Genomic DNA, 53941 nt, shown 5'->3' with positions numbered 1-53941 from the left:
GCGCCCGCGTCTTCGCGACGCTGGCCGAATACGGCCTGCCGATGACGCATTTCGGTGTCGGGACGGCCGAGTTGCTCGGCGCGATGGGCGAAGCGGGCGCGACCGTCGTCGGTGTGGACTGGCGAACGTCGCTCACCGATGCCGCCGCCCGGGTGGGGCCCGGCAGGGCGCTGCAGGGCAACCTCGATCCGGTGGTGGCGCTGGCCGGCTGGCCGGTGGTCCAACGGGCCGCGCGGGCCGTCGTCGACGACGGACGCCGCGCCGTCGACGCTGGTGTCGCGGGCCATGTCTTCAACCTCGGCCACGGTGTATTGCCCGAAACCGATCCCGGTGTGCTGACCAACCTGGTGTCCCTGGTTCACTCGTTATGACCACGAACTCGTATTCTGTTGTGGGCGGCGGAATTTCGGGCCTAACGGCGGCTTACCGGCTGCGCGTGGCCGTCGGCGACGACGCGAACATTACCCTGTTCGAGCCGGCCGCGAAACTCGGCGGGATCTTGCGCACCGAGCAGGTCGGCGGACGGCCGATGGACCTGGGCGCCGAGGCGTTCGTGCTGCGCCGTGCCGAGATGCCGGCGCTGCTGGCCGAGCTGGGCCTGTCCGACCGCCAACTCGGCACCACCGGGGCCCGGCCGCTGCTCTACAGCCAGCGGCGGCTGCACCCGCTGCCGGCGGGCACGGTGGTCGGGATCCCGTCGTCGTCGGTCTCGGTGGCCGGACTCGTCGACGACGCCACCGTCGCGCGCATCGACGCCGAGCCGGACCGGCCGATCGACTGGCGGCCCGGAAGTGATACCGCCACAGCCGAATTGGTGTGCGAGCGGTTCGGTGAGCAGACGGTGGCCCGGTCGGTGGACCCGCTGCTGAGCGGGGTGTACGCGGGCTCGGCCGCCACGATCGGGTTGCGCGCCGCGGCCCCCACGGTTGCGGCCGCGCTGGATCGCGGCGCCACCAGCCTGACCGACGCGAGCCGGCAGGGGCTGCCGCCGGCGACGGGGGCGCCGGTGTTCGGCGCGCTGGACGGCGGCTTCCGGGTGCTGGTTGACGAACTCGCCGCCCGCGCCCGGGTGAGCTGGGTGTGCGCGGCCGTCGACCGGCTCGAGTTCGGCGAGCGGGGTTGGATGCTGCGCGACGACACCGGCGCGCACTGGGACGCCGACGCGGTGATCCTGGCCGTGCCCGCCCCGCGGCTGGCGGGCCTGCTCGACGGCGTTGCCGCGCAGAGCTGCGCGGCCGCGCGGCGGATCGTCAGCGCGTCGTCGGTGGTGGTCGCCCTCGCGGTGCCGGGCGACACGGCGTTCCCGGAGTGCTCGGGTGTGCTGGTCGCCACCGGAGAAACGTTGCGCGGCAAAGCGATCACACTGTCGTCGCGCAAATGGGAGATGCCGGGCGAGCTGGCGTTCCTGCGCGTGTCGTTCGGGCGGTTCGGTGACGACTTGGCCGTCACCGCCACCGACCGCGAACTGTTGGTGTGGGCGGCTGAGGACCTCGCCACGGTGTTCGGTCTGCGCGTCGAGCCCGTCGATGCGCGGGTGCAGCGCTGGATCGACGCGATGCCGCAGTACGGGCCGGGACATGCCGCCGTGGTCGCCGAGCTGCTCGACGGCCTGCCGCCGACCCTTGCGGTGGCCGGCAGCTTCCTCGACGGGATCGGCGTGCCGGCGTGTGTCGGCGCCGCGGGCAAGGCCGCCGAGCGCGTGATCAGGGCCACCGAGGGCTCCGGCACGGAAGTGGCACGATAGGTCTCATGGCCAAGATCGACTTTGACGCGCTCAACTCGACGATCCGGTATCTGATGTTCTCGGTGTTCTCGGTGGAGCCCGGCGAATTGGGGGACCAGCGCGACGCCGTGATCGACGAGACCACCCGGTTCCTCAAGCAGCAGAAAGAACGCGGGGTGGTGGTGCGCAGCCTCTACGACGTCGCGGGCCTGCGCGCCGACGCCGACTTCATGATCTGGACGCACGCCGAGCGCGTCGAGGCGCTCCAGGCGACCTACGCCGATTTCCGGCGCACCACCACGCTGGGGCAGGTGAGCTCGCCGGTGTGGAGCAGCGTGGCGCTGCACCGGCCGGCGGAGTTCAACAAGAGCCACATCCCGGCGTTCTTGGCGGGCGAGGAACCCGGCAATTACATCTGCGTTTACCCGTTCGTGCGGTCTTACGAGTGGTACCTGCTGCCCGACGAGGAACGTCGCCGCATGCTCGCTGAACACGGCATGGCCGCCCGCGAATGCAAGGACGTGCGGGCGAACACGGTGCCCGCGTTCGCGCTCGGTGACTACGAATGGATCCTGGCCTTCGAAGCGCCCGAGTTGCACCGCATCGTCGACCTGATGCGGGAGCTTCGCGCCACCGACGCCCGTCGGCACACCCGGGAGGAGGCGCCGTTCTTCACCGGCCCCCGGGTGCCCGTCGAGCAGTTGGTGAACGCGCTGCCATGACAACTATATTCTACCCCCACAACCCCGCCCGCTTCGAGGGTGCCTACCGCGACCAGCGGACGTCGCACGGCCTGCCCACCGCCATCCCCTGGGACATCGGCGGCCCGCAGCCGGTGGTCCAGCAACTGGTCGCGCTGGGCGCGATCAAGGGAGAGGTGCGCGACTCGGGCACCGGCCCCGGCCATCACGCGATCTACTACGCCTCCAAGGCTACTCGGCGACCGGCATCGACGGGTCGGCGGCGGCGCTGGAACGAGCCCGCGAGAACGCCCGAAGGCCGGTGTGTCAAGTCACTTTCTAGTTGGTCGACGCCACCAACGCTGGAAGGGTTGGAGAATCGGTTCGACACCGTCGTCGACTGCGCCTTCTACCACACCTTCAGCACCGAGCCCGAGCTTAGGCAGTCTTACGTGCAGGCGCTGCATCGCGCCACCAAGCCGGGCGCGGCGGCTGTACATGTTCGAGTTCGGCGAACACAACGTCAACGATTTCAAGATGCTTCGGTCGTTGTCCGAGAACGACTTTCGCGAGGTGATGCCGGCCGGCGGCTGGGAGATCACTTATCTGGGCACCACGACCCAACGGGTCAACGTCAGCGTCGAGAGCATCGAGCTGATGGCCGCGCGCAATCCCGACGTGGTCGGGCAGGCCGAGGAGTTGCTTGAACGGTTCCGCGTCATCGAGCCGTGGCTCGACGGGGTGCCGGCGCACGCGCCGTTCTGGGAGGTGCCACCCGCGTCGATTGACCGCGCCGCGCCCTAGCTTTCCGTCGGCACCAGCCGCAGGCAGATCGAGTTGATGCAGTACCGCTGGTTGGTCGGCGTCGGGTAGCCCTCGCCGGCGAACACGTGGCCGAGGTGGCTGTGGCAGTTCGCGCAGAGCACCTCGGTGCGGGTGGCGCCGAACGAGTGATCGGGACGCAGGGTCACCGCATAGGAGTTGGCCGGGTCGAAGAACGACGGCCAGCCGCAGTGCGAGTCGAATTTCTCGGTGCTGCGGAACAACTCCGCCCCACAGGCCCGGCACTTGTAGATGCCCTGGGTTTTGGTGTCGGTGTATTCACCGGTGAACGGCCGCTCGGTGCCGGCGCAACGCAACACCTGGAACTCGTCGGGTGTGAGCTTCTTGCGCCACTCGTCATCGGTCAGCTGGATCTTGGGCTGCGACAAGTCGGAGGAAGTCATCCATCTACGCTAGCGTGGATCAAACTGACGCGCGTCACGCTCGTCGGTCAGCCAGGCTGGATCCAGGCCCTCGTCCAGCCGGTCCTCCATCTTGGCGTCCAGGTATCGGAAGACCAGCACCGTGAACGCGACGATCAGCAGCAGCGACCACCCGTAGGTGATCTTGAGGTAGTGCAGTGCGCGGCCGTACCGCATGAACCGGTAGATCAGCCAGTCGTCCAGCGTCAGAAAGCCGTAGACGCCGAGCCAGGCCGGCCAGTTGCGGATCAGCGAATTCGGCAGCACCACGGTCATCAGGAATGGGAACAGCATCATCGAGTAGTAGCCCTGGGCCAGCGGCAACACCAGCCAGGAACACAGCAGCAGCACGCCCGAGGAGCTGGTGAACCAGAACAGCGGGTCCTGGGTGCGGTAGTAGCGGTACAGCAGCCACAGCGCGCCGATCGTGATAAGAACGAACAGAATTCGCAGGAACATGATCAGCCAGGTGGGCAGGCCGAAGTAGACGCCGTTGCCCTCGATCGAGCTGTTGAAGTAGTCGCGGGTGCCGCCGATGTACGGCAGCGTCTTGGTGACGAAGTCCATCGGGTCACTGACCAGCGGCCAGGCGACCGCGTTGATGACCGCGGGCACGACGAAGGCGGGGATCAGCGCCCGCCACTGCCGGTTGAGCAGGGGCAGCAGCAGCAGCGGACCCAGCACGGGTTTGAGGGTGAGCGTCAGGCCGATCGCCAGCCCCGCCCACCACTGGTGCCCGACCTTTCCGTCCAGCAGCCAGCGCAGGAACAACACGTCGGCCAGCAGGACGCAGCCGTTGATGTTGGTGAACACCAGCGTGCTGGTCACGCTCTCGGTGCAGAACATGGCCAGCAGCAGGGCAGGCGCGGCCACCGACGCGAGCATGTAATTGAACAGCCGCAGCAGCAGGTACCAGGCGATCAGGATCGCGACGGTGTTGATCAGGATGAACAGATACCGCGACGGCGTGAACGACAGATAGCCGAACGGCGCCATCAGCAGGGTGCCGCCGGGCGGGTACAGGTAGTGCGGGTCGACGTAGTCGAAGTGCTCGTTGTAGATGTCCCAGCCGTTGCGGAAGTTGAGGACCGCGCGGTACACCGGCCTGAAGTCGTCGGTGATGTTGCCGTTGAGCGTCAGGATGATGCTGCGGTGTAGCACCGAAAAGATGGCGATCGGCCACAGCGCGGACCGCAGCATCGTCGCCGTGCTGGGCGGTCCGGAGCGGGGACGGAAGGTGGCCAGCACCGAATCACGCAAGCCGGCCCGGGTCGAATCAGCTGGCGTCACCAGCGCACCGTACACCGCAGCGACGCTTCCCCGAGGAAACCCCTCGACCGTGTCAGGCGGGACAGTAGGTGTCGGTTGCGGGCAGCTTGCCGCTGTTGAGATACCCGACGAGTGGCGGAACCGCGCACGTCGGGTAGATGCTCGCACCGTGCCCGATGCCCTGCCACATCACCCGCCGGTTGGCCGCGCCGGCGTTGATGACGGCGGCCGCGGTTTGGGCGACGCCTTCGTTGCCGACGATCGGGTCGTTCTGCACACCCAGCAGGACGACGTCGACCTTGAGGTCCTTCGGCGGTGCCGGCGGCGAGATGGTGGGCCAGTGCACGCACTTGACCAGGTTGAGCGCGGCGACGGTGCCGAACTGCGGATAGAGCTTGCCCCAGGACACAACGAGCTCGCGGATCCGGTCCGGGGTCGGGCGGTTGATCGTGTCGCTGCAGGTGTTGACGAACTGGCCGTCGGTGTCACGGGTGGCATCAGCGTGGTTGATCAGGCTGGTCAGCTGATTGACATCGCCGCCGCGGGCCGCGGCCAGCGCGTTGGCCAGGCTGGTCGTCGCGTTCACTCGCCCGCCGGACGGGAAGCCCAGCGCGGCGGTGATGGCGTTGGCGAGCTCGGCCAGCGAGGCGCCGCCAGGGCCTCGACCGGCCCGGGCGGCGGCCAGCAGGTCGTTGACGGCGCCCTTGGGATCGGCCCCCAGCGCGCAGTTCACCGCCACACACTGCGCGGCGAACGCGTCGAGGGCGGCCTGCTGGCCCTTGACCTGTTGTTCGGCCGCCGCTTCGGCGTTGACTCCCAACGCAACCGGCGAGTCGAGGATCAGCCGGGCGACCTTGTCGGGCCGCGACGAGGCGTAGGCCAGCGCGACCTGGGCGCCGTTGCCGATGCCCAGCAGCGCCACCGACGGCACGTCCCACAGGCTGCGCAGCCGCTCGATGTCTGAGGCGGCGTGGAAATTGTCGTAGGCGCTATCCTCGGGTGCGATCGCTTCGGTGCAGTTGGTCGTCGCGGTGTTGGAGATGTCGGACAGGTTGGCGACGGGGTCGTCGCCGGTCTGGAACTGTGCCTGATCGCGCATGGCCTGGCGATCGAAGTGGTCCCGGCAGTCGATCGGGCTGGATATGCCGATGCCCCGCCGGTCCACGGCGACGATCGGGTGGGTGGCCAACACGTCGCCTCCGGCCCGGGACAGCCAGACCGGCAGCTGCGCCGATGACGGCAGGTCGGAGCCGGTGGTGAAGACGATAGGCCCGGCGTCCTTCGGGGTCTGACTCGATCGGGCGCGCACCACACCGATACTCACCGTTCCCGATCCGCCGTTGACCGGATCGAGGTCGGCGTCGTAGTTCGCGCAATCCAGCTGAATCCCGCCGGGGGCGGGCCGGATGCCGGTGTCGGTGAACACCCGCGTGGTGCAGTCGTGCCACGGCAGGTCGTTCTTGGGTGCGGCGATCGGGGGCGGGCCGGCCGGCGGTGGTTTGGTCGTGGCCGCGCCCTGCGGGCGCGCGCCGGAGTTGGTCGCGAAGCGCGGTTCGGCGGGCAGGCCCGGGATGCAGGCGGTAAGCAGCGTGGTCACGGCGACGGTCAACGGGAGCAGCGTCGCTGCGGGCCTGTGGAGCCGTCTCATGCCGACTACAGTAGCCATTCCGCGCGGTGTGGCCCGGCAGCGTTAAGCTCGCACGTAGCGCGTGTACAGATAGTCGGCCGCATCGGTGAGGATGTGGTAGCAGCGCATAGCCGTCAACGCGTGACCGGCACCCGTCGCGATGCGGCGGGCCGGCCCGCCGACCACGTAGGGCGCGATCGTCAGGCACAACTCGTCGAGCAGGCCGCGCTGCATCAGCGAGCCGAGCAGCGTCGGCCCGCCTTCAGTCAGCACCCGACGCATGCCGCGGACCCGCAGCACGGCCAGCACGGTGGCCACGTCGACCTCGTCGGGGTCGGCGCCGGAACAGTCGACGACCACCGCCAAGTCGCCGAGCAGCCGGCGGGTTTCCTCGGCCGCCGCCGTACAGGTGAGCACCAGCGGCGGCACCTCGGTCCGGGTGAACACACCCATATCCCGTTCCAGCTGACCGGATCGGCTGACGATGGCCAACTGCGGCACCTCGGTCTGCCCGCGGGCTTGCCGGCGCTGGCGCTCGGCCACGCCGGCGTGCGCGCCGGAATAGCCCTCCACCCGCACGGTGCCGGCGCCCACGACGATGACGTCGGCGAGTTCGCGCAGCAGGAAGAAGATCAGCCGGTCGCCGGGTCCGGCCATCGGGCCGCTCTTGCCGTCGGCGGTGGCCCAGCCGTCGATGCTGGTGATGAAGTTGGCTCGCACCCAGGTGTCGCCGCCGTCCGGATAGGCGTAGAGCTGGGGGAGTTCACTATCGCCGAGTTCGCGCCCCGATTCGAGCTGGGTCAGTACGGTCTCGGGGGACTTGCCGGTGGCGGAGTCGGCCATGAGGACACGCTATTAGGATTTTTGCATCCATGGGTCCGCGTCGACAGACGTCAATACGCCCATTCAGCAGCTGGTGGACCGGCATCCTAGCGTGTCACCGGAACGGTTCATCAGCCAATTGCGGCCGCTCCCAACATTTTCCGATGTGAGCTTTGCGACCTACCGTCCCGACCCGGCCGAGCCCAGCCAGGCCGCCGCGTTGCAGGCGTGTCAGGAGTTCTGCCGCGCGGCCGAACAGCGCCGGGCCGGCCGGCAGAAGTTGTTCGGCCGCCGCGAGGTGTTGCCCGGCGTGGGCATCTATCTGGACGGCGGGTTCGGCGTGGGCAAGACGCATATGCTCGCCTCGGCCTACTACCAACTGCCCGGATCGGGGCCGGGCGGGCCGGAGCACGCCCAAGGCGTTCGCCACGTTCGGCGAGTTGACCCAGCTGGCCGGGGTGTTCGGCTTCGCCGAATACATCGAGCTGTTGGCCGGCTACACGGCGGTGTGCATCGTCGAGTTCGAACTCGACGATCCGGGCAACACCACGCTCGTCTCGCGGATGCTGTCTTCACTGGTCGAACGGGACGTGTCGGTGGCGACCACCTCCAACACGCTGCCCGAGCTTGGTGAGGGTCGTTTCGCCGCACAGGATTTCCTGCGCGAGATCAACACGGTGGCAAGCATTTTCACCACGGTGCGGATCGAAGGCCCGGATTACCGGCATCGCGGCCAGCCGCCGGCGCCGCCACCGCTGTCGGACGAAGAAATCGCGGCGCGGGCCGCCGAAACCGACGGTGCGACGCTGGACGACTTCGACGCGCTGTGTCGGCATCTGACGACCATGCGTCCGTCGCGTTATCTGACCCTAATCGAGGGCGTGACGGCCGGTGTTTCTCACCGGCGTGCACGGCATCGACGATCAGAACGTTGCGCTGCGGCTGGTGTCGTTGACCGACTTCCTCTACGACGCCGGCATCCCGGTGCTGTTGTCGGGGGCGAAGCTGGACACCATCTTCAGCGCGGAGATGCTCGCGGGCGGCTACCGGAAAAAGTATCTGCGGGCCACGTCGCGCCTGTTGGCACTGACTGCTGCGGCTAGCCGAGCTCACAAACCATAATGAAGACGTTTTCGACCTGTGCGCCGACCTGAAATGTTCTGGTGCCGTTGATCCGGAATCCGTACTTGCTATAAAAGCGTTGTGCGCGTTGGTTTTCCTGGTTGACCCCGAGCCACACACGCTGGACGCCCCAGCCCCGGGCGACGTTCAGGGCCCGCCGCATCAGTGCCGGGGCCATACCGGAGCCGTGGTGATAGGGCAGCACGTAGATCTTCGACAGTTCGGCGCAGGCATCGTCGTCGGCGCGAATCACCATGGCGTAGCCGACCATTCGGCCGGTTTGCGCGGCGGTGATGATGGCCCGGTCGGGGTCGGCGAGGTACTGCGCGAAGAGCGGGCCTGCGACAGGTTTGCCTCGATGAACGAGGCGATGTTCTCCGCGGTTGCGGTGGGCGGGCACGCCAGCGGAAACGTCAGGGCGGCCAGCTTTGCCAGTTCGGAGGGATCGACGGACTCCGTTCTGGCGAGGTGGATGACGGGCGTCAGAGGTTCCACTGTGCCAGGTGATGGCCTGTCTTGCGGTCCAGCAACACGACGTTAGAGATCGGGTCGCGGTAGGCGTCCCAGTACACCCCGCCGCGCACGATCGCCCCGTTCGGGGCGTTGACAAGCACGTTGTCCAAATCGTCGGGGGCGTCGGTGGCGCGCGGCTTGTAGGCGTCGGCGTACGGGGTCACCCCGGTGAAGCTGAACGCGGTGGCCATGATGAACGGGTTGGGCACCCGGACCGCGCGCACGGTCACGTCGGCCCGGTTCGGGGTGCTGCCGGGGAAGCTCTTGATTGGAACGCCGCTGCGGGTGTAGCCGAATCCGGGCGGCGGGTCGCACGGCGCCACGCTGCTGACCGTGACGTCGGCGATGTAGGTGCTGGTGTCCACCCGCAGGGTGTCGCCGATGTGTCCGATCGGCGCGTCCCCGGCCCAGGCGCGCGGAACGGCTAACCCGGTTGCGGTGAGGCTAGCGGCGGCGATCAGCACGGTGGACAGGACGATCAGCCAACGGCGCATCTTCGAATAATTGCACACCGCCGCCGGCGTACGGCAGAGGTGGACCGCCGCGAACCGGCGTTCGGGAGGCGGTGTGAGCGACCGGCCGGAAAAGAGATGCGGATCAGCCGCCGGTCTGCAACGATCAGTGGGCTATGAGACGCCTCTTGATGCTGGTAGCCGCCGTCGCCCTGGTCGGCACGGCCGCGCCCGCGCACGCCGATGGGATGGACGACCAGTTCCTGGCGGCGCTGCAGGCGACCGGCGTCACTTACCCCGATCCCGCCCGGGCGATCGCGGCGGGTAAGTGGGTATGCCAAGCGGTCGGCCAGGGCACGCAGATGGTCGATGTCGTCAGGACCGTGCAAGATCGCAATCCCGGGCTGCGCGAGGAGAACGCCGCCAAGTTCGCGGCGATCGCGGCCACCGCGTATTGCCCGGGCGCGTTGCCGCGCATCACCCCCAACAGCCCCCAGTAACCGGCTCCGGTGCGCTACTGCGGCCCGGCGGTGGTTTGCGCTACGTGTCCCCGCCCGGGTGCTCGGCCCAGCTCCGGCGGACCCATGCCGGGGATGCTGTGCGGGGGGAGTCGTCGGGCTGCATAGCTTCCGCCAGTGGCCGGCAGGCGTTGGAGAGGCGCCAATCGGCGACCCAACGCCATTCGTAGACCTCTGAAGTGCCCAGATTCGAGGCGAGTGCCGCCCTGCGCAGGTTGGCGTTGTCGGCGGCCATCCAGGAAATTCGAGATCGAGTCCCACCTCGTAGCGCACCGCCGGACCGACCATCCGCAGGCTCACCTGCAGTCGGGCCGCATTCTTGCGGCGCGGGGTGAGGCGATCGATGACCAGCACCACGCCCTCGGCGCCGGATCGCCTGCTGCGCGCCCGGAGCCGAGTCCAGGTGGCGATCAGTCCGACCACAGCGAGAATGCCGACAAAACGTCGAGGACAATCAAGATGGCAGCCACGCCTCCTAGCCAACACCATCTGACTGAACTTCCGACGCTTGGCGGACTCGGTGGCTGCGGGGCCCGGGAAACTCTGGGAGAATCCGGAAGTTATGAAAGGCCTGACGACGCTGTTAGCCGTCGCCACCATCGTCCTGGCGGTCCCGGCGCAAGCCGACCCCAGCCCCGCGCCCGACCCCACCGTCGACGCCCAGTTCCTTAAGGAACTCAAAGACGCCGGGCTGACCTATCAGGATCCGGCTGCCGCGATCGAGGCCGCCAAGACGGTGTGCGAACTGGTCGACACGGGACACTCGGACACCGAGATCGTCAACAACCTGCAGTTGCGCAATCCGGGATTCACCGGCAACGGCGCGGCCAAGTTCACAGCCATCGCGGCCGGCATGTACTGCCCCAAGTATCTGACCGGTGAGGGACGCGGACCCAAACCCGAAGGCGCCGTAGGAAACTGAGCACCACGGCCGGGTGCCAATACGCTTGGGGCCATGACCGCTGATCTGGGCCCGCTGACCTGGGACACGCTGATCCGGGTCTGGTGTCCGGACCTCCCCACGGCGGCGATGATCACGTTCGTCGCGGCCACGTATGTGTGGTGTCGGCGGCGGGCTGGCGAGCGGTCCGTTCCTCCCGTCCAGGCCGCGTGCTTCGGCGTCGGCGTGGTGCTGTGGGGACTGGTCACTCTCAGCGCAATCGGCGGCTACGCCGACGTCCTGTTCTGGGTGTGCGCGCTGCAGGTGCTGTTGCTGCTGTACGTGGTGCCGTTCTTCCTGGCGCAGGGCCGGCCGGTCACCGTCCTGCGTGACGCCGTGGGCTGCCAGCGCATCGATCGACTGACCGCGCGGCGCGGCGCCTGAGTGCTCGTGCACCCCGGTGACGACCTCGCTGGCGGCCACGCCCTGGCTGCATCTATCTGACGCCGTGGTACACGGCTGCCCTGGAAAACTCCTGGCTCACCTCGATCAGGGAGTCCAGCCCGAACCCGGTCAACGCCGCCGACGATGCCACCGCGCCGGCCGCCTCGACGATGTTGTAGGTGATCGTTGCCGAGACGAGTAGGCGCACGCGGCGCGACAACACGGCATGGCGTTGTGGTGCAACGGTATTCGCGCCTGACGCGGCAGAACAGCAGCCGTCTGCCAGTGTTACGGAGATCGGCAACACGTTCTCGGCCATGCGTGCGGCATCCTGGTCGGTCATCGCTCGGCTACCGCCCGGCTCGGCGGCTGCTCGCCAGACACGGTTCGTCGGTGTCGACGGCGAGCACGACCTGCACCAACTCCCGGAGTGCGCGGGCGAGGTGCACGTCGGCCAACGCGTAGCGAAACCTGCCGTCCCTGGTAGGTGGCCACCACCAACCCGCAGCCGCGCAGTCACGACAGGTGGTTGGCCACGTTGGACCGGGTTAGCTTCAGCTGGGTCGCCAATTCGCCCGGATAGCGCACGCCGTCGAGCAGTGCCACCAGGGTCCGGCACCGGGTCGGATCGGCCAGCGCCCGCCCCAACCGGCCCAGCACGCCCTCCCGTGTCTCACAGGTCAGCATGTAAAAATACAGTACAGCCGAAGCTGAACCGACGGAAGGCGGTCCGGTGGTGCCCGGTTTGCCGCATCGCGTGCAAGCGGTCGTGGGGTTGATGCAGTAACGCGCGTCGAAATCCTCCGGCCGGCCATTCGGATAAGCGAATGCCGTTGGCGCGCTGCTGGTTTTGCGCTCAATCGCGGCGTATGACTCGGAACGGACCAGCGTCGACGTCGTCGCGGTACCCCAGCGCGCCGAGAAACTGGTTCAGCACCGCTGTGCGTCGTCCAGCTTCTTCAACCGCTGCACCGTACACCGTAGCGCGGTCGCGGCCACCGGCAAGAGGACGGATGCCTAGCCCCAGCGCGGTCCGATCCGCCCTGGTTGCGGTGGTGTGCGCGATTGCCAGCCAAAGCCGGTCGGGCCGTAGGGTTTCGGTGCTCCCGATCGGGCCGGTCGCGAGGCACACCGCGGCGGGCAATCCCAGTTCGCGCAGCACCGGCACCCGTGCGTGGCGAGATTGCCGGCGCCGTCGTCGAAGGTGATGGCCATCGCGCGGTGGCAGGGTCCCCGCGGCGAGGCGAGCCAGCGCGGCGGCGATAGGCGGCCGCGTGCAGGACATGCCAGCATGCTGGCGACCGCGGTTCCTCTGCCACGCCGTGATAAATCACGATGGCGAGCCGGTCCCAGTGGCGCCACCGGACCAACGCCGGGATCCCGACCGCGCAGAGCAGCGCGGCCGCGATGTTGTTGACGGGTCCGTGTCGAGGGCGAGACGGAGTCGCGCCGTCCGTTCGGGAACCCCCTGCCAATCCGGGGCCAATCCGGGCGCCACGGTCTGCTCAACGCTGTTGCTACATCCGGCTATCGGGGTGAACCGTTTGCCCGGGTGTTCACTTGGAAGTTCGCCAGTGATCCTATGCTCTTGCCCATGAAAACAGCACTAGCGGCGTCACTCATCGCCCTTTCCGCACTGCTGTGTTCGGTACCGGCAGTCGCCCACGCCGACCCCGCGAATACGCCCTACATTGCGTTCCTCGATCAGAACCACATCAAGTACAGCAACCACGACATGATCGTCCACGTGGGCACCAACCTGTGCAATCAACTGCGCAACAACATGCTCCCGCCAGACCAGGCGCTGCAGCGAATTCAGAACATGGGCTACAACAGTCAGCAGACCAAGCTGATCGCGTTCGCCGCGGTCGAGGCGTTCTGCCCGGACATGGACATCGACGCCCGGCAGGCAGCCAAGTCCTAACCGACGCATCGCGGGTTCCTCGTTTTGGTTACCGTGATTTGTTATGTGCGCCGAAGTTTGCTGAGCACTGTCGGCTACGCCTTTCGATACCGTCGGTGCGCGAGAAGTTGGCCGGCTGATCACTTGGCTGATACCTGGTCATGGCACGGTAGCCGCATGCCGGCCGAATCGCAGGGCAGTCCGTCGCCGTGCGGTCGACCGATTCCACCGCTGGGCACGCACGGTGCCTAAGCTGGAAGCTACTCAGTGCAGAGGAGGTATACGTTGAGCGACCACGAAGTCAAGATGATCATCTTGTCGACCGACAATCTGGACGAGTCGATCCAGTTCTACAGCGAGACCTTGGGCATGCCACTGAAATTCCGCGACGGCACTCATTTCGCAGCGCTGGACGGCGGCCCGGTCACCCTCGCGCTGGCGACGGACGTGGACCACCCGATCCCCGGTCAGGTTGTCGTCGGGATCAAGACCGCCGACGTCGACGCCGCCGCGAAAGCGGTGGAGGCCAGTGGTGGCGGCATTGTGAGGGGGCCGTACGACGATGTGCACGAGCGCCGCGCCGTGGTGTACGACAACAAGGGCAACGGCGTAGTCTTATACAAGCCGTTGGCCCGCTGAGCAGACCCCGTCAGGCGCTCTGGTCGCGCCGCATGTCATTGAGGTGGGCGTGGGAACCGGTGGCCTGGAAGAGGACTCGTTGCCCCACCGTCACGGCATGGTCGGCGAACTGCTCGTAATAGCGGCTCAGCAGGGTGATATCGACGGCGGTGGTAGACGGTGTGCGACCACTGCCGATCCATCACGATCGCGAACACCAGCCAGTGTAGCTCGTCCATTGCGTCGTCGTAGGCGATTCTGACGGCGTGATCGGTGCCCGACAGCACCACCTCCGTGGCGTCCCTGCTGAGATCGACTGCGATGCGCCCCATTTTGGCGAAGTGGGGAACGATGTCGTCGAGGATCGTGGGGGAGGGATGCCGGAGACGGACGGTGTCGGCGACTTGCAGGGCCAGGGCCGCCATCCGGTAGACGTCGGCGACGTTTTTCAGGCTGGCGAGTACCGCCCGCAGGTCGCTGGCGACCGGGGCCTGCAGCAGTAGCAGGTTGTAGGCGGTGGTTTCGGCGTGGTTGACCTGGACGATGAAGCCGTGGTGGGCGCTTATGACGGTTTCGGCCAGCACGATGTCGGAGCCCAGCAGTGCCTCGGTGGCCTGAGCCATCGCGGTGCCACTGCGATCGCACATGTCGGCGATGCTCTGGCTCAGCGCGTCGAGCTGGTGATGGAACGCGGTACGCATGAGTCTAGACGCTCGGTCGGTCCGGTTCGAAGGACGGCCAGCCGATGGCTTCCAGGCGGCGTTGCACGCGATCGACGTCGTCGGCCGACGGCGACTCGTCGGTGATCGCGTGTGCCGGATGGCGCCGGCGAGCGGTCTGGGCGACGTGCAGGACCAACACGTCCATGCGGTCGGCGTCGGCGACGTTCTGCAGATTGCCGAACACCGCCCGCAGCTCGGTGGCGACCGGCGCCTGCAGGGCCAGCAGGTTGAAGGCGCCGGTTTCGGTCTGGACGACCGCCTCGAGAAACTTCTCGTGTTCAGTGATGACGCTTTCGGCCACGACTTGTCGGCTTCCAGCAGCGCGCGGGTGGCCCGTTGCATCGCGGCGTCGGAGCGGCCACACAAGTCGCCGATGCTGCCTTGAGCGCGTCGAATTGGTGATGGTAGGCAGTCTGCATCAATCAACGGTAGTCTGCCGCACCGCCAATTGCGATGATTCGACACCATGTCGACTTAGATCTGCATTGGGGACGTCATGGCGAGTTTGGGCGAACTGGTTGCCAGAATCGTCGCGTTCGTCCGCGCCGGGGCTATCCCGACGGCGTGCCCGTGACCGCCTACGTCCCGCTGCTGGCACTGCTGCGGCGCCGACACTCACCGACGACGAGGTGACCGAGGTTGCCGTCCAGCTGGCCGCCGACGGGGAGGTGAAAGTCGACGCCATTGATAATCGGCACCGCCATCACCCGGTTCACCGACGAGCTGCCCTCGGCCGCGTGCAACGGCGCCTGGAGGCGATCGGCCGGCCCGGCGACACCGGTGCCTAGCGCAAGGAGCTTCGCGCAAATTGTGGTGCGCGATACTGGGATTGAACCAGTGACCTCTTCCGTGTCAGGGAAGCGCTCTCCCGCTGAGCTAATCGCGCCGGGAAGAATAACTGGAGGTGGAGACGGGAATCGAACCCGTGTGCACGGCTTTGCAGGCCGTTGCCTCACCACTCGGCCACTCCACCGTGGGGGATTGATGCCACTTGCACCTTCGAGCGGATGACGGGATTCGAACCCGCGACCCTCACCTTGGCAAGGTGATGCGCTACCAACTGCGCTACATCCGCGCGCAACGGACGAGACCTTCGCCCGGTGTGAAGGACGACGATAGTCCACCGACGTGGGCGCGCACAAATCTCATGTACGTTGTCGCTCTACGTTATAACGGTGCCCCCGGAGCGGTGATGGCGCATACGGGCGCACAGCGGTTACGTGCTACTCTTCGACGTCGTTCGCCTCTCGGCGCCGGTCCCGTGGCTCAGTGGGAGAGCGTCCGCTTCACACGCGGAAGGTCGCTGGTTCGATCCCAGCCGGGACCACTACCATTACTGCAACTAGGCCTTTAAACAAGGCCCATCGCTAGGGCGGTGTACGTCCGGGCTTCATGGGGTTGACCTCTCGTGGAGAACGACGGGGAGGCGTGTCGGGCCACGCAGCGAGCTGTTGTTGGACCACGTTGTGGGTCCTGTGGTTGAGATTCGTGACACGCGGCCGACAAGTTGACGGAGAACGGCCCCTGCCTCTATGCGTGCGAGGGGCGCTCCTAGGCATAGGTGCGAACCGTAGTCAAAGCCGACGTGGGTCCGTGGGTTTCTGTCCGCGCGGAAGGTGCTGGGGTCGTCGAAGGCAAGGGGTCCCGGTTGGCCGCTCCGAAAGACATAAGCACACGTGAACCTGAGGAGATGGTGACGTCACCGATTTGATAGTCAGCACGGGTGTAGCGGTAAGGGGTTTTGAATGGGACTGGTATAGCGGAGCCGGCTGCGGCAACGCCGTGACCGCAGATGTGCGAAGCATGGAGGATTGCGCGTACCTCGCCGATGGCGCCTGAGACACGCTGGGCGGCATCGACTTGCTGTTTAATATCGGTGGGTTACGCCCCGCTGCGGATGTTCGCCGACACCTCCGCCGATGACTGGTTTGACGTGATGCGTACCAATGTCATCAGCGTCCACCAACTGATCAAGTCTTGTCGCACTATACCTCCGAAATCGTGGGGCAGCCACGGACTGCCCTCGGCGCCTATTCCTTTATTGAGTATTGAGGCCGTGCTGTCGGAGAGCCTCAACGCCTGGCGCGCCGAGCATCCGCGGTTTCGGTTCTGCTGCGTCACGGTGGGAGGCACCGTCCCGACGGAGTTCACTTCGGCGTTTGACCCCGACCTACTGGGGGTTGTCGTCCAAGATTGGGTCGCACGCGGTCTGCTTCAGGAGCAGCTGATGACGCCGGAGGATGTCGCCGACGTGCTGGCGGGTGTTTTCGCGAGCGCGCTGAACTTTTCCGTCGTCGGCCTCGAGCAGCCCGTCGTTCGTCCGCCGTCATCGATGCGTAGGGCAGTGACGACATGACAGCGCAAGTCCAATCAGCGTGGCCCGATCACCCCGAATATCGAATCGAAGCGACTCCGTGCCCTTACACCGGTCAGGTGTGGTTCCGCGATGTACTCGTCGCCGAAAGTGACCACTGCCTCGTGGTCACCGAGACCGACCACGACGACCGGCTGTACTTTCCCCGAATCCGATGTGCGGTGGGACCTCTTCGTGCCGTCGGACTACAGCACGGTGTGTCCCTTCAAGGGCCGAGCAAATTACTGGGCGTTGACTAGTGCGGCCCCGGCTATCGAAAACGTGGTGTGGGCATACCGAACCCCGTTGCCGGTAGGTCGTCTCGATCGCCGGGCACGTCTCGTTCTACGCGTCGTCCTTGTAGAACACTGGCACGATGGCTCGAAGGTTCCTGTCACGTTCCCGCTTTGGGGAGACGCCGACGAGCTGCGCAGGTTGATCGATGTCTAGCCCATGAGCAACGGCCGTTTCATTGGGCCGGCCCATGGACCTACTCGTCGCAACGTTGTCGAGGGTGGGCAACTGCTCGCGGAGTCCATCGTTGCGGCATCGAAAGTGATTCCAGAGCAAAGAGTTACGTCGGGGTCGATGATCTTCACCAAGGCGGCATCATTCGATGCGCCGGTGGACCTAACCGTCGATGTTCTTCGCCGCGGCAGAACGTTCTCGTCGGCCGAAGTCCGCGTGAATCAGCACGGCGTGCTGCGCACCGCGGATATTGTTCTCGCGGACTCTGGCGCCAGCGAGATAATGCGGGACACCGAGCGGATGCCGGACGTGCCGGGACCCGATGCGGCGGTGGCCTTTCCGGGCTTTGGGATGACCGGTCGCGAAATCCGGGTTGTCAACGCTGCCTACGATCCGGACCCCGACCGGGTCGGTCCGCCAGTGATCAACGCGTGGGTCCAATTTCGTAATGCGCCGCGCGCACCCTACCTACAGGCCGCGTTGCTTGCTCAGTCGACGACCCACTGGACCATCGCGGCTGGCATGCTGCCGCATCGTGGACTGGGCGAAGCTCGCGCTCACATCACCCTTTCGACGGGAATCATGAAGGTTACCATAGCATTTCACGAAGACGTCGATATCGCGGGCTGGTTGCTGTACACCAACCACGCTTTCTGGTCGGGGCGCGGGCTCGTGCAAGGCGATGGCCGGGTCTTCAGCCAGGATGGTCGGCTGGCGGCGTCATACACGATCCAGGCAATGGTCCGTGAATTCGCGACCGATCCTGCGGTTATGGGTCACGACAGCCGCACCGCTATGTGATCGGAGTCGTAGACGACGAGCCCTTGCTTCAGCGCAGGCCGTTGATGGCAAATTTCTCGACGTAGGCGCGGACGGTTTTCGGCTTCGTCATATCGAAGCTCAGCCCCTGGTTGACCGTCGAGAAGGAGTAGATGATGCGCGCCAGCCACTCGCTGGCCGCTGTGACGTTGACCCCGGTGCCGACTTCGCCGCGTTTTTGCGCGTCATGCACGTAGGGTTCGAGAAACTTCGTCGTGCGCCGCACTGTGCTGTCGCCATCGGAGACCATGTGGCGCATGAGTTCGGAGTCATCGGCCATCAGTCGGTTGCGGGTGCGGTGCTCGAGGAGGATTTTTGCGTGGGTTTCGGCCATAGCGCCGAGTTTTTCGGCGAGCGTGGTCTTGTTTTCCATCGCCGCGGTGACCTCACGGTAAAAGCGTTGGGCACCATGCTCGATCGCCGCCTCGATGAGCACGTCGCGGTCCTCGAAGTACCGATAGATGGTGCCCCGAGAGACCTTGGCCATCCGCGCCACGTCCTGCACGCTCGTGCGATGAATGCCCAATTGTGTAAAACACTCATTGGCGGCGTCGAGTATCTGGTCGTGCCGATCGAAGTCGTCGGTGACCGTCACTTCGCCAGTTGCTCGATCAGTCGACATATCACTCCTCCGCGGACGATAGCTAAAAACTTCAGCTCCTTATGCTACGTGACACGCGGTGTCTCGTTGGCGAAGCGCGCACCGGACAAGCCGTCAGCCCAGGAATGTGGTTTTGGTGTCGAGATATTCCATAATTCCCGCGCGCCCGTTCTCGCGACCAAAACCGGATTGTTTCATCCCCCGAACGGGGCGTGCGGTTGCAGCGTCCAGGTGTTGACACCGACGTTGCCCGCCCCACGGTGCGGCTCACTCGCAACGCCCGGCCGACGTCGCAGGTGTAGACCGCGGCTGCCAGGCCGTAGGTGGTGTCGTTGGCCAGCCGAATGGCCTCGTCTTCATCGTCGAATGGGATCACGCACAATACCGGTCCGAAGATTTTGTCTCGAGCCACCGCCATCGAGTTGTCCACGTTGACCAGCACTGCCGGCGCTACGAAATTGCCGGCCGTCGGTGGTTTTTCGGCGCGGCCCCCGCCTGCCGCGATTTCAGCGCCGTCACTGACCGCGCTGTGGATGTGGCCGAGCACCCGGTTCATGTGTTGCGGGCTGATCATCGGAGCCGCTGACACCGCGGGGTCGAAGAAGTCGCCGAAGGTCGCGGCCGCGGCGAAGCCGATCAGGTTGCTCACCACATCGTCGTACACGTCGCGGTGCCAAGGTTCGCGACTGACACACGCACACCTAACCCGACAGCCCCAAAAACGCGTTGCCCGCGGCGATCCCAATAGCCTTGCCCAGGTCTGCGTCGGCGAAGATCACCGCCGGGCTTTTACCACCCAGCTCTAACGAAACTCGCCCAATTCGGGCACCGACGGTAGCCGTGATCGCACCACCCACGGCCCGGCTGCCGGTGAATGAGACTTTGTCCACCCGAGGATCGTCGACCAGCGCCTTCCCCACCGGATCGCCGGGTCTGATCACCACGTTTAATACCCCGTGGGCAGATCGGCCTCGGCGATCAACTCCGCGATCCGCAAGCTGACCAGTGGGAACAGTTCCGAGGGCTTGGCCACCAACGTGCAGCCCGCCGCGAGGGCCGGCGCTACTTTTCTGGGCGAACAGGCTCATCGGGGCATTCCACGGGGGTCAGCGCAGCGGTTGACGATGAATCGACGAAGCGGCCCTTGGGCCGAGGCCCACTAGGCAGGGGTCGACGATATGCAACTATTGAACAATAGGACATATAATGTTATATTGTTATATAGCAGCAAGGAGTGGTCTTGTCTCGCTTGGAAGACAGATACGCGCTAGTCACCGGCGGAGCTCAGGGTTGGGAGGGGCGATTGCTGAGGAGTTGGCAGGCTTGGGTGCCCACGTCATGATCGTCGATCTGAACGAGGAGAAGGGCCTGGAGCGCGTAGAGCGGATTTTTACCGACCGCGGGCGGGCCTGGTTCATCAGGGCCAATATTGCCCACCCCGACGCGATTGAAGCCGCTGTGCGTCAGGTAGCCGACACCGGGGAAGGGCGTATAGACGTGTTGGTCAACGCCGCGCAATTCTTCGCTATGCCCCAAGGCGCTGGAGTTGGTCACCGATAAAGATTAGGAGCTCTCGGAGGCGACCGGGCCCAAGGCGACATTTCGGTTCATGCAGCTTTGCTTTCCTTTTCTGAGAGAGTCGGGGTGGGCGTCGGTGCTTAGCTTTGTGTCGGGGTCTGCCCTTGCCGGCATTGCGTATACCGCTCCCTATTCGGCGGCCAAAGTAGCGGTGGCGACGCTGACCAAGGTCGCCGCCAACAGAGTGGGCTCGCTACCACATCCGAGTCAACGCGGTGTGCCCGTTTGCTCTAAATGAGGCTCGGGAGAAGCTGGTCGGCACTGCTGCCGGAGTCGATCCAGCGCATGAACGCCGCCAAGAATATCTTGGCGTGGTGGTCAATATCGTTGCGGCCGTTGGCTATACGTTGGTGGCGTTCGACCGGATCAGTTGGCAGGTGGCCGGCGTCATCGCGGCCAGCTCGCTGGTGGGCGGGTGGGTCGGCGCCCGGTACGGGCGGCGGTTGTCGCCGAACGCGTTGCGTTTCACGATTGTGGCTGTTGGCGCGGTGGGCCTGTATCGCCTGTTCGCGGTGTAGTCAGCTGCGGGTGGCGGCCGCCGCGGCCGCGATGACCTCGCGCATGTCGCCGCGCTGTTGCCATACCGGCGCTGCCGCACCGCGCCGTTGTCGTCGGCCAGCAGCTGCTTGAGTCCGGCGGTGACGCGGTCGTACTCGCCGAGTTGCTCCAGCGCCGGACGAACCCGGTGCACCAGCGCGTCCAACTGCCGGCGGGCTGGCACGGCCGCGTAGTCGTGAACGGAGTCCAGCAGCTGGCCGGCCAGGCCGTCGTGGGCGGCCTTCCAGTACGCGGCGCGCAATGCCGCCAGCGGCAGCAGCCGGTTCCCGTCGTCGCCGCGGCCCACCGAGTCCAGCGCCGTCATCACGGCGGCCCGAATCAACGTGGTCAGCAACACCGTGTCGTCGAACGTCGCAGGCACGTCGGCCACCCGCACCGCGACCGTCGGGAAGTTCGCCGATGGCCGCACATCCCAGTAGATCACCTTGTGATCGAGGATCACGCCGCTGTCGACCAGCATGCGGACGGTGTGGTCGTACTGCTCGGGCGAGCCGAATACCCGCCCGTGAACGGATCTTGAACGCCGCATATGAACTGTTCAGCCGGCGTGGCATCCGTGCGGTCGGCACCGATGAGGTGATCGAGCGGGCCGGAGTGGCCAAGGCGACGTTGTACCGGCATTTCGCCACCAAGAACGCCCTCATGTTGGCCGTGCTGGAGCGCCGCGAGCAGATCTGGACACACGGGCTGATCGAAGCGCAGTCCGAATGCCGCGGCGCCACCCCCGAGCAACAGCTGCTGGCGATCTTCGACTTGATGCACGAGTGGTTTCAGCTCCGCGACGGCTATGAGGGCTGCTCATTTATCAACTTTATCAACGTGCTGCTCGAGTTGGGCGCCGATCACCCCGCCGGGCAGGCCTGCATCGCGCACATCGACCACGTGCGCGACATCGTCCGTCGCCGCGCGCAGGCCGCGGGACTCACCGATGTCCAGGACTTCGCGTCGTCCTGGCACATTGCTGATGAAGGGCGCGATCGTGCTCGTCGCCGTTGGCGATCTGAATGCCGCCCGGCGCGCCCAGAAGATGGCGGTGTGGCTAGATTGAGCAGCACCGCCCGGCCCAGGCCACTCAGATCGTCGAGGCAGCCGGTTAGCCCCGGGGTCAGACGGGGTCGGCCGCGGTGCTTCCGGATTTGCGTTCGTGTTCGTCCTCGAGTTCGGCGATCGCGCGGGAGGTGCGCTCCCGCAGCAGGATTGCCGCGGTGCCGCCGATCACGATCGCGACGACGAGCGCGACCCAGGAGAACCGCTCCAGCCATCGTTCCGCGGCGATCCCGGCGAAGTAGACCAGTGCGGTCGTGCCGCCCGCCCAACAGATGGCGCCGGACACGTTGGCCGCCAGGAAACGCTGGTAGTGCATCTTCAGCGCGCCGGCCAGTGGCCCGGCGAAGATCCGCAACAGCGCGATGAAGCGCCCGAAGAACACCGCACGGATCTTCCAGCGGTCGAACAGGCGCTCGGCCAGCATCACGTGCCCCGGGCCGAAGTGCCGGGGGAGTCGCCGGCTGAGTTTGTCGAACAGCGTCATGCCGAACCGCCGGCCGATCGAGTACCCGATCGAATCGCCGATCACTGCGCCGATCACTGCCGAGGCGCCGACGCCGACCGGGTTGACCGCCAGGTCGTGGTGCGACGACATCAGCGCAGCGCTGACCAGGATGATCTCGCCGGGAAGCGGGATGCCCAGGCTTTCCAGCCCGACCACGCCTGCGACCACGAGGTATACCGCGAGCGGCGGGATGGACTGCAGCAAAGCCTCGGCGTTCATGGGTCAAGGATGCCTGACCGCTGAGGGCTCCTCGCCGCAACGATCGCGGTCGGTGCCCCCGTCGGTGGTCTGTCGCAGCCGCCGCGCCGCGCGGTCACCGGCGCCAACTGCGGACGTTTCGGCGACCGCTCGTCGGACGGGGACAGCCCGCGCATCCGGCGCCAAACCCAGGGAAAGAAGTTGTCGCGTCCAGCGCAGCTTGCCGTGGGCGCCGTCGGCGATGGACAGCTGCGCACGTGACGGGTCCCGAGCGCTACCGGTGGTCGTTCATGATCATACGGGGCCTGGTGGTGATCGGCGTGATCTGCAACGAGCTGATTCGGGTACCGCAGCCGCCGAACTTCCTTGGCGCGGCGGGCGACACGCGGCAACCGGCCAGCGTGACTTCCGGTTGAGGAGCTGCCTTATCGATACGTGGTGGTGGAAGGCACCGTCGTCGAGACGACCATGCCGACTCCGGTGGACGTGATGGAATCCATCGCCGTTCGATACCTCGGTGCAGAAGGCGGACCGGCGTTCGTCGAAAGCTTGGAAGGCCACGAAAACGTGTTGTTCACCATACGGCCGGACCGTTGGCTCAGCGCCGACTTCTCCGACGAGCTCTGAGCCGTGCGCCGCTAGGCGGGGTAGCGGCCGTTGTCGTCGAAGCGGCTTACGCGTCTCGACTGGCCATGGAGTCGGCGGCCTGGGCGACGCGCTGCTGCGCGGTCAACAAGAGGTGGTCGAAATCCGACTGCGACGGCAGCCGCTGGCCCGCGCCGCGAAAGTCGTCGCAGATTTGTTCGGCGAGCAGGCGCAGCTTGATGTTCGCTTCTTGGGAGAGCCATTTCAGTAGTTCGAAGGCTGCCACGTCGCCTATGCCGTAGATCAGCATCAGCATCCCTTTGACCTGCTCGATGACGGCGCGCTGCTCGGTGATCTCGGCGAGCTTCGCGGTGACGAGGTCTTCGCCTGCCTGGTCCAACGGCGAGACGTCGACATAGAACCCGTGCGTCCCGATCACCCCACCTTTGTCGTCGCGCAGCTGATCGCCGACCACCACGACATGATGCACGTGCCCGCCGGTGTCGATGATGCGATGGCGAGTGCTGAACGCCTGGTGCGTGTCCAGGATTTCGTCGATGGCGACTTGCCCGCGATCATCCGGGTGCTTGTGCGACAACACCAGTTCGGTGGTCGGGGTGACCGTGCCGGGCTGGTAGCCGTGCATCTGCTGCACCTGTTCGGACCATTCCCAGCGCTGGTCGGCAAAGTAGAACCGAAACCACCCCGCCCGTTGCGGTGCTCCGCCGGCGAGGGCTTGTTCGACGTCGGCCGATTGGCCGTTCAGGTCCCGACTCATCGCGGACTTCGTCTCCTCAGATGCAGTTCGCCAGGTCCGGCCGGCCACGCTCGCCTGCGCGCGCCGACCCGGCCGGTTACGGCGGGGGCGGGGTAAGGGAGCTTGCGAAGCCGCGGTGTGGGCTCGAGTGGCGCTGGGTATTCAGCGCCGAGGTCGGTTTTGATCATGTCACAACCATCGGCGCAGGCTCCGTGACCAGCGACGGGTGGCGCCGAGCGTGCGGCTGGTGCCTCCCGTCGCTGGTCCACCACTTTTGTCAGGCGTTGATCACCCCCCGTTGTTCGACGTGGTTTTCAACGTGGCCATCGATGACGTGGTGTGCCCCGCCGCGATTGATCGCGATCTTGCGCGGCTTGGCCTTCTCGGCTACCGGGATTCGCAGGCGCAGAACACCTTCGGTGCAAGACGCCTGGATTCGGTCGGTGTCGAGGTTGTCACCGAGCACCAGTTGCCGGCTGAACACACCACGCGGTCGCTCGGTGGCCAGCATCTCCTGGTTGGGGTCCAGCGTCGGGCGCTCGGCCCGCACGGTCACCACGTTGCGCTCGATGTCGATGTCCAGCGAATCGCCGTTGATGCCCGGCACGTCGAACTCAACGATGAACTCGTCGCCCTGGCGCCAGGCATCCATCGGCATCGCCGCGGGACGCGCGGCCGTGCCGAACACCTGTTGAGCGAATCGGTCCAGTTCTCGGAAGGGGTCGGTGCGCATCAACATTGCAGTCATCTTTCCACTCCAATCTGTTGCCCTGAGTCAGAATATCTATGCCGTGAGGCATAGCTTTTATATAACATTCTCGCAAGATGAGTGCAAGTATGATAAACAGGTTTCCTATGCGAGTGAGTGAGGAGGTGTGCTCGATGGCCGATCTCTCCGGCGATGCCGGTGCGCCGGCCCCCGATCACGGCGTGTACGGCATTTCTGTCGCTGCCGAATTGTCCGGCGTCCCGGTCCAGTCGCTGCGGCTGTACGAGCGTTACGGCCTGCTCACCCCGGCTCGCAGCCAGGGGGGCACCCGCCGCTACAGCGCCGACGACCTGGCCCGGCTGCGGCGCATTAGCACGTTGGTCGACGCCGGGGTGAACCTGGCCGGCATCGCCCGAATCCTCAACCTCGAAGACCACAACGCTGAACTGTCCGCGGCGAACACCGATCTGCGGTCCAGCAACCGCGAGTTGCGCAAGGCCGCGAAATCCCGCGCCCAGGAATCGGCCTAGACCGGGTTGGTCAGGCGACCACGCGGAACCGCCGGGCGCTCGGGTCCGCCGGATCCGGCAGCGTCATCCCCGCCTCGACACCGGAACGCAGATAGTCGATGACGGCGCCGTTGAGACGCTCACCTGGCACCACCGCGGGAATGCCCGGAGGATAAGGCGTGATCTGCTCGGCCGAAATGCGTCCGGCGGCGGCCTCGGCGGGCACCATCTCGGTCCGGCCGAAGAACGCGTCACGCGGCAAGCAAACGGTCTCGAGCTCAATGTCCTCGGGCGCCGGTAGGTTGATCGATGCCGGGCGCTCAAAGTCTGTTGCGGCCCGGCGCTATTGGTCATCGCCGTCAGCATGCGGTCCGCAGTGTCTTTGTCGTCGGCGAACGACATGGTGGCCAGGATGCGGCGGTGACCGCTGATGCCGAGGTCGAGGCGGCAGTGTTCGCGCAGCCAGTCGGAGGCCTGATACCCCGACGTCCCGGTCCCGGCGATGTCCATCAGGACCTGCGTCGTGTCGAGGCTGCAGGACGCCTCGGCGCCAAGCAGCTCGTCCTCGAGCACCTTGACGTCGGGGATTTCGGCCAGCCGGCCGCGCAGGTAGCGGGCGAGATCGAGTTCGGCGCTGAGCAGTTCGTGACCGTGCTCGACCATCTGGCGCCGCCAACCGTCGAGCGCCGCATAGACCATCACGTTCGGGCTCGTCGTCATCAACAGGTCGGCACACGCGGGCAACCGTGTCGGGTCGACCAGATCGCCCTGCAGATGAAAGACCGAGCCTGCTCGAATCTGGCACCCATCTTGTGCACGTTGACCACGCAGACATCCGCCCCCGCGTCCATCGCCTGCAGGGCGGGTTCGAGCATCGCGAAGTCGCTTCGAATCGTGGCCCAGCCATCGACCACCAGCACCACGTCGCCAAACTTGTCTTGACCCAGCGGATCTTGAGCCGCGACATCCGGAGGGAGATTAGCCAGCTGAGCCTTGCGCTGGCAGAAGTCCCGGCCCGATGGTTCGCGGATCGGATTCCATTGGGACGGCAAACGCCTGACGTCGCTGTTCCACCTGGTTGCCGGATCTGGCAGCGATGACGACCATGGAACCCGCGACAACCGTGTCCAGTCAGGCGGTTTCACTAGCGACACTGACCGACTGCCTGCGGCAATTCGACATCGCCGTGGACTCGATCGATGTGATCAGTTAGGGTGCCCGACTGCATGACCCCGGCCAGGTCGGGGCGGCATACGATGCGGTGCTCGGGGCCCCTGCCCGCTGTCGCCCGCCGATTGGCGTGGGTGGCGGTACGGATGGATCCCGCGCTGTGCCCGCAAGCCGTGCGGCACCGTGGTGGCGGCTGGGCCGGGACGGTGCGCACTGCGGCGACGGCGACCCGCCGCAGTGCCAACCGGCTATCCGACGCCGGCCTGGACAACCCAGATCATGACGGCCGGTGAAATCGCGGAGACCGCGCTTGAACTAACGCATGGGTTAGAAACGAGTGAATTGGGCGAATCATGGTCTGCCTGCGGCAAAGACCGCCTGCAGGTACGCAGCTTCGCCGTCCGGCCATCGATGCTCACCAATTCGGGCCTGGGTGCGCTGTGGCATTCGACCCCGGTCACGGCGCCATCCCGATATTGCAACCCGGTCGCCTGGGCGCGCTTGACGGAGATGTTTGCCCGGGACAAGACGTTGCCACGTACTACTGATTCGAGCAGCGGCCGTGTCGCACCGATCATCGGCCGCGGGCCTGACTGGTCAATTCGTCGCGCTCGACGATCACCACTTGGCACGCAAAGTCAGCGAGGACCCGGGCAGCGAACAACCCAGCGACGCTGCCCCCGAGCACGCAGGCAGTGTCGAACAGGATTCGCGGGCTGGGTGGGCGGATCGGCGTTGACAAGCTGGTCGAACACGACACTGGCGCTATGTGACATCAGTTCGGCCCCGCCGATATCGGATGTGCGGCAATCATTCTGGCTTCCCCTGTGCCGTGGTTGGCCCTGCCTACTTGACGGTATCCACCCGGGGGGAGCACGACCAGCGCAATGCCATGAGCGTTATCGATGGCACCCATCGAAGATGCTGATCGGCGCGCGAGCCACCACCGAGCAGCTGAGAGCTTATGACTCCCAAAGCGTTTCGATCGTGTGCTCAGTCCAGTCGGTAGCGGATGAGTCGGGAACTGTTGGCAACCACGGCAACCGACGACACGTTGTGCAGGATCGCGGCCAGCATGGGAGACAGCACCCCGCCCGCGCCGATGATCAATCCGGCGGCGTTGACAGCGATCGACATGCCGTAGTTCTCCCGGATCACGTCGACCGCGCGGGCGCCGAGGTCTCGCACGTCGAGCAGGCGATGCAGGTCGTCGTTGGCGAGCGCCACATCGGCGGTCTCGACCGCGACGTCAGTGCCGGCCAACCCCATCGCGATCCCGATGTCGGCCGCGGCCAGCGCCGGCGCGTCATTAATACCGTCGCCGACCATGCCCACGATGTAGCCCTGGCTCTGCAGGTCGCGCACCACCTTGAGCTTGTCTTCCGGCAAGACCTCGGCGCGCCACTCGTCGATCCCGAGCTCGTCGGCGACCACCTGCGCGATGTCCGGGTGATCTCCGGTGAGCATGACGATGCGGCGAATCCCGTTGGCGCGCAATTCCTTGAGCACCGCGGCCGCCTCCGGTCGAACCTCGTCGCGCAGCCTGATCAGGCCCACCAGCGTCCCGTCCACCGCCAGCAGCAGCGGGGTCTCGGCCTGGCGCCGCAACTTGTCGACCCAATCCTTCGCCTTCTTGGAGACCTTGACCTTTTCGTCCTGCAGCAGCGACGGGCTGCCCAGCAGCAGGGTCCGGCCGTCGGCCCAGGTTCGCATGCCCAGGCCGACCAGCACCTCGCATTCCTCGTGCGGCGGGATGGTGATGTGTCGTTCCTCGGTGGAGCGGATCACCGCCTCGGCCAACGGGTGGCGGGAATGGATCTCCGAGCTGGCGGCATACGCCAGCACCTGCTCGGGCTCCCAGTCCTTGTGCATGGAAACAATATTCGTGACCACTGGCCGCCCGACGGTCAGCGTCCCGGTCTTGTCGAACACGATCGCGTCGACCTGCCCCGCCTGTTCGAGGTGGGATCCGCCCTTGATCAGGATACCGCGCCGGGCGCCGTTGCCGATAGCGGCGCTGATCGCGGTCGGAGTGGCCAATCCGACCGCACAGGGGCAGGCGATCAACAGCATGGTCATCGCGCGCCTGACGTCGCCGGTGATCGCCAGGGTGATCGCCGAGACGATGAACGACGTGGGAACGAAACGGCGGGAGAAGTTTTCGCCGACCGTCTGGATGGGTGCCCGATCGTGCTGCGCCTCCTCGACACGGCTGATGATCCGGCCGATGGTGGTTTGGTTGCCGACAGCCTCGGCGCGGACCACCAGCCGTCCGCGCACCACGACGGAACCCGCGTGCACGTGCGCGCCCACGGCGATGCTCACCGGCAGGTTCTCACCGGTGATCGCGGACTGGTCGACCACGGCCTCGCCGTCCACCACCTCGCCGTCCACCGGGATGGCGACGTGGTCGTGCACCACCACCTCGTCGCCGATCTTCACGGTGCCGACCGCCACCTGCACCTCGGCGCCCTCATCCGGTCCGTCGGTCAGCCGGACCCAGGCGGTGTCCTGGTTGCCGCGCAGCAGCTCCGAGATCGCCCGGCGGGTGCGGCGCAACGTCAGATCCTGCAGGTATTCCCCGATATTGAGCAGCCAAAGCACGGTGAGCGCGACGACGTTCTCGCGCAGGATCAGGCTCGCCACCGTTGCCGCGGAGACCAGCGCGTCTGTGCCCGCCCTGCCCGACCGCAACGAACGCAGCGCGCCATGCAGAAAGGGATAGCCGGTAAAGATCGTAACCCCGGTGGCGACCACCCGGCCGCTGGGGCCGAGCAGCGGCGGCCGGGCGAACACGTAGCGGCGGATCCCGAGCAGGCCCAGCGCGACACCGCCGATCACCATCCGCACCACATCGGAGTTACGGATCTCCGACGAATGCGGATCTCGGACCGGGATCAGTTCGGCGGCAATGTGTTCGGCACCGCTGATGGCGGCCAGCACCGCGGACCGGTTGCACCGGAGCGGCGAATACCAGACCACGACCGAACCGGTGCGCGGGTAGGCGTGCACGGCACGCACACCGGTCTGTTTGGCGACGGCCTCCTCGACCCCGACGGCGCGGCGCGGGTTGGCGCGAACCCAGTGCACGGCCACTCGCATCCGGCCGGCCGCATCCGAAAGGATGGTGAGCGAGGGTTCTTCGGCGATTGCGACGTCTTCAACGATCGCGAGACTCATGAACGGCGATCAGTGCTCGTGATCGTGGGCGTCGCCGACGGTGGGGGTGGGCGCTTCTTCGCCGATGCGCTCCCGGGCCTCGGCCATCACGTCGGCCAGCTTCAGCCGCGCCGACTCGGCGGCCGTCTCCGCCTTGCGGGTTCCGCGCAGTCCCAGCTCCGCGGTCGCCACCGCGGTTTGGTGCAGCGGCGCCTTGGCCACGGCTTTGCGGACCACCTCGTAGGCCGTCACGCCGACTAAACCGGTGATAACCGTTCCCGCTGTCTTCGCCAAGAGCCCGTACACCGCCATCACCTGGTCCTTTCTTCATCGGGACGGGCGCGAAATCTATTCCGTGGTCTGGTGTTGTCGCGCCGTCCAACCCATGTTTACACGAAAGCTAACATTGATATATTGCGATATCAAGATTAATTTGGTGGTTGGTCAGAGCACGCGAGTGACCTTCTCGGTCTCGACGCGGCGCGGCAGCGCACCTGGGTCAGGGTTCGCTACCTACACCAGCGAGGACCCGACGGCCATGATCGCCAGCAGCTCGTCGACCAATTCGGCGGGCTCGGTCCACGCCGCGGTGGAGAGCACGCGGTCGTTGGCGGTCAAACCCCTTGCCGCCGCCGAGTTTTCGCAGTCCGCCAGCACCTCGTCGATCGATCGGCCAGCCAGCGCCGGATCCGGGTGGGGTTCGGGGATGATCTGGTCGCCGTGCACGCGCACCGCGGTGGCGTAGTCGGTGACACCGATCGGCAGGTCGGGTGCCGGGCGGCCGAACGGATCCAGCGACAACACCGCGACCTCGCCGCCCGGCTCGACCGCCGCGTCGGCCTCGTCCAGCCGGTCGGCGGTGCAGAGCCCCAGATCGGCCGGCCCCGTCAGCACCGCCTCGGCGCCGATCCACCAAGCCCCGGACAACACCACGGCGGTCTGCCAGCGTGCCGGCAGCAGGATCGCCACTCGACTGCCCGACGCCGCGCCCAGCTCGTCGCGCAACAGGTTGCCGGTCTTGGCGGCCCAGTTGGCCAGCGTCACCGCGGACAACTCGATGCGCTCGCCGGTGGCATCATCGTAGTAGGTGATGCGCGGGCCGACCGAGTCGCCGCGCAGCTTCGGGTCGAGGATCGCCCCGGACAGCGTGCTTAGTCGATGCACTCCGGTTTGTCGCTGCCGGCCGTGAGGATCGGCGACGGCGGCGGCACATTCGGGTCGGTGGCCGACTGGTCGGTCACCCGGGCCGGTGCCGTGGTCGAGCCGGACAAACCCGATCCGGGCCCGGTGTAGTCGTCGGCCAGCACCACCCGCACCGAACCCGGCGCCAGCGACGCATCGGGGACGACCGGCAATCCGCCCAATTCCTTGGAAACCTGCTGGGCCCCCATGTCGTCGGGCTTGTTGGCGCGCACCTGGCTAGCCTTCACGTGGCCCCCGTCGTTGTTTCCGACCGGGCCGGTGCTGAAACCCTTGGAGCTCAACACATCCGAGACCGCGGCGGCCAATCCGTTGATGTCGGTGTCGTTGACCACGCTGGCGGTGGTCTTGGCGGGGGTGTAGGCGACCTCTTCGGTCTTGCCCTGATCCTGCTCGTGCAACAGGCTGGCCACCCAGTCCTGGACCTGCCGGGGGTCGACCCGGACCACGCTTTGCATGCCGTCGTCGCTCCAGCCCGCGCCGTCGAGCACCGGGATGGTGGCGAACGCGACGTTGCCGCCAGCCAGTTTCTGCAGCTGCTGGATGAAATCCATCACGTCCCAGCCCTGGGAGAGCACCACCGAGCGCTGCACCGCGGCTTGCAGCCGCTTCATCGTGGTGGGGCTGGACAGCGTGTGACCGGAGATGACGCGATGGGCCAGGGAGGCCATCACGACCTGCTGGCGCACCACCCGGTCCAAATCGCCGCGCGGCAGCTCGTGGCGCTGGCGCACAAAGCTTAGCGCCTCGGCCCCGTTCAGCCGCTGCGGGCCGGCCGGGAAGTCGGCGCCCGAAAGCGGTTCGTTTACAGCGTCTTTGAGGCACACATCGACGCCGCCAAGCGCGTCGGTGATCAACGCGAAACCGAGCAGCCCGATCTCGGCGTAGTGGTCGACGGTGACACCGGTGAGATCGGCGACGGTCTTGATCAGTGCTTCCCGCCCGGCCTCGATTCCCTGGGCGGCGGCATCGCCGGGCGGATCGCCGGCCTTGACCAAGCTGGCTCGCTTGGCCTCGCGGGTCTGGCCGTAGACCCCGTTGATCTTCGTCTTGCCCAGGCCGGGGGCCGTCACGTAGGAGTCGCGTGGAATCGAGATGGCGGTGGCCGACTTCCCGTTGTTCGGTATCCGGACCAGGATGATGGTGTCGGTGTTGGTGGCTTCCTCGTCGCCGGCCCGCAACGTCGCCAACTCCTCGGGGGTCAACGGGTTGCCGTGGGCGTCGGTGCGGCTGTCCAGGCCGACCAGCAGGATGTCGATGGCGCCGTCGTCGCCGCCGTGGCCCAACGAAGGTGCGGACATGTGGAAGATGCCGTCTTCGAACGACCGTACGTTGTTCCAGGCCACGCCGGTGCCGATGACTACGGCGACGGCCAGCACAGTGGCAGCAACACGAACCACACGTTGCACAGGCATCCCACTAGGTTACTTGCGGCACACCTGCTTCTCGAGTATCCGACCCCGGCGTGCCCGGGCGTGACCCGCACTTTCCCGGGCATGCCAAACTCGAACCATGTCGGACAGGATCGTCATCAGCGGAGCCGGTGGGAAGCTGGGCGGTTGTCTGGCCGCTCAAGCCACTGACCAGGGTCGCGACGTCCTGGCCCAAACGTCGAGCCAGTGGGACATCACCGACCCCGCCGCCGCCGAGGCGATCGTCAAACCGGGCGACGTCGTGATCAACTGCGCCGCCTACACCAACGTTGACGGCGCCGAAAGCGATGAAGCTCGGGCGTATGAGGTCAACGAGGCCGGCCCGGGACACATCGCGCGGGCGTGCGCGCGGGCCGGCGCCCGGTTCATCCACGTCTCGACCGATTTCGTGTTCGCCGGTGATTTCGGCGGTGCCGAACCGCGCCCCTACGAACCCAGCGACGAGACCTCGCCGCGCGGCGTGTACGCGTGCAGCAAGCGCGCCGGGGAGGTGGCCGCGCTGGCGGCGCTGCCCGAGACGGTCGTCGTCCGCACCGCCTGGGTCTACACCGGCGGCGACGGGACCGATTTTGTCGCGGTCATGCGCATGCTCGCGGTCGGTGACGGCCCGATCAAGGTCGTCGACGACCAGGTCGGCTCGCCGACCTACGTCGCGGACCTGGCGACGGCCTTGCTGCAGATCGTCGATGACGACGTGCCCGGCCCGATCTTACACACCGCCAACGAGGGCGTCGTCTCACGATTCGGATTGGCCCGCGCGGTGTTCGAGGAGTGCGGCGCCGACCCGGGGAGGGTAAACCCGGTGAGCACCGACGACTTCCCGCGCCCCGCGCCGCGCCCGGCCTACTCTGCGCTGTCCAGCGGGGAGTCGGTGGCCGCCGGCATGGCGCCGCTGCGGCCGTGGCGCCCGGCACTAGTCGCCGCACTCGCCGCGTCGGACGACGCGGTCGCGGCCGGTCGACGGATAACCTCTACGCGTGACTGACGTCCTGCCGGTCGTGACGGTGACCTACTCGCCGGGCCACCACCTCGAACGTTTTCTCGCGTCGTTGTCGCACGCCACTGAACGTCCGGTGAGCGTGTTGCTCGCCGACAACGGCTCCACCGATGGCACCCCGCAGGTGGCCGTGGAACGCTACCCGAACGTCCGGTTGATCAGCACCGGAGCCAACCTCGGCTACGGGACGGCGGTCAACCGCGCGATCGAGCACCTGTCCGGCCGGGGCGAGATCGACGACTGGGTGCTGGTGGCCAATCCGGACGTGCAGTGGGGGCCGGACAGCATCGATGCCCTGCTAGACGCGGCGACCCGCTGGCCGCAGGCCGGCGCGCTGGGACCGCTGATCCGGGATCCCGACGGATCGGTCTACCCGTCGGCGCGCCACCTGCCCAGCCTGATCCGCGGCGGCATGCACGCCGTCGTCGGACCATTCTGGAAGAACAACCCGTGGACGGCGGCCTACTGCCAGGAGCGGCTCGAGCCCAGCGAGCGCTCGGTCGGCTGGCTGTCGGGATCATGCCTGCTGCTGCGCCGCTCGGCATTCGGCCAGATCGGCGGGTTCGACGAGCGCTACTTCATGTACATGGAAGACGTCGACCTCGGCGATCGGCTCGGCAAGGCGGGCTGGCTCAACATTTACGTGCCGTCGGCCGAAGTGCTGCACCACAAGGGCCACTCCACCGGACACGATCCGGGCAGCCACCTGGCCGCACACCACCGGAGTACCTATATCTTTCTGGCCGACCGACACGCCGGGTGGGGGCTGGCTCCGCTGCGCTGGACGCTGCGGGCATCGCTGGCTCTGCGCTCCCGGCTAATGATCCGCAGTTCGCGTCGGCAGCGAGCCGGAAAACTGGCAGAAGGGCGGCGCTGAATGACACTCTTCTCGGTCGATGCGGTGATCCTGGTCGGCGGCAAGGGCACCCGGCTGCGGCCGCTGACGCTGTCGGCGCCCAAGCCGATGCTGCCCACCGCCGGGGTGCCATTTCTGACGCACATGTTGTCGCGCATCGCCGCGACCGGTGTCCGGCACGTCATCCTGAGCACCTCCTACAAGGCCGCGGTGTTCGAAGCGGAGTTCGGCGACGGCTTGCAGCTTGGCCTGGAGATCGACTACGTGACCGAAGAGGAGCCGTTGGGCACTGGCGGCGGCATCGCCAATATCGCCGACAAGCTGCGGCACGACACCGCGATGGTGTTCAACGGCGACGTGCTCTCCGGCGCCGAGCTCTCCGCGCTGGTGGAATCCCACCGGGCCAACGAGGCCGACGTCACGCTGCACCTGGTGCGCGTCGGTGACCCGCGCGCGTTCGGTTGCGTGCCCACCGACGAGAACGACCGTGTGCTGGCGTTTCTGGAGAAGACCGAGGACCCGCCGAACGACCAGATCAACGCCGGCACTTACGTTTTCGAGCGCAAAATCATCGATCGGATCCCGCGGGGCCGGCCGGTGTCGGTCGAACGCGAGGTGTTCCCGTCACTGCTGTCGGACCCCGACGTCAAGATATGCGGCTACGTCGACGCCAGCTACTGGCGGGACATGGGCACCCCCGACGACTTCGTGCGCGGCTCGTCGGACCTGGTGCGCGGCATCGTCACCTCGCCGGCCCTGGGCGGCCAGCACGGCGAGAGGCTGGTGCACGACGGCGCGGCGGTGTCGCCCGGCGCGGTGTTGATTGGCGGCACGGTCGTCGGGCGCGGCGCCGAGATCGGTCCCGGGGTGCGGCTGGACGGCGCGGTGATCTTCGACGGTGTCAAGGTCGAGGCCGGCAGCGTGATCGAGCGCTCGATCATTGGCTTCGGCGCCCGCATCGGTCCCCGCGCGCTGATCCGCGACGGAGTGATCGGCGACGGTGCCGATATCGGTGCCCGCTGCGAACTGCTGCGCGGTGCCCGGGTGTGGCCGGGCGTCTCCATTCCTGACGGCGGGATCCGCTACTCCAGCGACGTTTAGCCTTTGCGTCTCGTGCCGAACGTGACGGCGCCATCACACTCGGCGGGTGGTGGCCCGCGAAACCAGGTGAGCCAGCGCGTAATCGGTGCCCGGCGGCAGCGCGTCGACCGGCCACCAGCGCAGGTCCTCGGATTCATCGCTGATCGTGATCTGTGCGTCCGACGGCGCATGCGCGACGAATTGCAGGTCCAGGTGCCGGGTCGGCAGGCCCAGCGAGCAGGTGCACGATCGCCGACGCGGTGACATGCCCCGGTTCGCACTCGCGGCGGCAGGCGTCGGGGCGGCCGAGGACGAAGGCCAGCACGGCATGCCGCAGCGATTCCTGCACCGTGTCGGGCGCGTGCCAGTAGGACAGGATCGAGATGGCCGACTCGCGGATACTCATCGGACACCGCGCGGTCCGGCGATCGCGCAGCGTGTGCCACGCCGCCCGGCACTGGGCCACGGTGTCCGGCGACCAACCAAGCGCGTCGATCAGGTACGCGACGGTCGACGACGTCCAGTGCCTTCTCGATTTCGTTGGCCTTCAACAGCAGGTCGACGTCCACGGCGAGATCGGCGCAGGCCCGCGAGGGTGGGGATCGGGCAGCTGCGCGGCTCCAGTTCCAAGATGCCCCCATCATAACTGCGACCCATGATCGGCGAACGCAAACGTCGCGCTGTTGTGAAGACCGCGACGAGGGCGGCCGGGTCCACGCCTTAGTCGATTCGCACCCGATGCACGGTGTCGGTGCTGGTCGGTCGGCGGCGTTGACGGTCAGCCGCGGGGCCGGGTGGATCTGGCGCAGCAATACCAGAACCCCCGTCCGCCGTCGCGCACCGACACGGTGATCGCGACCACGAACGGCACTCAGGCGTTGGTCAACCGGCTGGGCCGCAGCCCCTCGCGCCGCATCAGCACCAGTGCCGAATCTCGTTGCGCACCAGCCCAATTACCGAACCGGATGTAGGGCGGGTTGCCCGCCACCCCGTCCCAGCCGGCTGTGTCGCCGGCCAGCTCACGCAGAATGCGCCCGTCGCCGCAGGACGGCTCGAGGATGCGCGGTCCGGCCTGGCGGACCCAGCGGGCCAGAAAGCGCGCCACCGGCACCGGCGTGTAGTAATCGCCGCGAACCTTGTCGGCCGAAACGGCCGCCTTGCCCGCGAACGTCTTCACCGCGCCAGTATCACTTGCGGATCAGCAGATCCCCGGGATTCACGGGATCGCGCAACGTGTCGGCCCGCGCCTCTTCGGAGGCATAACCGATCACGATGGCGCCCAACGGTTCCCAATCGGGCGGCAGGTCGAGTTCGGCGCGTACCAGGTCGGCGGCGAAGATCGTCGAGCCGATCCAGCAGCTGCCCACTCCCCGCACGGCCAGCGCGACCAGCAAGGCCTGCACGGCCGCGCCGACCGCGACGGTGAACATGGTGTGCTCGGCGCCGGTGCGCGCGGTGTCGGGATAAGTGTGCGCGCCGTCGGGCACCAGGAACGGGATGACCACCTCGGGCGCGTCGTAGAGGATCTGGCCGCGCGCCACCCGACGCGCGACCGCGTCGGCGGGCTTGCCGTCGCCGGACAGATCGGCGCGCCACTTGTCCTTCATCCGGTCCAGCAGCCGGGTCCGGGTGGCGTCCGTTTGCAGCCACACGAACCGCACCGGCCGGGTGTGGTGCGGGGCGGGCGCGGTGAGCGCCTCGGCGACGGCCGCCTCGATCAGCTCCGGCGGCACCGGCTCGGCGCTGAACTGGCGCACCGATTTGCGCAGCAGCTGCGCCTGCCGGCGGCCCATATCGATGGCTTCGGCGGTGCCGAGCCAGAACAGGTCCTCGGGGCCGGGGCGCAGCAGCTGACGGGCGGTGGTGCCGTCGTCGGTGACGTTGAGTCCCCGCACCACGGCGACCGGCATGGCGGTCAGCTTGCCCTTGACTAGATCCGCCGCCGCGGCCACCTCGTCGGCCACCGCGATCTCGGTGACCACCAGTTCATTCCCATGCTCGTCGACCGCGCCCGAATACCCGTGCAGCACAGCCAAACCGGACGCGCCGATGGCCGCGTCGATCTGACCGTTGCGCCAGGCCCTGCTCATCGTGTCGGTGATCACCACTGCGATGTCCACGCCGAGCTTTTCGCGCAGCGCGGCGCGCAGGGCCGCGGCGCTGCCGTCCGGGTTGACCGGCAGCAGCGCGAGTTCGCTTCGGCCGACGTTGGATCCGTCGACGCCCGCGGCGGCCTGGACCAGTCCCAGCCGGCTCTCGGTGATCAGCGTGCGACCCTTGCGGGCCAGCACCCGCACCGCCTCGGCCTCGATCAGCCTGCGGCGCAGCGCGTCGCGTTCGTCGGGATCCTCAGGGGCCGCCACCAGCCGGCCCTCGCATTTGGAGACCACCTTGCTGGTGACCACCACGACATCGCTGTCGCGCAGCCAGGGCGCGGCCGCCGCCAGCACGGCACCGAGATCGTCGCCGGGACGGAACTCGGGAAGACCGGTGACGGGCAGGATCTCGATCGCCGCGGCGGTGCCATGCTCGCGCCGGTCGGTCATGCCGGCACACCCGCAACGTCCAGCCCGGCGCGGACCACCTGCGCCGTCGCCTGTGGATCGCTCATCAGCAAGGGCACCGCACGCACTGCGACGCCATCGATGTCTGCCACGTCGCCCTCGTGGATCAACCAGCAGTCCAGGATTCCGGTGGCCGCGCGCGCCCCGAAATGCCGACCCACTGCCTCGGCGGTGGATTCGACGCCGATCACCTCCAAGCAGGCATCCGCCATGCCGCGCAACGGCTTTCCGCCGATGATCGGGGAGTAGCCGACGACCGGGGCCGACGCTGCCCGCAGCGCGCCGCGAATACCGGGCACGGCCAGGATCGCGCCGACGCTAACCACCGGATTCGACGGTGCCAGCATGATGATGTCGGCGTCGGCCATGGCCTGCACTGCTTCGGTTGTGGCGCTGGCCGTTTCGGCGCCGATGAACGCGAAGCTGTGGGTGGGCACTTTGGCTCGGTAGCGCACCCACCACTCCTGGAAGTGGATGGCGCGGCGGCTGTCGTCGGCGGGATCGGTGATCACCACGTGTGTTTCGCAGCGGTCGTCGCTGGCCGGCACTAGCCGCGCGCCCGGCCGCCAGCGATCGCACAGCGCCGTGGTGATTTGCGACAGTGGATAGCCGGCGTTGAGCATCTGGGTGCGTACCAGGTGGGTGCCCAAATCGCGGTCGCCCAGTTGGAACCAGTCCGGTTGCACGCCGTACCGCGCCAATTCTTCTTTGGCGTGCCAGGTTTCGTCACGGTGACCCCACCCGCGATCGGGATCCACGCCTCCACCTAAGGTATACATGCAGGTGTCCAAGTCCGGACAAACCCGAACCCCATGAATCCAGGCATCGTCGCCGACGTTCACGACCGCGGTCAGCTCGTGGCCGGAATCTTGTCCCCCGGTGGCGAACTGGCCCAGCCCGAGGAACTGTTGAACACCCAGCAGGAACCGGGCGCCGCCAACGCCGCCGACCAGAACGGTGACCTTCACACCGGACGACAGTACCGTTTGGTGAAATTTGGCAGCGGTGTGACGAACACGCCGACGGTCCGCGATAACAGAAACGCCGGAAATTGATCACGAGATGGTATGGAAAATCGCCGCAACGCTTGACCCGGCAGATTAACCCGTGTCTAATCACATCAGTGTCATTTCCCGGGGCCGGCCGGTTCCGGTGTCGCAGACCGAGATTCGATCATTTGTTCGAATGTCTGTCACATCAGAACAGCGGAAGTCATCCACATTTTACTCCCAAATGAAGCTGAGGAGACGTACGACGCATGTCTTATGAACACCTACGGGGCGTCATACCTAGCACTGAGCGCGCCACGATCAGCTCCGCGCCGGCCCCCATCATCCGGCCGCACTTGACCGTGGTTCCTGACGCGCCAGCCGCATTCGAGCCCGAGCCGTTGCCGGAACCGACCCCCGACCAATGGCAGGACCGCGCCCTGTGTGCGCAGACCGATCCGGAGGCCTTCTTCCCGGAGAAGGGTGGCTCCACCCGCGAGGCCAAGAAGATCTGCCTGGGTTGCGAAGTGCGTCATGAATGTCTCGAATACGCCCTCGCGCACGATGAGCGCTTCGGTATCTGGGGTGGCTTGTCCGAGCGAGAGCGTCGCCGCCTCAAGCGCGGCATCATCTGAGCATTGCGTCAGTCGTCGTCGATCGTTGGGTCGATGACAGAAGGTTCGACGTCGAGATGGATGGCCACCTGGGCCACCAGAATTTCGTGCAATAACTCGCCGAGTTCCACCGTGTCTTTAGCGCGCCGCTCAATGGGCTTGCGGAACAACACAATTCGCGCCCTTGTCGTGTTGCCGCGCACATCCACGCCGGCCGGAATCAACCTGGCCAACGCGATCGGCCCGTCGGCCACCACTTCGGGCGGCCACTGCACACTGTCCGGATCCTTGGCGGCGATGCGCGGTATCTCATCGACCGCCACATCGAGATCGGACACCCGCGACTGCCAGCGCCGCTCGATTGGCTCGTAGGCCTCCAGCACCGCCATGTCGAAACGCTCGGCGCGGCTGCGCCAGCCCGGCACCGTCGGGGGCAGCAAAGGACCCCGCATGTCGCGGCCGCGCCGAGTTGCCCTGTGCGAGGCCGCGTGACCGGACGGCCGTCCGTTCCGCGGGAAACTGCGCCAATCGCCCACGCGCCGATAGTAACGGTTGGACATCGGGGCACGAATGGTTGCGCGTGTCCGGCACTTCGGCGGCGTTTCCGCACGATAGCCTTTCGAACGTGAACGCTCCCCGTCGCTGCTGTCGGCCTGGATGTCCGCATTACGCCGTGGCGACTTTGACGTTCGTCTACTCGGACTCGACGGCAGTCGTAGGACCCCTGGCGACCGCGCGCGAACCGCATTCGTGGGACCTGTGTGTCGGCCACGCCGGCCGAATCACCGCGCCCCGCGGATGGGATCTGGTGCGCCACGCCGGCCCGCTCAACTACGAGCCCACCAACCCCGACGAGGACGACTTGGTCGCCCTGGCCGACTTGGTGCGCGAACGTGGTTCGGGCCAGGAGAGCCTGCCATACGTCGGCGCTACCGGCACACCGCTGAACAGCTTTGCCCCCGACCCGCATCTGCATCCCGCCGGCGCCCAGGCCACCGCGCCGAGCAGCACGGTGTACGCTCCACCCGAGAAACGGTCCGGACGTCGGCGCGGTCATCTTCGGGTATTGCCCGATCCTTCCGACTAGCACCGCGCCACGGCCTATAGGCTGACGCTAAAAGCCCATCACTTTCCGGCGTCAGGAGGCCCCCGCATGTCTCGGCCCGCGGCGACCGTCCAGCGAGTCATCAAGGCGTATGACATCCGTGGACTGGTCGGCGAAGAGATCGACGGGTCGCTGGTCGCCGACGTCGGCGCCGCGTTCGCCGCGTTGATGCGTAAGGAAGGCGCGACCCGCGTAGCGGTCGGCCACGACATGCGGGACAGTTCGCCGTCACTGGCGGCTGCCTTCGCCACCGGCGTCACCGATCAAGGCCTGGACGTGGTGCGTATCGGGCTGGCGTCGACCGACCAGCTGTATTTCGCTTCGGGTTTGCTGGACTGCCCCGGGGCGATGTTCACCGCGAGCCACAACCCCGCCGCCTACAACGGCATCAAGCTCTGCCGGGCCGGCGCCAAACCCGTCGGGGCGGACAGTGGGCTCAAGGTGATCACCGAGGATCTGATCACCGGAGTCGCAACCTACGGCGGGGATCGGGCCACCGTCACCGATCGTGATGTGCTCGCCGACTACGGCGCGTTCTTGCGTTCGCTGGTGCCCACCGCGGGGCTGCGTCCGCTGCGGGTGGCGGTGGACGCCGGCAACGGCATGGCCGGCCACACGTCGCCGGCGGTGCTGGGTGCGATCGACTCGATCACCGTGCTGCCGTTGTACTTCGAGCTCGACGGATCGTTCCCCAATCACGAGGCCAACCCGCTGGACCCAGCCAACCTGCTGGACTTGCAGCGTTACGTCCGCGAGACCGGCGCCGACATCGGATTGGCATTCGACGGCGACGCCGACCGCTGCTTCGTCGTCGACGAGCGCGGGGTGGCGGTGTCTCCGTCCACGGTGACCAGCCTGGTGGCCGCCCGCGAGCTGGGCCGGGAAATCGGCGCCATCGTCATCCACAATCTGATCACCTCGCGCGCGGTGCCCGAATTGGTCGCCGAGCGCGGCGGCACGCCATTGCGTTCGCGGGTCGGGCATTCCTATATTAAGGCGCTGATGGCCGAGACCGGCGCGATCTTCGGCGGCGAGCATTCGGCGCACTACTACTTCCGCGACTTCTGGGATGCCGACTCGGGCATGCTGGCCGCGCTGTACGTGCTGGCCGCCCTGGGCGAGCAGGACCGGCCCCTGTCGGAGTTGACCGCCGACTATCAACGTTATGAGTCCTCCGGCGAAATCAATTTCCGGGTGGGCGACGCCGCACGGTGTGTGGATGCTGTGTTGAAGTCGTTCGGCAGCAAGATCCACTCCATCGATCACATGGACGGGGTGACAGTGGATTTGGGCAACGGCAGCTGGTTCAATCTGCGCACCTCCAACACCGAGCCGTTGCTGCGGCTCAACGCGGAGGGCCGCACGGTCGAGGACGTCGAGGCGATGGTCGCTCACATCAGCGCCGAGATCGGCGCGCAGGTGCAGGCGGACGAGAGCGTGCCGTGAACGCCACCCGGGCGATCGATTTCGAAGACACCGACGGTTTGCTCGCCGCTGATCGGCACGGATCGCTGCGAGCGGCGTCCTCGGCGGGTGCGCAGGTGCGCGCCGTGGCCGCCGCCGCTGAGGAAGGCGACCTGAACTCGCTGCGCAGCGCAGACCGGCCCCGCAGCGTGATCTGGGTGGCCGGCCGGGGGACCGCGGAGACGGCCGGGATCATGCTGGCCGCGACGCAGGGCGGCGCGGCGGCCGCGCCGATCGCGGTGCTCGCCGAGGCCCCGCCCTGGGTCGGGCCTCTGGACGTCCTGGTCATCGCCGGCAACGACCCCGGCGACCCGGCTCTGGTCAGTGCGGCCGCGACCGGGGTGCGCCGCGGTGCGCGGGTGGTCGTCGTCGCGCCGTACGAAGGTCCGCTGCGCGATGCCACCGCCGGCCGGGCCAAGGTGCTGGCGCCGCGGCTGTGGCTGCCCGACGAGCTCGGCTTGTGCCGGTACCTGGCCGCCGGCCTGGCCACGCTGCAGGCGGTCGATCCGAGCGTGGACATCGACGTGCCGGCACTGGCCGACGAGCTGGACGCCGAGGCGCTGCGCAACAGCGCGGGTCGCGAGCCGTTCACCAACCCGGCCAAGACCCTCGCCTCGCGCATCCTCAATCACCAGGTCGCGCTGGCCGGCGACGGTGCTCCGACGCTGGCGCTGGCCCGGCACGGCAGTTCGGTGCTGTTGCGCCTCGCGCATCAGGTCGTCGCGGCGACGGGCCTGGCGGACGCGGTGTTGGCGCTACGTGAACCGGATTTCGCCGACAGCCCCTCGTCGGTGGACGCGCTGTTCCATGATGAGGAGATCGACGGACCGTTACCGCAACGACTACGGGTGTTTGCTTTGACCTTGACCGGGGATCGGACCGTGGCGGCCACGCGGGTCGCCGGGCTCGACGATGTGTACCTGGTCACGGCCGAGGATGTGCCGGAAGAGCCCGGTACTCCCGACGGTCTGGCCGCCGCCCGCGAATCGGTCGGGGCCGGACCCGCCGAGCAGCAACTGGCAGTATTGGCAGTTCGGCTGGAAATGGCCGCCGTTTACTTGAGACTGGCACGGGGATAGATAGATTAAGTGGAATTGATTCGCGGTGCGGTGCGGACGTACGCCTGGGGGTCGCGTACCGCCGTCGCCGAATTCACCGGGCGGACGGTGCCCGCGGCGCACCCGGAGGCCGAACTCTGGTTCGGCGCGCATCCGGGTGACCCTGCCTGGCTGGAAACCGAGGGGGGTGAAGTCTCGTTGCTGGACGCCGTGACCGCCGACCCGGAGGTGCAGCTCGGCACCGCCTCGCGTGACAGGTTCGGCGACATGCTGCCGTTCCTGGTCAAGGTGCTCGCGGCCGACGAACCGCTGTCGCTCCAGGCGCACCCGAGCGCCGAGCAGGCCATCGAGGGGTACCTGCGGGAGGAGAGGCTGGGCATCCCGGTCAACTCACCGGTCCGCAACTACCGCGACACCTTGCACAAGCCGGAGTTGCTGGTGGCACTGCACTCGTTCGAGGCGCTGGCCGGATTTCGGCAGTCCGCCCGCACCATCGACCTGCTGCAGGCGCTGACCGTCACCGACCTGGACCCCTATATCGAGTTGCTCAACGACCAGTCCGACTCCGACGGGCTGCGCGCACTGTTCACCACCTGGATCACCGCGCCGCAGCCCGACATCGATATGCTGGTGTCCGCCGTGATCGACGGTGCCATCCAGTACGTCAGCTCCGGTGCAACGGAATTCGCGGCCGAAGCCAAGACGGTGCTCGAACTCGGCGAACGCTACCCCGGCGATGCCGGTGTGCTTGCGTCGTTGCTGCTCAACCGGATCAGCCTGGTCGCGGGGGAGGCGCTGTTCATCCCGGCCGGCAACCTGCACACCTACCTGCGCGGGTTCGCGGTCGAGGTGATGGCGAACTCCGACAACGTGTTGCGCGGCGGGCTCACGCCCAAGCACGTCGATGTGCCCGAGTTGCTGCGGGTGCTGGACTTCGCGCCCACCGACGAGAAGCAGCTGCGGCCGCAGGTCCGCCGCGACGAGCTCGCGGTGGTCTACGACACCCCGGCCGACGAGTTCGCCGTCGCGCTGCTGACCATCGACGATGCGCATCTGGGCCACGAGGTCGACGCCTCGCCGGGCAATGACGGCCCGCAGATCCTGCTGTGCGCCGAGGGCGCCACCACGCTGCACGGGAAATCCGGTTCGCTCGAGTTGCGGCGCGGCATGGCAGCCTGGGTCGCGGCCGACGACGGCCCGGTGGCTTTGGTCGCACACGAGCCGGCCAAGGTGTTCAGGGCGACCGTCGGTCTGTGACTCTCCGGTGTCCGGCGGCGCGCCGCGACTCGCGGCGTTCGCGCACCACAGCCGAAGGTTGTGGGCAAGGGCGCGGCCGACGATCCGGGGGCGGCGGAATCATATAGAGGCTGTCCATCAGGGAGAATCGGCGCAAAAACCATTCGGCGAGACGGGTTCGGTTTCAGCGGCGCCGAGGAAATGATCGAACAGGGCCCCCAACGGCCGCCACCACCAGGGAACCGGCCCGGGCGTGCCGGCGTGGTGGAAGATGACGTCGCCGATGGCATTCATCGTCCACACCGGAAAGGTGGTCCGGTCCGTGGCCCGGTTCAGTTCGGCGGCCAGGTCGGCATCCGCCGATCGCAACGCTCGCCGCAGATGGCCGGCTTGCAGCGAGGTCATCGTCATGCCCTGTCCGAAGGTGGGATTGAAGCTGGCCACCGCATCGCCGAGCGCCACAATGCCGGTCGGGAAGCGGTCCAGCTTGTCGTAACGGCGCCACCTGCTGGTCGGAAACGCGTGAAACGCCGGCGCGCCAACGAGTTTGGCCCGATTGAGGGCGTCGGTGAAATGCGCCGGCAGCAGCTCGATGCCAGCGCGACCATGCCCGGGAACGTCGTCGGCGGTTTGACGTTGGCGACGCCGAACGTGGTCAGCACCCAGGTGCCGTCCTCGTAGCACAGCATGCCCACCCCTGGTGACTGGTCGTGCGAGGCGCCGGCCACCACCACCACCACCTTCTCGGCGATCAGTCCGTCCGGCATCCGGAACTGCTGACTGGCGTAGTTGATGCCGATGTCTATCGCCTGTTCGATGGGGCGTTGAAATCCCCACTTCTCGAACCACACCGGCAGCCGGGTGCCGCGACCGGCCGCGTCGACGACCAGGTGTTGGCGGGCACGAACTCCGGGTCCACTCCGGCGGGATCTGGGCGGGATCCAGTAGCACCCGGGTCACCCGCTGCCGTCGCGGGTCGAATCGTGGTTCGGCCACCGAGAGCCGGACGATGGTGACGTTGTCGCAATCGCGGACGCGGGTGCGCAGCTGCCACTCCAGATGCGGACGGCTGGGCACGTAAGCGGTGAATTCGTCGCGCAACGTGTGCCCCATCTCCAGCGCATGGCCGGTCGCGCCGAGATGGATGCAATCGGGCCGGTTTTCCAGCATGGGCACCCTGGCGGCCACCATGTCCGTCAACAAACCCCGGAAACAAGCTGTCGAACTCTGTGGCCCCGCGGGCCATCAGCAGATGCAGATGCCGATCCTGCGGAATCGTCGCGCGATGCGCCGGTGAGTCCGGCAGCTCATCCCGCTCGTAGACGGTGACCCGGGAATAGAAGTTCAAGAGCACTTTTGCCGCGCTCAAGCCGGCAATGCTGGCTCCGATCACCGCGGCGTGGTCCCGCGCCTCTCGGGAGTCCGGCATTACCAAAGAGTACCCAGTACTGTGCGGTCCAACGGCTTCCGACGAGAGGGCGACAGATGGCCAGCAGGTGGCGTACCAAATCGGTCGAACAGTCGATCGAGGACACCGACGAGCCGGACACCCGGCTGCGCAAAGACCTCACCTGGCTGGACCTAATGGTGTTCGGCGTCGCTGTGGTCTTCGGTGCCGGAATCTTCACGGTCACCGCGTCGACGGCCGGCGACATCACCGGCCCGGCGATCTGGATATCGTTCGTGATCGCGGCGGTCACGTGTGCGCTGGCCGCGTTGTGCTACGCCGAATTCGCCTCGACGCTGCCCGTCGCGGGCAGCGCCTACACCTTCTCCTATGCCACCTTCGGGGAGTTCCTGGCTTGGATCATCGGCTGGAACCTGTTGCTGGAACTGGCAATCGGTGCGGCGGTGGTGTCCAAGGGCTGGTCGAGTTACCTGGGGACGGTGTTCGGATTCGGCGGCGGCACGGTCACGCTGGGCTCGTTCAGCTTCGACTGGGGCGCGCTGCTGATCGTCTCGGTGGTGGCCACGCTGGTTGCGGTCGGCACCAAGGTGTCGTCCCGGGTCTCGGCGGCGATCACCGCCATCAAGGTGTCGGTGGTGATCTTCGCCGTGGTGGTCGGTGTCTTCTATATCAAAGGCGCCAACTATTCGCCGTTCATTCCGAAACCGGAGGCCGGGCACGAGGCCAGCGGCGTCAACCAGTCCGTGCTGTCCCTGCTGACCGGGGCGCACAGCAGTCATTACGGCTGGTACGGCGTGCTGGCCGGGGCGTCGATCGTGTTCTTCGCGTTCATCGGATTCGACATCGTCGCGACGATGGCCGAGGAGACCAAGCAGCCCCAGCGTGACGTGCCGCGCGGGATCCTGGCCTCGTTGACGGTCGTGACCGTCCTCTACGTGGTGGTCTCGGTGGTGTTGTCCGGGATGGTGTCCTACACGCAGCTCAAATCGGCGCCCGGGGGCAAACCCGCGAACCTGGCCACGGCGTTCACCGCGAATGGTATCCACTGGGCGAGCAAAATCATCGCGATTGGGGCCCTGGCCGGGCTGACCACCGTGGTGATGGTGCTGCTACTCGGGCAGTGCCGGGTGTTGTTCGCGATGGCGCGCGACGGACTGTTGCCGCGGTCGCTGGCCAAGACCAGTTCGCGTGGGACCCCCATCCGGATCACCGTGCTGGTCGCGATCGTGATTGCGGCGACCGCCGCGGTGTTTCCGATCAGCAAGCTCGAGGAGATGGTCAACGTGGGGACACTGTTCGCGTTTGTTCTGGTGTCCGCCGGGGTGATCGTGCTGCGCCGCACCCGCCCGGACCTGGAGCGTGGATTCCGGGCGCCCTGGGTGCCCGCGCTCCCGATCGCCTCGATCTGCGCCTCTGTCTGGCTGATGGTGAACCTCACCGCCCTGACCTGGATCCGGTTCGGGGTGTGGCTGGTGGTGGGGACCGCCATCTACCTCGGTTACGGATATCGCCACTCGGTGCAGGGTCTTCAGAAGGCCCAGCAACCGACCTGATCTGTTTACAAAACTATGATATATGTCTAGACACGAGACTTAGATGTCGATATTGTCAAATCCAACGTGGCATGACTCACAAGGAGGGCGCGGTACGGGGCAGACGGGGCATGACCGCCTACCGTTGCCCGGGCTGCGGCTACATTTATGACGAAGCGAAAGGCGATCCGCGGGAAGGCTTTCCCGCGGGCAAGCCGTTCAGCGAGTCCCCGACAACTGGTGTTGCCCCGACTGTGCCGTCCGCGAAAAAGTCGATTTCGAGCCCGACGATGCGATAGGAGTGAACAAATGAGCGACTACAGACTTTTCTCTGCGTGCAGTGCGGCTTCGAGTATGACGAGGCCAAGGGCTGGCCCGAGGACGGCATCGCCCCCGGCACCCGGTGGGACGACATCCCCTACGACTGGAGCTGCCCGGATTGCGGCGCGGCGAAATCCGATTTCGAGATGATCGAGGTCGCTCGATCCTGAGCGACCCAGCAGCTAATGTCGCGCCCGTAAAGCGGATTCCCTACGCGGAGGCGTCGCGGGTCCTGCTGCGCGACTCGGTCCTGGACGCGATGCACGATTTGCTGCTGACCCGGGACTGGTCGGCGATCACCCTTGCCGACGTCGCGAAGGCTGCCGGCATCAGCCGGCAGACCATCTACAACGAGTTCGGCTCCCGGCAGGGCCTGGCCCAGGGCTACGCCCTGCGGCTGGCGGATCGCCTGGTGGACAGCGTGCACGCGGCGCTGGACGCCAACGTCGGCCAGATCTACGAGGCGTTTCTGCAGGGCTTCCGGGCGTTCTTCGCCGAGTCGGCGTCGGATCCGCTGGTGATTTCACTGCTCACCGGCGTCGCCAAGTCCGACCTGCTGCAACTGATCACCACCGACAGCGCGCCGATCATCACCCGCGCGTCCGAGCGGCTGACGCTGGCGTTCACCACCACCTGGGTGGCCACCAGTGACGAGGACGCCGGTGTGCTGGCCCGCGCGATCGTGCGGCTGGCGATGAGCTACGTCTCGATGCCACCGCAGGACGACCACGACGTCGCGCGCGATCTCGCCCGGTTGATGACCCCCTTCGCCGAGCGCCACGGCGTCGTCAACATCCCCTGACCTGCGGGGGCCAGCCGACCCGGAAAGGTCAACGACTACAGTGGCGGAAGAGCGTACCCAAGCTAACTAAAGCCAGACATCGCACTCATACCCTTGAGCCTCCTTTGAGCTGCAGAAGGAACAGACACGCAATGACTCTGACGCCCGACGTTCGTAACGGCATCGACTTCAAAATCGCCGACCTGTCGCTCGCAGAATTCGGCCGCAAGGAACTCGATCTGGCCGAATACGAAATGCCCGGACTGATGCAGCTGCGCCGCGAGTACGCCGAGGTGCAACCGCTGAAGGGCGCGCGCATCTCGGGCTCGCTGCACATGACTGTGCAGACCGCGGTGCTGATCGAGACGCTGACCTCGCTCGGCGCCGAAGTGCGCTGGGCGTCCTGCAACATCTTCTCCACCCAGGACCACGCGGCCGCGGCCGTCGTCGTCGGCCCGCACGGCACGCCGGAGGAGCCCAAGGGTGTCCCGGTGTTCGCGTGGAAGGGCGAGACGCTCGAGGAGTACTGGTGGTGCGCCGAGCAGATGCTCACCTGGGAGGGCGAGCCGGCCAACATGATCCTCGATGACGGCGGTGACGCAACCATGATGGTGCTGCGCGGCATGCAGTACGAAAAGGCCGGCGTGGTGCCGCCCGCCGAGGAGGACGACCCCGCCGAGTGGAAGGACTTCCTCAACGTGCTGCGCAAGCGTTTCGAGACCGACAAGACCAAGTGGACCAAGATCGCGGAGTCCGTCAAGGGCGTCTCCGAGGAGACCACCACCGGTGTGCTGCGGTTGTACCAGTTTGCCGCCGACGGTGAACTGGCCTTCCCGGCGATCAACGTCAACGACTCGGTCACCAAGTCCAAGTTCGACAATAAGTACGGCACCCGGCACTCGCTGATTGACGGCATCAACCGCGGCACCGACGCGCTGATCGGCGGCAAGAGCGTGCTGATCTGCGGCTACGGCGACGTGGGCAAGGGCTGCGCGGAGGCCGCCAAGGGTCAGGGCGCCCGCGTCACCGTCACCGAGATCGACCCGATCAACGCCCTGCAGGCGATGATGGAGGGCTTCGACGTCAAGACCGTCGAGGAGGCCATCGGGGACGCCGACATCGTCGTGACCGCCACCGGCAACAAGGACATCATTTCTCTCGAGCACATGAAGGCGATGAAGGACCACGCCATCCTGGGTAACATCGGTCACTTCGACAACGAGATCGACATGGCCGCGCTGGAGCGCTCCGGTGCGACGAAGCTCAACATCAAGCCGCAGGTCGACCTGTGGACGTTCAAGGAAACCGGCAAGTCGATCATCGTGCTGTCCGAGGGCCGGCTGCTGAACCTGGGCAACGCCACCGGGCATCCGTCGTTCGTTATGAGCAACAGTTTCGCCAACCAGACGATCGCCCAGATCGAGCTGTGGACCAAGAACGACGAGTACGACAACGAGGTGTACCGGCTGCCCAAGCATCTCGACGAGAAGGTGGCGCGCATCCACGTCGAGGCGCTCGGCGGTCATCTGACCAAGCTGACCAAGGAACAGGCCGAGTACCTGGGTGTCGACGTCGACGGCCCCTTCAAGCCGGACCACTACCGGTACTGACCGGGAGATTTGGTCGCGGGCTAAGATCGCGCTGTGCTGATCGCGATCGAGGGCGTCGACGGTTCCGGCAAACGGACGCTGACCGAAAGCTTGCGAGTCGCGTTCGAGGCCGCCGGGAAGTCCGTGGCGTGCCTGGCGTTCCCGCGGTACGGCCAATCGGTTACCGCCGACATCGCGGCCGAGGCGTTGCACGGCCAGCACGGAGATTTCGCGTCGTCGGTCTATGCGATGGCGATGCTGTTCGCGCTGGACCGCGCCGCCGCGATCGACGACATCGAAACCCTGCGCCGCGGCCATGACCTGCTGATCCTGGATCGCTACGTCGCGTCCAACGCCGCCTACAGTGCCGCGTGCCTGGATCAGGACGCGGCCGGGGACGCGGTGGCCTGGGTTTATGCGCTGGAGTTTGAGCGGCTCGGACTGCCCACGCCCAACGTGCAGGTGCTGCTCGGGGTGTCCGCCGAGCTGGCCGGCCGGCGGGCTCGGGGCCGGGCCGAATCCGATCCGGGCCGGCCCCGCGACACCTACGAACGCGACGAGGGGCTGCAGCGGCGCACCGGTGCCGTGTACGCCGGACTGGCCTCGGCGGGCTGGGGCGGGCGCTGGCTGGTCGTCGGTGAGGACGTCGATCCCGGCCAGCTGGCCGCCGAATTGATGGCCGAATAGCACAAATTTGTCACGATTCGGCCTTATCGAAGAAGAAACGCCCGTGTGGCGCCCGAGCTTTGTCCCGATCTGGTGACACCATGGACTCCATGAGGCAAAGGATTTTGGTTGTCGACGACGACGCTTCGCTCGCGGAGATGCTGACCATCGTTCTTCGCGGGGAGGGCTTCGACACCGCGGTCATCGGCGACGGCACGCAGGCTCTGACCGCGGTGCGCGAACTGCGGCCCGACCTGGTGTTGCTGGACCTGATGCTGCCGGGTATGAACGGCATCGACGTGTGCCGGGTGCTCCGCGCCGACTCCGGCGTTCCGATCGTCATGCTGACGGCCAAGACCGACACCGTCGATGTGGTGCTGGGCCTGGAGTCGGGCGCCGACGACTACATCATGAAGCCGTTCAAGCCGAAAGAGCTGGTGGCCCGGGTGCGGGCCCGGCTGCGGCGCAACGACGACGAGCCGGCCGAGATGCTATCGATCGCCGACGTCGAGATCGATGTGCCGGCCCACAAGGTCACTCGCAACGGCGAACAGATCTCGCTGACGCCGCTCGAGTTCGACCTGTTGGTCGCATTGGCGCGCAAACCACGCCAGGTGTTTACTCGTGATGTGCTGCTCGAACAGGTGTGGGGGTACCGGCACCCGGCGGACACCCGCCTGGTGAACGTGCACGTCCAGCGCTTGCGGGCCAAGGTCGAAAAGGACCCGGAGAACCCGACTGTGGTGTTGACCGTTCGAGGAGTGGGATACAAGGCCGGACCTCCGTGATCCGGGAGCGCTATTGATCGCCGGCGAGTATGCAGGGCGCAGCTATGCTGAGGAGTTGCGGCATTGATGTGGTGGGGCTCGCGGCGACGTATTCACGGTCATCGCTGGGGGCGCACCGGTCCCATGACGCGGGGTATGAGTGTGTTGAGCCGGGCTGTCGGCATTGCCTGGCGCAGGTCGCTACAACTGCGCGTGGTGGCGCTGACGCTCGGCTTGTCGCTGGCGGTGATCCTGGCGCTCGGCTTTGTGCTGACCAGCCAGGTCACCAATCGTGTGCTTGACGTCAAGGTCAAGGCGGGCATCGAGCAGATTGAACGCGCCCGCACCACGGTGGGCGGCATCGTCAACGGCGAGGAGACGCGCTCGCTGGACAGCAGTCTCCAGCTGGCGCGCAACACGCTGACGTCAAAGACCGATCCCGCATCGGCTCCCGGTTTAGCCGGGGCGTTCGACGTGGTGCTGATGGTGCCGGGCGACGGCCCCCGCGCCGCGACCGCGGCGGGACCGGTGGATCAGGTGCCCGCCTCGCTGCGCGGATTCGTCAAGGCCGGGCAGGCGGCCTACCAGTACGCCACGGTGCACACCGAGGGTTTCTCGGGACCGGCGCTGATCATCGGCACCCCGGCCTCATCCCAGGTCGCCAACCTGGAGCTGTACCTGATCTTCCCGTTGGCCAGCGAACAGGCCACGATCACGCTGGTGCGCGGCACGATGATCACCGGGGGCGCGGTCCTGCTAGTGCTGCTAGCCGGCATCGCGCTGCTGGTCTCTCGCCAGGTGGTGGTGCCGGTGCGGTCGGCGTCGCGGATCGCCGAGCGGTTCGCCGAGGGACACCTGTCCGAACGGATGCCGGTGCGCGGCGAGGACGACATGGCGCGGCTTGCGGTGTCGTTCAACGACATGGCCGAGAGCCTGTCCCGGCAGATCACCCAGCTCGAGGAGTTCGGCAACCTGCAGCGCCGGTTCACCTCCGACGTCAGCCATGAGCTGCGGACGCCGCTTACCACCGTGCGGATGGCCGCCGACCTGATCTACGACCACAGCGAGGACCTGGATCCGACGCTGCAACGGTCGACCGAGCTGATGGTCAACGAGTTGGACCGTTTCGAGACGCTGCTCAACGACCTGCTGGAAATCTCCCGGCACGACGCCGGCGTGGCCGAATTGTCCGTGGAGGCAGTCGATTTGCGCACGACGGTGCAAAGCGCGCTGAGCAACGTCGGTCACCTGGCCGAGGACGCCGGGATCGAGCTGCTCGTCGACATGCCCGCCGAAGAGGTGATCGCCGAGGTCGATCCGCGACGGGTGGAGCGGATTCTGCGTAACCTGATCGCCAACGCCATCGACCACGCCGAGCGCAAACCGGTCCTTATCCGGATGGGCGCCGACGAGGACACCGTCGCCGTCACGGTCCGCGATTTCGGGGTGGGGCTGCGGCCCGGCGAGGAGAAGCTGGTGTTCAGCCGGTTCTGGCGGTCGGACCCGTCGCGGGTGCGCCGCTCCGGCGGCACCGGGCTGGGCCTGGCGATCAGCGTCGAGGATGCGCGGTTGCACCAGGGCCGGCTGGAGGCGTGGGGCGAACCTGGCCAGGGCGCCTGCTTCCGGCTGACGCTGCCGCTGGTCCGCGGCCACAAGGTCACCACCAGCCCGTTGCCGATGAAACCGATTCCGCAGCCGGCCACGGCGTCCGAAGCACCCGCGCCGCCGCCCGGCAGGGAACGTCCGCGCCCGCGTGAGCACGCCGAGCGGAGCGGGTGATGCGGAAACTGGATTGCCCGACTTATCAGCGGGCCGTGTCGGCCCGCATCGTCGCCGGGCGGAAACTCCTCGCCGCGTTGCTGGCTCTGCTGCTCGCCGTGCTGCTGGGTGGGTGTGCGGGCGTCCCCAGTACGTCTGCCCCACAAGCGATCGGCACCGTCGAACGGCCCGCTCCGTCGAATCTGCCCAAGCCGACTCCGGGCATGGACCCCGACGTGTTGCTGCGCGAATTCCTCAAAGCCACAGCAGATCCCGCCAACCGGCATCTGGCCGCCCGGCAGTTCCTCACCCAGTCCGCCTCGAACTTGTGGGACGACGCCGGTAGCGCGTTGCTGATCGACCATGTGGTGTTCGTCGAAACCCGTGGCGCCGAACGTGTTTCTGCCACCATGCGGGCCGACATCCTAGGTTCGCTGTCCGACGTCGGGGTCTTCGAGACGGCCGAGGGGGTGTTACCCGACCCGGGGCCGATCGAGTTGGTCAAAACTCCCGGCGGCTGGCGTATCGACAAGCTGCCCAACGGGGTTTTCCTGGACTGGCAGCAGTTCCAGGCAACCTACAAGCGCAACACCCTGTACTTCGCCGATCCGACCGGCAAGACGGTGGTCCCCGATCCGCGCTACGTCGCGGTGTCCTATCACGACCAGCTGGCCACCGAGCTGATCTCCAAGCTGCTGGCCGGGCCACGTCCGGAGATGGCGCACACCGTGCGCAACCTGCTCGCGCCGCCGCTACGGCTGCGCGGGCCGGTGACCCGTGCCGACGGCGGCAAGAGTGGGGTCGGGCGCGGTTACGGCGGTGCGCGCATCGATCTGCAGAAGCTGTCGACCACCCGTCTCTTTTACACATCTGGCGCTGCCGGCGGCATGCCGTGGGGGGGGGTCGGGGGGTGTGGGTGTATTGTGAACGAAAACTAGTACGCGCGTGGGTGGAGTGGGTCGCGTGGGGG

At 66.8% G+C, this 53941-nt stretch carries 53 protein-coding genes, 4 tRNA genes and 17 pseudogenes (1 of these 74 cut by a window edge); 41 read left to right on the top strand and 33 right to left on the bottom strand.

The features are described 5' to 3' along the window. The 4 genes and pseudogenes from hemE to FQ389_RS06205 form a co-directional block, all read left to right on the top strand. Positions 1-371, top strand: the 3' portion of a protein-coding gene (gene hemE, locus FQ389_RS06220; RefSeq protein WP_144206382.1) for a uroporphyrinogen decarboxylase. 679 nt of this gene lie to the left of the window's left edge; the window shows 371 of its 1050 coding nt (coding positions 680-1050); its start codon lies beyond the left edge, outside the window; its stop codon occupies positions 369-371. Continuing rightward, a complete protein-coding gene (locus FQ389_RS06215; protein ID WP_144206381.1) occupies positions 368-1744 on the top strand; it encodes a protoporphyrinogen oxidase in 1377 nt (458 codons plus the stop codon). Before hemE ends, FQ389_RS06215 begins: the two co-directional genes overlap by 4 nt. A 5-nt stretch (positions 1745-1749) precedes the next feature. Beyond that, the gene (gene hemQ, locus FQ389_RS06210; RefSeq protein WP_144206380.1) at positions 1750-2445 is read left to right on the top strand and encodes a hydrogen peroxide-dependent heme synthase; all 696 of its coding nucleotides are present in this window, start codon (positions 1750-1752) and stop codon (positions 2443-2445) included. Beyond that, positions 2442-3207: pseudogene (locus tag FQ389_RS06205) on the top strand (class I SAM-dependent methyltransferase). Before hemQ ends, FQ389_RS06205 begins: the two are co-directional and overlap by 4 nt. Here the strand turns inward: FQ389_RS06205 and msrB are convergent. Genes msrB through FQ389_RS06185 form a run of 4 tightly spaced genes read right to left on the bottom strand, consistent with a single transcriptional unit; the run spans position 3204 to position 7386 of the window. Further along, complete coding sequence (msrB, locus tag FQ389_RS06200) at positions 3204-3629, bottom strand: peptide-methionine (R)-S-oxide reductase MsrB (protein ID WP_407662777.1); 426 nt, start codon at positions 3627-3629, stop codon at positions 3204-3206. The pseudogene FQ389_RS06205 and the gene msrB overlap by 4 nt on opposite strands. A gap of 9 nt (positions 3630-3638) precedes the next feature. Next, the gene (gene aftC / locus FQ389_RS06195) at positions 3639-4952 is read right to left on the bottom strand and encodes an arabinofuranan 3-O-arabinosyltransferase (RefSeq protein ID WP_144206379.1); all 1314 of its coding nucleotides are present in this window, start codon (positions 4950-4952) and stop codon (positions 3639-3641) included. Positions 4953-4989: 37 nt separating this feature from the next. Further along, a complete protein-coding gene (locus FQ389_RS06190) occupies positions 4990-6582 on the bottom strand; it encodes an alpha/beta hydrolase (RefSeq protein WP_144206378.1) in 1593 nt (530 codons plus the stop codon). Positions 6583-6606: 24 nt separating this feature from the next. Beyond that, positions 6607-7386 (bottom strand): pyrimidine reductase family protein, encoded by a 780-nt coding sequence (locus tag FQ389_RS06185; RefSeq protein ID WP_144206377.1) that lies wholly within the window; start codon positions 7384-7386, stop codon positions 6607-6609. Positions 7387-7411: 25 nt separating this feature from the next. Between FQ389_RS06185 and zapE the strand changes: the two are divergent. Continuing rightward, a pseudogene (gene zapE / locus FQ389_RS06180) lies at positions 7412-8487 on the top strand (cell division protein ZapE). Here the strand turns inward: zapE and FQ389_RS06175 are convergent. Together FQ389_RS06175 and FQ389_RS06170 are read right to left on the bottom strand one after the other, a co-directional pair. Further along, a pseudogene (locus FQ389_RS06175) lies at positions 8465-8982 on the bottom strand (GNAT family N-acetyltransferase). The pseudogenes zapE and FQ389_RS06175 overlap by 23 nt on opposite strands. Beyond that, positions 8970-9494, bottom strand: coding sequence for a hypothetical protein (locus FQ389_RS06170; protein WP_144206410.1), 525 nt, complete (start codon positions 9492-9494; stop codon positions 8970-8972). The pseudogene FQ389_RS06175 and the gene FQ389_RS06170 overlap by 13 nt, the downstream one beginning before the upstream one ends. 149 nt (positions 9495-9643) lie before the next feature. On the opposite strand from FQ389_RS06170, the gene FQ389_RS06165 reads away from it, so the two are divergent. The 3 genes from FQ389_RS06165 (at position 9644) to FQ389_RS06155 (ending at position 11294) form a co-directional block, all read left to right on the top strand. After that, positions 9644-9952 (top strand): DUF732 domain-containing protein, encoded by a 309-nt coding sequence (locus tag FQ389_RS06165; RefSeq protein WP_260860543.1) that lies wholly within the window; start codon positions 9644-9646, stop codon positions 9950-9952. A gap of 580 nt (positions 9953-10532) precedes the next feature. Then, entirely contained in the window at positions 10533-10892 is a 360-nt protein-coding gene (locus FQ389_RS06160) for a DUF732 domain-containing protein (RefSeq protein ID WP_144206409.1), read from the top strand. Positions 10893-10925: 33 nt separating this feature from the next. Continuing rightward, positions 10926-11294 carry a cytochrome c oxidase assembly protein gene (locus FQ389_RS06155; RefSeq protein WP_260860541.1) on the top strand — a complete coding sequence of 123 codons (369 nt, stop codon included), beginning with the start codon at positions 10926-10928 and terminating at the stop codon, positions 11292-11294. Positions 11295-11346: 52 nt separating this feature from the next. On the opposite strand, the gene FQ389_RS06150 is transcribed toward FQ389_RS06155, so the two are convergent. From FQ389_RS06150 to FQ389_RS06140, 3 genes and pseudogenes are all read right to left on the bottom strand, one after another. Beyond that, the gene (locus FQ389_RS06150) at positions 11347-11637 is read right to left on the bottom strand and encodes a hypothetical protein (protein ID WP_407662776.1); all 291 of its coding nucleotides are present in this window, start codon (positions 11635-11637) and stop codon (positions 11347-11349) included. A 7-nt stretch (positions 11638-11644) separates the two neighbouring features. Beyond that, a pseudogene (gene cmtR, locus FQ389_RS06145) lies at positions 11645-11981 on the bottom strand (Cd(II)/Pb(II)-sensing metalloregulatory transcriptional regulator CmtR). Between the two features lie 169 nt (positions 11982-12150). Further along, positions 12151-12579: a hypothetical protein gene (locus FQ389_RS06140; RefSeq protein WP_144206375.1), complete on the bottom strand. Its 429-nt coding sequence runs from the start codon at positions 12577-12579 to the stop codon at positions 12151-12153. Positions 12580-12888: 309 nt separating this feature from the next. On the opposite strand from FQ389_RS06140, the gene FQ389_RS06135 reads away from it, so the two are divergent. Both FQ389_RS06135 and FQ389_RS06130 read left to right on the top strand, forming a co-directional pair. Further along, positions 12889-13218: a DUF732 domain-containing protein gene (locus FQ389_RS06135; RefSeq protein ID WP_186296288.1), complete on the top strand. Its 330-nt coding sequence runs from the start codon at positions 12889-12891 to the stop codon at positions 13216-13218. A 264-nt stretch (positions 13219-13482) separates the two neighbouring features. Beyond that, positions 13483-13836 (top strand): VOC family protein, encoded by a 354-nt coding sequence (locus tag FQ389_RS06130; RefSeq protein WP_144206373.1) that lies wholly within the window; start codon positions 13483-13485, stop codon positions 13834-13836. 10 nt (positions 13837-13846) lie between these two features. On the opposite strand, the pseudogene FQ389_RS06125 reads toward FQ389_RS06130, so the two are convergent. Beyond that, positions 13847-14516: pseudogene (locus FQ389_RS06125) on the bottom strand (phosphate signaling complex PhoU family protein). A gap of 4 nt (positions 14517-14520) precedes the next feature. Further along, complete coding sequence (locus tag FQ389_RS06120; RefSeq protein WP_144206372.1) at positions 14521-14838, bottom strand: hypothetical protein; 318 nt, start codon at positions 14836-14838, stop codon at positions 14521-14523. Between the two features lie 328 nt (positions 14839-15166). Here FQ389_RS06120 and FQ389_RS19240 point away from each other — a divergent pair, with 328 nt between their 5' ends. Further along, positions 15167-15325, top strand: coding sequence for a hypothetical protein (locus FQ389_RS19240; protein ID WP_260860540.1), 159 nt, complete (start codon positions 15167-15169; stop codon positions 15323-15325). Between the two features lie 23 nt (positions 15326-15348). Here the strand turns inward: FQ389_RS19240 and FQ389_RS06110 are convergent. From FQ389_RS06110 to FQ389_RS06100, 3 genes are all read right to left on the bottom strand, one after another. Beyond that, a tRNA-Val gene (locus FQ389_RS06110) sits at positions 15349-15423 on the bottom strand. A 13-nt stretch (positions 15424-15436) separates the two neighbouring features. After that, a tRNA-Cys gene (locus FQ389_RS06105) sits at positions 15437-15510 on the bottom strand. Positions 15511-15539: 29 nt separating this feature from the next. Then, positions 15540-15612 (bottom strand) — tRNA-Gly (locus tag FQ389_RS06100). A gap of 180 nt (positions 15613-15792) precedes the next feature. Here FQ389_RS06100 and FQ389_RS06095 point away from each other — a divergent pair. Next, positions 15793-15864, top strand: a tRNA-Val gene (locus tag FQ389_RS06095). A gap of 63 nt (positions 15865-15927) precedes the next feature. On the opposite strand, the pseudogene FQ389_RS19235 reads toward FQ389_RS06095, so the two are convergent. Beyond that, a pseudogene (locus FQ389_RS19235) lies at positions 15928-16302 on the bottom strand (cytochrome P450); the annotation flags it as partial. A 111-nt stretch (positions 16303-16413) separates the two neighbouring features. Between FQ389_RS19235 and FQ389_RS06085 the strand changes: the two are divergent. Genes FQ389_RS06085 through FQ389_RS19225 form a run of 4 tightly spaced genes read left to right on the top strand, consistent with a single transcriptional unit; the run spans position 16414 to position 18159 of the window. Further along, positions 16414-16893, top strand: a complete 480-nt coding sequence (locus FQ389_RS06085) for an SDR family oxidoreductase (RefSeq protein ID WP_144206371.1) — start codon at positions 16414-16416, stop codon at positions 16891-16893. Then, positions 16890-17150 carry a DUF427 domain-containing protein gene (locus tag FQ389_RS22185; RefSeq protein WP_407662774.1) on the top strand — a complete coding sequence of 87 codons (261 nt, stop codon included), beginning with the start codon at positions 16890-16892 and terminating at the stop codon, positions 17148-17150. Before FQ389_RS06085 ends, FQ389_RS22185 begins: the two co-directional genes overlap by 4 nt. Next, on the top strand, positions 17068-17340 hold the full coding sequence (locus FQ389_RS19230) for a DUF427 domain-containing protein (RefSeq protein ID WP_407662773.1): 273 nt from the start codon (positions 17068-17070) through the stop codon (positions 17338-17340). The genes FQ389_RS22185 and FQ389_RS19230 overlap by 83 nt, the downstream gene beginning before the upstream one ends. A gap of 3 nt (positions 17341-17343) precedes the next feature. Then, complete coding sequence (locus tag FQ389_RS19225) at positions 17344-18159, top strand: acyl-CoA thioesterase (protein WP_260860538.1); 816 nt, start codon at positions 17344-17346, stop codon at positions 18157-18159. Positions 18160-18187: 28 nt separating this feature from the next. Here the strand turns inward: FQ389_RS19225 and FQ389_RS06075 are convergent, their stop codons facing one another. The 4 genes and pseudogenes from FQ389_RS06075 to FQ389_RS22170 all read right to left on the bottom strand — a co-directional run. After that, entirely contained in the window at positions 18188-18772 is a 585-nt protein-coding gene (locus FQ389_RS06075) for a TetR/AcrR family transcriptional regulator (protein WP_260860537.1), read from the bottom strand. A gap of 58 nt (positions 18773-18830) precedes the next feature. Beyond that, positions 18831-19523 (bottom strand): aldehyde dehydrogenase family protein, encoded by a 693-nt coding sequence (locus FQ389_RS06070; protein ID WP_144206369.1) that lies wholly within the window; start codon positions 19521-19523, stop codon positions 18831-18833. After that, complete coding sequence (locus FQ389_RS22175; RefSeq protein WP_407662771.1) at positions 19480-19722, bottom strand: aldehyde dehydrogenase family protein; 243 nt, start codon at positions 19720-19722, stop codon at positions 19480-19482. The genes FQ389_RS06070 and FQ389_RS22175 overlap by 44 nt, the downstream gene beginning before the upstream one ends. A 2-nt stretch (positions 19723-19724) precedes the next feature. Next, positions 19725-19838: pseudogene (locus FQ389_RS22170) on the bottom strand (aldehyde dehydrogenase family protein); the annotation flags it as partial. A gap of 146 nt (positions 19839-19984) precedes the next feature. Here FQ389_RS22170 and FQ389_RS21165 point away from each other — a divergent pair. The 4 genes and pseudogenes from FQ389_RS21165 (at position 19985) to FQ389_RS06055 (ending at position 22011) form a co-directional block, all read left to right on the top strand. Next, entirely contained in the window at positions 19985-20338 is a 354-nt protein-coding gene (locus tag FQ389_RS21165; protein WP_313901959.1) for an SDR family oxidoreductase, read from the top strand. A gap of 49 nt (positions 20339-20387) precedes the next feature. Continuing rightward, the gene (locus FQ389_RS19215) at positions 20388-20594 is read left to right on the top strand and encodes a hypothetical protein (RefSeq protein ID WP_260860535.1); all 207 of its coding nucleotides are present in this window, start codon (positions 20388-20390) and stop codon (positions 20592-20594) included. A gap of 20 nt (positions 20595-20614) precedes the next feature. Beyond that, positions 20615-20874, top strand: a pseudogene (locus FQ389_RS19210) (TSUP family transporter); the annotation flags it as partial. A 553-nt stretch (positions 20875-21427) separates the two neighbouring features. Then, positions 21428-22011 (top strand): annotated as a pseudogene (locus FQ389_RS06055) (TetR/AcrR family transcriptional regulator). 8 nt (positions 22012-22019) lie between these two features. On the opposite strand, the gene FQ389_RS06050 reads toward FQ389_RS06055, so the two are convergent. Further along, positions 22020-22685 carry a DedA family protein gene (locus tag FQ389_RS06050; RefSeq protein WP_144206367.1) on the bottom strand — a complete coding sequence of 222 codons (666 nt, stop codon included), beginning with the start codon at positions 22683-22685 and terminating at the stop codon, positions 22020-22022. A gap of 236 nt (positions 22686-22921) precedes the next feature. Between FQ389_RS06050 and FQ389_RS17760 the strand changes: the two genes are divergently transcribed. Then, positions 22922-23080 carry a hypothetical protein gene (locus tag FQ389_RS17760; RefSeq protein WP_186296286.1) on the top strand — a complete coding sequence of 53 codons (159 nt, stop codon included), beginning with the start codon at positions 22922-22924 and terminating at the stop codon, positions 23078-23080. A gap of 22 nt (positions 23081-23102) precedes the next feature. Further along, a complete protein-coding gene (locus tag FQ389_RS06045) occupies positions 23103-23291 on the top strand; it encodes a hypothetical protein (protein ID WP_144206366.1) in 189 nt (62 codons plus the stop codon). A gap of 46 nt (positions 23292-23337) precedes the next feature. Here FQ389_RS06045 and FQ389_RS06040 read toward each other — a convergent pair whose 3' ends face one another. Next, entirely contained in the window at positions 23338-24027 is a 690-nt protein-coding gene (locus FQ389_RS06040) for a PAS and ANTAR domain-containing protein (protein WP_144206365.1), read from the bottom strand. Between the two features lie 256 nt (positions 24028-24283). Beyond that, positions 24284-24745 (bottom strand): Hsp20/alpha crystallin family protein, encoded by a 462-nt coding sequence (locus tag FQ389_RS06035; protein WP_144206408.1) that lies wholly within the window; start codon positions 24743-24745, stop codon positions 24284-24286. A 143-nt stretch (positions 24746-24888) separates the two neighbouring features. Here FQ389_RS06035 and FQ389_RS06030 point away from each other — a divergent pair, with 143 nt between their 5' ends. Then, entirely contained in the window at positions 24889-25245 is a 357-nt protein-coding gene (locus FQ389_RS06030) for a MerR family transcriptional regulator (RefSeq protein WP_144206407.1), read from the top strand. 10 nt (positions 25246-25255) lie between these two features. On the opposite strand, the pseudogene FQ389_RS06025 reads toward FQ389_RS06030, so the two are convergent. Further along, a pseudogene (locus FQ389_RS06025) lies at positions 25256-26078 on the bottom strand (Orn/Lys/Arg family decarboxylase); the annotation flags it as partial. A 372-nt stretch (positions 26079-26450) separates the two neighbouring features. Between FQ389_RS06025 and FQ389_RS17755 the strand changes: the two are divergent. Next, entirely contained in the window at positions 26451-26687 is a 237-nt protein-coding gene (locus FQ389_RS17755) for a type VII secretion protein EccE (protein ID WP_313901958.1), read from the top strand. 700 nt (positions 26688-27387) lie between these two features. Here the strand turns inward: FQ389_RS17755 and ctpC are convergent. The 4 genes and pseudogenes from ctpC to FQ389_RS05995 form a co-directional block, all read right to left on the bottom strand. Further along, complete coding sequence (gene ctpC, locus FQ389_RS06010) at positions 27388-29574, bottom strand: manganese-exporting P-type ATPase CtpC (RefSeq protein ID WP_144206362.1); 2187 nt, start codon at positions 29572-29574, stop codon at positions 27388-27390. 9 nt (positions 29575-29583) lie between these two features. Continuing rightward, entirely contained in the window at positions 29584-29865 is a 282-nt protein-coding gene (locus FQ389_RS06005) for a DUF1490 family protein (RefSeq protein WP_144206361.1), read from the bottom strand. A gap of 132 nt (positions 29866-29997) precedes the next feature. Further along, positions 29998-30717, bottom strand: a pseudogene (locus FQ389_RS06000) (TIGR03089 family protein). Continuing rightward, a complete protein-coding gene (locus FQ389_RS05995) occupies positions 30705-32168 on the bottom strand; it encodes an LCP family protein (protein ID WP_144206360.1) in 1464 nt (487 codons plus the stop codon). The pseudogene FQ389_RS06000 and the gene FQ389_RS05995 overlap by 13 nt, the downstream one beginning before the upstream one ends. 97 nt (positions 32169-32265) lie before the next feature. On the opposite strand from FQ389_RS05995, the gene rfbD reads away from it, so the two are divergent. From rfbD to manB, 3 genes are read left to right on the top strand one after another with little or no spacing between them, the layout of a single operon-like run. Next, positions 32266-33171 (top strand): dTDP-4-dehydrorhamnose reductase, encoded by a 906-nt coding sequence (rfbD, locus tag FQ389_RS05990; protein WP_144206359.1) that lies wholly within the window; start codon positions 32266-32268, stop codon positions 33169-33171. Next, positions 33164-34060: a glycosyltransferase family 2 protein gene (locus FQ389_RS05985; protein WP_144206358.1), complete on the top strand. Its 897-nt coding sequence runs from the start codon at positions 33164-33166 to the stop codon at positions 34058-34060. Before rfbD ends, FQ389_RS05985 begins: the two co-directional genes overlap by 8 nt. Beyond that, positions 34061-35140 carry a mannose-1-phosphate guanylyltransferase gene (manB, locus tag FQ389_RS05980; RefSeq protein ID WP_144206357.1) on the top strand — a complete coding sequence of 360 codons (1080 nt, stop codon included), beginning with the start codon at positions 34061-34063 and terminating at the stop codon, positions 35138-35140. Between the two features lie 33 nt (positions 35141-35173). Here manB and FQ389_RS05975 read toward each other — a convergent pair. From FQ389_RS05975 to cofD, 4 genes and pseudogenes are all read right to left on the bottom strand, one after another. Further along, positions 35174-35525: pseudogene (locus FQ389_RS05975) on the bottom strand (hypothetical protein). Between the two features lie 6 nt (positions 35526-35531). Further along, positions 35532-36296 (bottom strand): annotated as a pseudogene (locus FQ389_RS05970) (hypothetical protein); the annotation flags it as partial. Positions 36297-36306: 10 nt separating this feature from the next. After that, on the bottom strand, positions 36307-37665 hold the full coding sequence (locus tag FQ389_RS05965; RefSeq protein ID WP_144206356.1) for a coenzyme F420-0:L-glutamate ligase: 1359 nt from the start codon (positions 37663-37665) through the stop codon (positions 36307-36309). After that, positions 37662-38651 carry a 2-phospho-L-lactate transferase gene (gene cofD, locus FQ389_RS05960; protein WP_144206355.1) on the bottom strand — a complete coding sequence of 330 codons (990 nt, stop codon included), beginning with the start codon at positions 38649-38651 and terminating at the stop codon, positions 37662-37664. The genes FQ389_RS05965 and cofD overlap by 4 nt, the downstream gene beginning before the upstream one ends. A 290-nt stretch (positions 38652-38941) precedes the next feature. On the opposite strand from cofD, the gene FQ389_RS05950 reads away from it, so the two are divergent. Further along, positions 38942-39307: a WhiB family transcriptional regulator gene (locus FQ389_RS05950; RefSeq protein WP_044510059.1), complete on the top strand. Its 366-nt coding sequence runs from the start codon at positions 38942-38944 to the stop codon at positions 39305-39307. Between the two features lie 8 nt (positions 39308-39315). On the opposite strand, the gene FQ389_RS05945 is transcribed toward FQ389_RS05950, so the two are convergent. Further along, positions 39316-39738: a metallopeptidase family protein gene (locus FQ389_RS05945; protein ID WP_144206354.1), complete on the bottom strand. Its 423-nt coding sequence runs from the start codon at positions 39736-39738 to the stop codon at positions 39316-39318. Positions 39739-39911: 173 nt separating this feature from the next. Between FQ389_RS05945 and FQ389_RS05940 the strand changes: the two genes are divergently transcribed. The 4 genes from FQ389_RS05940 (at position 39912) to manA (ending at position 44170) form a co-directional block, all read left to right on the top strand. Then, on the top strand, positions 39912-40373 hold the full coding sequence (locus FQ389_RS05940) for a DUF3499 domain-containing protein (RefSeq protein WP_186296284.1): 462 nt from the start codon (positions 39912-39914) through the stop codon (positions 40371-40373). A 66-nt stretch (positions 40374-40439) separates the two neighbouring features. After that, positions 40440-41837, top strand: coding sequence for a phosphomannomutase/phosphoglucomutase (locus tag FQ389_RS05935; RefSeq protein WP_144206352.1), 1398 nt, complete (start codon positions 40440-40442; stop codon positions 41835-41837). Next, complete coding sequence (locus tag FQ389_RS05930) at positions 41834-42934, top strand: TobH protein (protein ID WP_144206351.1); 1101 nt, start codon at positions 41834-41836, stop codon at positions 42932-42934. The genes FQ389_RS05935 and FQ389_RS05930 overlap by 4 nt, the downstream gene beginning before the upstream one ends. 9 nt (positions 42935-42943) lie before the next feature. Further along, positions 42944-44170: a mannose-6-phosphate isomerase, class I gene (manA, locus tag FQ389_RS05925; protein WP_144206350.1), complete on the top strand. Its 1227-nt coding sequence runs from the start codon at positions 42944-42946 to the stop codon at positions 44168-44170. A gap of 15 nt (positions 44171-44185) precedes the next feature. On the opposite strand, the pseudogene FQ389_RS05920 reads toward manA, so the two are convergent. Then, a pseudogene (locus FQ389_RS05920) lies at positions 44186-45578 on the bottom strand (FAD-dependent oxidoreductase); the annotation flags it as partial. Between the two features lie 56 nt (positions 45579-45634). Here FQ389_RS05920 and FQ389_RS05915 point away from each other — a divergent pair. The 9 genes and pseudogenes from FQ389_RS05915 to FQ389_RS05875 form a co-directional block, all read left to right on the top strand. Next, entirely contained in the window at positions 45635-47110 is a 1476-nt protein-coding gene (locus tag FQ389_RS05915) for an amino acid permease (protein WP_144206349.1), read from the top strand. Between the two features lie 110 nt (positions 47111-47220). Beyond that, positions 47221-47402, top strand: a pseudogene (locus FQ389_RS05910) (rubredoxin). After that, positions 47399-47580, top strand: a pseudogene (locus FQ389_RS05905) (rubredoxin). Before FQ389_RS05910 ends, FQ389_RS05905 begins: the two co-directional pseudogenes overlap by 4 nt. Then, the gene (gene alkX, locus FQ389_RS05900) at positions 47577-48212 is read left to right on the top strand and encodes a TetR family transcriptional regulator AlkX (protein WP_144206406.1); all 636 of its coding nucleotides are present in this window, start codon (positions 47577-47579) and stop codon (positions 48210-48212) included. Before FQ389_RS05905 ends, alkX begins: the two are co-directional and overlap by 4 nt. Positions 48213-48343: 131 nt before the next feature. Next, positions 48344-49801, top strand: a complete 1458-nt coding sequence (ahcY, locus tag FQ389_RS05895) for an adenosylhomocysteinase (protein ID WP_144206348.1) — start codon at positions 48344-48346, stop codon at positions 49799-49801. Between the two features lie 33 nt (positions 49802-49834). Continuing rightward, positions 49835-50467: a dTMP kinase gene (locus FQ389_RS05890; RefSeq protein WP_144206347.1), complete on the top strand. Its 633-nt coding sequence runs from the start codon at positions 49835-49837 to the stop codon at positions 50465-50467. Between the two features lie 80 nt (positions 50468-50547). Continuing rightward, entirely contained in the window at positions 50548-51234 is a 687-nt protein-coding gene (gene mtrA, locus FQ389_RS05885) for a two-component system response regulator MtrA (RefSeq protein ID WP_007168097.1), read from the top strand. Positions 51235-51300: 66 nt separating this feature from the next. Next, a complete protein-coding gene (gene mtrB / locus FQ389_RS05880; protein WP_144206346.1) occupies positions 51301-52992 on the top strand; it encodes an MtrAB system histidine kinase MtrB in 1692 nt (563 codons plus the stop codon). Then, positions 52992-53825 (top strand): annotated as a pseudogene (locus FQ389_RS05875) (GerMN domain-containing protein); the annotation flags it as partial. The gene mtrB and the pseudogene FQ389_RS05875, both read left to right, overlap by 1 nt. Positions 53826-53941 lie beyond the last annotated feature (116 nt).

This window comes from Mycobacterium tilburgii, assembly GCF_902168065.1.
Lineage (GTDB): Bacteria > Actinomycetota > Actinomycetes > Mycobacteriales > Mycobacteriaceae > Mycobacterium > Mycobacterium tilburgii.
This window is presented reverse-complemented; position numbering and strand designations above follow the sequence as displayed.

What these genes read in the sequence shown, in the direction of transcription:
- FQ389_RS05965 (WP_144206356.1), bottom strand. Translation starts at nt 37,665, where the DNA reads ATGACCGACCGGCGCGAGCATGGCACCGCCGCGGCGATCGAGATCCTG.
- FQ389_RS22185 (WP_407662774.1), top strand. Translation starts at nt 16,890, where the DNA reads ATGACAGCGCAAGTCCAATCAGCGTGGCCCGATCACCCCGAATATCGA.
- FQ389_RS21165 (WP_313901959.1), top strand. Translation starts at nt 19,985, where the DNA reads ATGTTATATTGTTATATAGCAGCAAGGAGTGGTCTTGTCTCGCTTGGA.
- FQ389_RS06005 (WP_144206361.1), bottom strand. Translation starts at nt 29,865, where the DNA reads ATGGCGGTGTACGGGCTCTTGGCGAAGACAGCGGGAACGGTTATCACC.
- FQ389_RS05945 (WP_144206354.1), bottom strand. Translation starts at nt 39,738, where the DNA reads ATGCGGGGTCCTTTGCTGCCCCCGACGGTGCCGGGCTGGCGCAGCCGC.
- FQ389_RS06050 (WP_144206367.1), bottom strand. Translation starts at nt 22,685, where the DNA reads ATGAACGCCGAGGCTTTGCTGCAGTCCATCCCGCCGCTCGCGGTATAC.
- FQ389_RS19215 (WP_260860535.1), top strand. Translation starts at nt 20,388, where the DNA reads ATGCAGCTTTGCTTTCCTTTTCTGAGAGAGTCGGGGTGGGCGTCGGTG.
- FQ389_RS06215 (WP_144206381.1), top strand. Translation starts at nt 368, where the DNA reads ATGACCACGAACTCGTATTCTGTTGTGGGCGGCGGAATTTCGGGCCTA.
- FQ389_RS19225 (WP_260860538.1), top strand. Translation starts at nt 17,344, where the DNA reads ATGAGCAACGGCCGTTTCATTGGGCCGGCCCATGGACCTACTCGTCGC.
- FQ389_RS06040 (WP_144206365.1), bottom strand. Translation starts at nt 24,027, where the DNA reads ATGAGTCGGGACCTGAACGGCCAATCGGCCGACGTCGAACAAGCCCTC.
- hemQ (WP_144206380.1), top strand. Translation starts at nt 1,750, where the DNA reads ATGGCCAAGATCGACTTTGACGCGCTCAACTCGACGATCCGGTATCTG.
- FQ389_RS06150 (WP_407662776.1), bottom strand. Translation starts at nt 11,637, where the DNA reads ATGACCGACCAGGATGCCGCACGCATGGCCGAGAACGTGTTGCCGATC.
- FQ389_RS06170 (WP_144206410.1), bottom strand. Translation starts at nt 9,494, where the DNA reads ATGCGCCGTTGGCTGATCGTCCTGTCCACCGTGCTGATCGCCGCCGCT.
- FQ389_RS05995 (WP_144206360.1), bottom strand. Translation starts at nt 32,168, where the DNA reads ATGCCTGTGCAACGTGTGGTTCGTGTTGCTGCCACTGTGCTGGCCGTC.
- FQ389_RS06160 (WP_144206409.1), top strand. Translation starts at nt 10,533, where the DNA reads ATGAAAGGCCTGACGACGCTGTTAGCCGTCGCCACCATCGTCCTGGCG.
- FQ389_RS06035 (WP_144206408.1), bottom strand. Translation starts at nt 24,745, where the DNA reads ATGTTGATGCGCACCGACCCCTTCCGAGAACTGGACCGATTCGCTCAA.
- FQ389_RS06135 (WP_186296288.1), top strand. Translation starts at nt 12,889, where the DNA reads ATGAAAACAGCACTAGCGGCGTCACTCATCGCCCTTTCCGCACTGCTG.
- FQ389_RS17755 (WP_313901958.1), top strand. Translation starts at nt 26,451, where the DNA reads ATGACCCCGGCCAGGTCGGGGCGGCATACGATGCGGTGCTCGGGGCCC.
- FQ389_RS05950 (WP_044510059.1), top strand. Translation starts at nt 38,942, where the DNA reads ATGTCTTATGAACACCTACGGGGCGTCATACCTAGCACTGAGCGCGCC.
- FQ389_RS05915 (WP_144206349.1), top strand. Translation starts at nt 45,635, where the DNA reads ATGGCCAGCAGGTGGCGTACCAAATCGGTCGAACAGTCGATCGAGGAC.
- FQ389_RS06165 (WP_260860543.1), top strand. Translation starts at nt 9,644, where the DNA reads ATGCTGGTAGCCGCCGTCGCCCTGGTCGGCACGGCCGCGCCCGCGCAC.
- mtrB (WP_144206346.1), top strand. Translation starts at nt 51,301, where the DNA reads ATGTGGTGGGGCTCGCGGCGACGTATTCACGGTCATCGCTGGGGGCGC.
- FQ389_RS06140 (WP_144206375.1), bottom strand. Translation starts at nt 12,579, where the DNA reads ATGTCCTGCACGCGGCCGCCTATCGCCGCCGCGCTGGCTCGCCTCGCC.
- msrB (WP_407662777.1), bottom strand. Translation starts at nt 3,629, where the DNA reads ATGACTTCCTCCGACTTGTCGCAGCCCAAGATCCAGCTGACCGATGAC.
- FQ389_RS05935 (WP_144206352.1), top strand. Translation starts at nt 40,440, where the DNA reads ATGTCTCGGCCCGCGGCGACCGTCCAGCGAGTCATCAAGGCGTATGAC.
- rfbD (WP_144206359.1), top strand. Translation starts at nt 32,266, where the DNA reads ATGTCGGACAGGATCGTCATCAGCGGAGCCGGTGGGAAGCTGGGCGGT.
- ahcY (WP_144206348.1), top strand. Translation starts at nt 48,344, where the DNA reads ATGACTCTGACGCCCGACGTTCGTAACGGCATCGACTTCAAAATCGCC.
- FQ389_RS06190 (WP_144206378.1), bottom strand. Translation starts at nt 6,582, where the DNA reads ATGGCTACTGTAGTCGGCATGAGACGGCTCCACAGGCCCGCAGCGACG.
- FQ389_RS06185 (WP_144206377.1), bottom strand. Translation starts at nt 7,386, where the DNA reads ATGGCCGACTCCGCCACCGGCAAGTCCCCCGAGACCGTACTGACCCAG.
- ctpC (WP_144206362.1), bottom strand. Translation starts at nt 29,574, where the DNA reads ATGAGTCTCGCGATCGTTGAAGACGTCGCAATCGCCGAAGAACCCTCG.
- mtrA (WP_007168097.1), top strand. Translation starts at nt 50,548, where the DNA reads ATGGACTCCATGAGGCAAAGGATTTTGGTTGTCGACGACGACGCTTCG.
- FQ389_RS06155 (WP_260860541.1), top strand. Translation starts at nt 10,926, where the DNA reads ATGACCGCTGATCTGGGCCCGCTGACCTGGGACACGCTGATCCGGGTC.
- manB (WP_144206357.1), top strand. Translation starts at nt 34,061, where the DNA reads ATGACACTCTTCTCGGTCGATGCGGTGATCCTGGTCGGCGGCAAGGGC.
- FQ389_RS06030 (WP_144206407.1), top strand. Translation starts at nt 24,889, where the DNA reads ATGGCCGATCTCTCCGGCGATGCCGGTGCGCCGGCCCCCGATCACGGC.